At 49.6% G+C, this 57,671-nt stretch carries 49 protein-coding genes (1 of these 49 running past the window's edge); 32 read left to right on the forward strand and 17 right to left on the reverse strand.

The annotated features are described in order from the left end of the window. Positions 1 to 307 precede the first annotated feature (307 nt). Both gppA and rhlB read right to left on the reverse strand, forming a co-directional pair. Entirely contained in the window at positions 308 to 1,810 is a 1,503-nt protein-coding gene (gene gppA, locus MHN31_RS20060; protein ID WP_343224711.1) for a guanosine-5'-triphosphate,3'-diphosphate diphosphatase, read from the reverse strand. A gap of 38 nt (positions 1,811 to 1,848) precedes the next feature. Further along, positions 1,849 to 3,135, reverse strand: coding sequence for an ATP-dependent RNA helicase RhlB (gene rhlB / locus MHN31_RS20065; protein ID WP_010387093.1), 1,287 nt, complete (start codon positions 3,133 to 3,135; stop codon positions 1,849 to 1,851). Between the two features lie 91 nt (positions 3,136 to 3,226). On the opposite strand from rhlB, the gene trxA reads away from it, so the two are divergent. The 3 genes from trxA (at position 3,227) to MHN31_RS20080 (ending at position 6,535) form a co-directional block, all read left to right on the forward strand. Continuing rightward, entirely contained in the window at positions 3,227 to 3,553 is a 327-nt protein-coding gene (trxA, locus tag MHN31_RS20070; RefSeq protein ID WP_010387092.1) for a thioredoxin TrxA, read from the forward strand. 218 nt (positions 3,554 to 3,771) lie between these two features. Further along, positions 3,772 to 5,031: a transcription termination factor Rho gene (gene rho / locus MHN31_RS20075; RefSeq protein WP_010387091.1), complete on the forward strand. Its 1,260-nt coding sequence runs from the start codon at positions 3,772 to 3,774 to the stop codon at positions 5,029 to 5,031. Between the two features lie 217 nt (positions 5,032 to 5,248). Next, positions 5,249 to 6,535: a methyl-accepting chemotaxis protein gene (locus MHN31_RS20080; RefSeq protein WP_239445152.1), complete on the forward strand. Its 1,287-nt coding sequence runs from the start codon at positions 5,249 to 5,251 to the stop codon at positions 6,533 to 6,535. Here the strand turns inward: MHN31_RS20080 and MHN31_RS20085 are convergent. Next, the gene (locus tag MHN31_RS20085; protein WP_125564123.1) at positions 6,512 to 9,370 is read right to left on the reverse strand and encodes an ATP-binding protein; all 2,859 of its coding nucleotides are present in this window, start codon (positions 9,368 to 9,370) and stop codon (positions 6,512 to 6,514) included. The two genes, MHN31_RS20080 and MHN31_RS20085, sit on opposite strands and share 24 nt — an antisense overlap. Before the next feature lie 86 nt (positions 9,371 to 9,456). Here MHN31_RS20085 and MHN31_RS20090 point away from each other — a divergent pair, with 86 nt between their 5' ends. Next, positions 9,457 to 10,068 (forward strand): DNA-J related domain-containing protein, encoded by a 612-nt coding sequence (locus tag MHN31_RS20090; RefSeq protein ID WP_164517628.1) that lies wholly within the window; start codon positions 9,457 to 9,459, stop codon positions 10,066 to 10,068. 94 nt (positions 10,069 to 10,162) lie between these two features. On the opposite strand, the gene dbpA is transcribed toward MHN31_RS20090, so the two are convergent. Then, entirely contained in the window at positions 10,163 to 11,548 is a 1,386-nt protein-coding gene (gene dbpA, locus MHN31_RS20095) for an ATP-dependent RNA helicase DbpA (RefSeq protein WP_125564126.1), read from the reverse strand. 155 nt (positions 11,549 to 11,703) lie between these two features. Between dbpA and MHN31_RS20100 the strand changes: the two genes are divergently transcribed. Together MHN31_RS20100 and MHN31_RS20105 are read left to right on the forward strand one after the other, a co-directional pair. Further along, positions 11,704 to 13,137 carry a M28 family peptidase gene (locus MHN31_RS20100; protein ID WP_228553433.1) on the forward strand — a complete coding sequence of 478 codons (1,434 nt, stop codon included), beginning with the start codon at positions 11,704 to 11,706 and terminating at the stop codon, positions 13,135 to 13,137. Positions 13,138 to 13,218: 81 nt separating this feature from the next. Next, positions 13,219 to 14,004, forward strand: coding sequence for a tetratricopeptide repeat protein (locus MHN31_RS20105; protein WP_194868309.1), 786 nt, complete (start codon positions 13,219 to 13,221; stop codon positions 14,002 to 14,004). Here MHN31_RS20105 and MHN31_RS20110 read toward each other — a convergent pair whose 3' ends face one another. Beyond that, a complete protein-coding gene (locus MHN31_RS20110) occupies positions 14,005 to 16,647 on the reverse strand; it encodes an EAL domain-containing protein (protein ID WP_239445153.1) in 2,643 nt (880 codons plus the stop codon). It abuts the gene before it with no gap. 274 nt (positions 16,648 to 16,921) lie between these two features. Here MHN31_RS20110 and ubiD point away from each other — a divergent pair, with 274 nt between their 5' ends. The 3 genes from ubiD to MHN31_RS20125 all read left to right on the forward strand — a co-directional run bounded on the left by ubiD (position 16,922) and on the right by MHN31_RS20125 (position 19,793). After that, a complete protein-coding gene (gene ubiD / locus MHN31_RS20115; protein WP_125564218.1) occupies positions 16,922 to 18,394 on the forward strand; it encodes a 4-hydroxy-3-polyprenylbenzoate decarboxylase in 1,473 nt (490 codons plus the stop codon). 144 nt (positions 18,395 to 18,538) lie between these two features. Then, the gene (gene fre / locus MHN31_RS20120) at positions 18,539 to 19,252 is read left to right on the forward strand and encodes an NAD(P)H-flavin reductase (protein WP_125564131.1); all 714 of its coding nucleotides are present in this window, start codon (positions 18,539 to 18,541) and stop codon (positions 19,250 to 19,252) included. Between the two features lie 130 nt (positions 19,253 to 19,382). Next, positions 19,383 to 19,793 carry a CBS domain-containing protein gene (locus MHN31_RS20125; RefSeq protein ID WP_239445154.1) on the forward strand — a complete coding sequence of 137 codons (411 nt, stop codon included), beginning with the start codon at positions 19,383 to 19,385 and terminating at the stop codon, positions 19,791 to 19,793. 26 nt (positions 19,794 to 19,819) lie between these two features. On the opposite strand, the gene add is transcribed toward MHN31_RS20125, so the two are convergent. The 7 genes from add to cyaY form a co-directional block, all read right to left on the reverse strand. After that, positions 19,820 to 20,815 (reverse strand): adenosine deaminase, encoded by a 996-nt coding sequence (gene add / locus MHN31_RS20130; RefSeq protein WP_125564134.1) that lies wholly within the window; start codon positions 20,813 to 20,815, stop codon positions 19,820 to 19,822. Between the two features lie 138 nt (positions 20,816 to 20,953). Next, positions 20,954 to 22,057, reverse strand: coding sequence for a heme biosynthesis HemY N-terminal domain-containing protein (locus MHN31_RS20135; protein ID WP_239445155.1), 1,104 nt, complete (start codon positions 22,055 to 22,057; stop codon positions 20,954 to 20,956). Beyond that, entirely contained in the window at positions 22,054 to 23,853 is a 1,800-nt protein-coding gene (locus MHN31_RS20140) for a uroporphyrinogen-III C-methyltransferase (RefSeq protein WP_239445156.1), read from the reverse strand. The genes MHN31_RS20135 and MHN31_RS20140 overlap by 4 nt, the downstream gene beginning before the upstream one ends. Before the next feature lies 1 nt (position 23,854). Continuing rightward, positions 23,855 to 24,793, reverse strand: a complete 939-nt coding sequence (gene hemC, locus MHN31_RS20145) for a hydroxymethylbilane synthase (RefSeq protein WP_239445157.1) — start codon at positions 24,791 to 24,793, stop codon at positions 23,855 to 23,857. Between the two features lie 19 nt (positions 24,794 to 24,812). Then, positions 24,813 to 25,691, reverse strand: coding sequence for a DUF2914 domain-containing protein (locus tag MHN31_RS20150; RefSeq protein WP_239445158.1), 879 nt, complete (start codon positions 25,689 to 25,691; stop codon positions 24,813 to 24,815). A gap of 17 nt (positions 25,692 to 25,708) precedes the next feature. Beyond that, the gene (locus MHN31_RS20155; protein ID WP_125564220.1) at positions 25,709 to 26,362 is read right to left on the reverse strand and encodes an alpha/beta fold hydrolase; all 654 of its coding nucleotides are present in this window, start codon (positions 26,360 to 26,362) and stop codon (positions 25,709 to 25,711) included. Further along, the gene (gene cyaY, locus MHN31_RS20160) at positions 26,362 to 26,682 is read right to left on the reverse strand and encodes an iron donor protein CyaY (RefSeq protein ID WP_010387071.1); all 321 of its coding nucleotides are present in this window, start codon (positions 26,680 to 26,682) and stop codon (positions 26,362 to 26,364) included. Before cyaY ends, MHN31_RS20155 begins: the two co-directional genes overlap by 1 nt. Before the next feature lie 127 nt (positions 26,683 to 26,809). Between cyaY and MHN31_RS20165 the strand changes: the two genes are divergently transcribed. The 12 genes from MHN31_RS20165 to MHN31_RS20220 all read left to right on the forward strand — a co-directional run bounded on the left by MHN31_RS20165 (position 26,810) and on the right by MHN31_RS20220 (position 38,386). Then, positions 26,810 to 27,007, forward strand: coding sequence for a lipoprotein (locus tag MHN31_RS20165; protein WP_125564144.1), 198 nt, complete (start codon positions 26,810 to 26,812; stop codon positions 27,005 to 27,007). Continuing rightward, positions 27,008 to 28,261, forward strand: a complete 1,254-nt coding sequence (gene lysA, locus MHN31_RS20170) for a diaminopimelate decarboxylase (protein ID WP_239445159.1) — start codon at positions 27,008 to 27,010, stop codon at positions 28,259 to 28,261. An 88-nt stretch (positions 28,262 to 28,349) separates the two neighbouring features. Further along, the gene (gene dapF, locus MHN31_RS20175; RefSeq protein WP_125564148.1) at positions 28,350 to 29,180 is read left to right on the forward strand and encodes a diaminopimelate epimerase; all 831 of its coding nucleotides are present in this window, start codon (positions 28,350 to 28,352) and stop codon (positions 29,178 to 29,180) included. After that, on the forward strand, positions 29,177 to 29,821 hold the full coding sequence (locus MHN31_RS20180; RefSeq protein ID WP_239445160.1) for a DUF484 family protein: 645 nt from the start codon (positions 29,177 to 29,179) through the stop codon (positions 29,819 to 29,821). The genes dapF and MHN31_RS20180 overlap by 4 nt, the downstream gene beginning before the upstream one ends. Continuing rightward, complete coding sequence (gene xerC, locus MHN31_RS20185; RefSeq protein WP_194868317.1) at positions 29,818 to 30,762, forward strand: tyrosine recombinase XerC; 945 nt, start codon at positions 29,818 to 29,820, stop codon at positions 30,760 to 30,762. Before MHN31_RS20180 ends, xerC begins: the two co-directional genes overlap by 4 nt. A gap of 59 nt (positions 30,763 to 30,821) precedes the next feature. Beyond that, positions 30,822 to 31,526 carry an HAD-IA family hydrolase gene (locus MHN31_RS20190; protein WP_125564153.1) on the forward strand — a complete coding sequence of 235 codons (705 nt, stop codon included), beginning with the start codon at positions 30,822 to 30,824 and terminating at the stop codon, positions 31,524 to 31,526. Between the two features lie 124 nt (positions 31,527 to 31,650). Next, complete coding sequence (locus tag MHN31_RS20195; protein WP_206074229.1) at positions 31,651 to 33,141, forward strand: peptide MFS transporter; 1,491 nt, start codon at positions 31,651 to 31,653, stop codon at positions 33,139 to 33,141. 279 nt (positions 33,142 to 33,420) lie between these two features. Beyond that, positions 33,421 to 34,296 (forward strand): SDR family oxidoreductase, encoded by an 876-nt coding sequence (locus tag MHN31_RS20200; RefSeq protein ID WP_125564157.1) that lies wholly within the window; start codon positions 33,421 to 33,423, stop codon positions 34,294 to 34,296. Positions 34,297 to 34,308: 12 nt separating this feature from the next. After that, positions 34,309 to 35,442: a retropepsin-like aspartic protease gene (locus tag MHN31_RS20205; protein WP_239445161.1), complete on the forward strand. Its 1,134-nt coding sequence runs from the start codon at positions 34,309 to 34,311 to the stop codon at positions 35,440 to 35,442. Between the two features lie 43 nt (positions 35,443 to 35,485). Continuing rightward, positions 35,486 to 36,178 carry a pseudouridine synthase gene (locus tag MHN31_RS20210; protein WP_239445162.1) on the forward strand — a complete coding sequence of 231 codons (693 nt, stop codon included), beginning with the start codon at positions 35,486 to 35,488 and terminating at the stop codon, positions 36,176 to 36,178. A gap of 194 nt (positions 36,179 to 36,372) precedes the next feature. Next, positions 36,373 to 37,245, forward strand: coding sequence for a multidrug transporter (locus tag MHN31_RS20215; RefSeq protein ID WP_239445163.1), 873 nt, complete (start codon positions 36,373 to 36,375; stop codon positions 37,243 to 37,245). 88 nt (positions 37,246 to 37,333) lie between these two features. After that, entirely contained in the window at positions 37,334 to 38,386 is a 1,053-nt protein-coding gene (locus MHN31_RS20220; protein ID WP_230090606.1) for a GGDEF domain-containing protein, read from the forward strand. Here the strand turns inward: MHN31_RS20220 and MHN31_RS20225 are convergent. After that, positions 38,383 to 40,674 (reverse strand): penicillin acylase family protein, encoded by a 2,292-nt coding sequence (locus MHN31_RS20225; RefSeq protein ID WP_239445164.1) that lies wholly within the window; start codon positions 40,672 to 40,674, stop codon positions 38,383 to 38,385. The genes MHN31_RS20220 and MHN31_RS20225 overlap by 4 nt on opposite strands. A 310-nt stretch (positions 40,675 to 40,984) precedes the next feature. Here MHN31_RS20225 and MHN31_RS20230 point away from each other — a divergent pair, with 310 nt between their 5' ends. The 6 genes from MHN31_RS20230 to folX all read left to right on the forward strand — a co-directional run bounded on the left by MHN31_RS20230 (position 40,985) and on the right by folX (position 47,721). Then, positions 40,985 to 44,239 (forward strand): ATP-binding protein, encoded by a 3,255-nt coding sequence (locus MHN31_RS20230; protein ID WP_239445165.1) that lies wholly within the window; start codon positions 40,985 to 40,987, stop codon positions 44,237 to 44,239. 119 nt (positions 44,240 to 44,358) lie between these two features. Then, positions 44,359 to 44,976: a YceH family protein gene (locus MHN31_RS20235; protein WP_125564169.1), complete on the forward strand. Its 618-nt coding sequence runs from the start codon at positions 44,359 to 44,361 to the stop codon at positions 44,974 to 44,976. A gap of 114 nt (positions 44,977 to 45,090) precedes the next feature. Further along, positions 45,091 to 45,927: an ammonia-dependent NAD(+) synthetase gene (nadE, locus tag MHN31_RS20240; RefSeq protein WP_125564171.1), complete on the forward strand. Its 837-nt coding sequence runs from the start codon at positions 45,091 to 45,093 to the stop codon at positions 45,925 to 45,927. A gap of 121 nt (positions 45,928 to 46,048) precedes the next feature. Next, the gene (folM, locus tag MHN31_RS20245; protein WP_125564173.1) at positions 46,049 to 46,756 is read left to right on the forward strand and encodes a dihydromonapterin reductase; all 708 of its coding nucleotides are present in this window, start codon (positions 46,049 to 46,051) and stop codon (positions 46,754 to 46,756) included. Positions 46,757 to 46,791: 35 nt separating this feature from the next. Next, a complete protein-coding gene (gene folE, locus MHN31_RS20250; protein ID WP_058796844.1) occupies positions 46,792 to 47,346 on the forward strand; it encodes a GTP cyclohydrolase I FolE in 555 nt (184 codons plus the stop codon). Positions 47,347 to 47,355: 9 nt separating this feature from the next. Beyond that, entirely contained in the window at positions 47,356 to 47,721 is a 366-nt protein-coding gene (gene folX, locus MHN31_RS20255; protein ID WP_125564175.1) for a dihydroneopterin triphosphate 2'-epimerase, read from the forward strand. A gap of 18 nt (positions 47,722 to 47,739) precedes the next feature. Here the strand turns inward: folX and MHN31_RS20260 are convergent, their stop codons facing one another. Beyond that, entirely contained in the window at positions 47,740 to 48,165 is a 426-nt protein-coding gene (locus MHN31_RS20260; RefSeq protein ID WP_125564177.1) for a YqaA family protein, read from the reverse strand. Positions 48,166 to 48,301: 136 nt separating this feature from the next. Here MHN31_RS20260 and MHN31_RS20265 point away from each other — a divergent pair, with 136 nt between their 5' ends. After that, positions 48,302 to 48,805, forward strand: a complete 504-nt coding sequence (locus MHN31_RS20265; RefSeq protein ID WP_239445166.1) for a TlpA disulfide reductase family protein — start codon at positions 48,302 to 48,304, stop codon at positions 48,803 to 48,805. Further along, positions 48,805 to 49,269, forward strand: coding sequence for a DUF2721 domain-containing protein (locus tag MHN31_RS20270; protein ID WP_125564180.1), 465 nt, complete (start codon positions 48,805 to 48,807; stop codon positions 49,267 to 49,269). Before MHN31_RS20265 ends, MHN31_RS20270 begins: the two co-directional genes overlap by 1 nt. A gap of 435 nt (positions 49,270 to 49,704) precedes the next feature. Here MHN31_RS20270 and MHN31_RS20275 read toward each other — a convergent pair whose 3' ends face one another. Then, entirely contained in the window at positions 49,705 to 53,775 is a 4,071-nt protein-coding gene (locus MHN31_RS20275; RefSeq protein ID WP_239445167.1) for a S8 family serine peptidase, read from the reverse strand. Positions 53,776 to 54,140: 365 nt separating this feature from the next. Here MHN31_RS20275 and MHN31_RS20280 point away from each other — a divergent pair, with 365 nt between their 5' ends. Further along, on the forward strand, positions 54,141 to 54,590 hold the full coding sequence (locus tag MHN31_RS20280) for a cytochrome c (protein ID WP_049864369.1): 450 nt from the start codon (positions 54,141 to 54,143) through the stop codon (positions 54,588 to 54,590). 104 nt (positions 54,591 to 54,694) lie between these two features. Here MHN31_RS20280 and MHN31_RS20285 read toward each other — a convergent pair whose 3' ends face one another. Beyond that, positions 54,695 to 54,877: a hypothetical protein gene (locus MHN31_RS20285; RefSeq protein ID WP_125564184.1), complete on the reverse strand. Its 183-nt coding sequence runs from the start codon at positions 54,875 to 54,877 to the stop codon at positions 54,695 to 54,697. 313 nt (positions 54,878 to 55,190) lie between these two features. Here MHN31_RS20285 and MHN31_RS20290 point away from each other — a divergent pair, with 313 nt between their 5' ends. Next, positions 55,191 to 55,973 carry a YggN family protein gene (locus tag MHN31_RS20290; RefSeq protein ID WP_239445177.1) on the forward strand — a complete coding sequence of 261 codons (783 nt, stop codon included), beginning with the start codon at positions 55,191 to 55,193 and terminating at the stop codon, positions 55,971 to 55,973. Positions 55,974 to 56,021: 48 nt separating this feature from the next. Here the strand turns inward: MHN31_RS20290 and MHN31_RS20295 are convergent, their stop codons facing one another. After that, entirely contained in the window at positions 56,022 to 57,470 is a 1,449-nt protein-coding gene (locus tag MHN31_RS20295) for a PLP-dependent aminotransferase family protein (RefSeq protein ID WP_239445168.1), read from the reverse strand. 96 nt (positions 57,471 to 57,566) lie between these two features. Here MHN31_RS20295 and MHN31_RS20300 point away from each other — a divergent pair, with 96 nt between their 5' ends. Further along, a protein-coding gene (locus MHN31_RS20300) for a DMT family transporter (RefSeq protein WP_125564188.1) crosses the window boundary here: on the forward strand, positions 57,567 to 57,671 show its beginning. The gene runs 816 nt beyond the window's last position; only the first 105 of its 921 coding nucleotides appear in the window; its start codon is at positions 57,567 to 57,569; the stop codon falls past the right edge of the window.

The raw sequence follows: 57,671 nt of genomic DNA on the forward strand, positions 1-57,671 counted from the left end.
CATATTTTTAAAGAACGGTGCGACTTAATGTCGCCGCGCTGTTAGCGCTGAGGGTTGTGCATTCTAATCACTTCCCATTTTATGTCAACACTTAATTTTAAAAAGTTTCAGAATCAAGTTTTATTTGACTCCCAACTCGTTGGCTCATTGCTTTTCAGCGTTGTGCCCCGTGTCGGTGGATGCGCATTATAGGGAAATCGAAACCCAGCGCAACCCCTTTTTTGAAGAAAAGTGAGAAAAACAGCGCGTTCGAACAAGATTCAAACAAAACGCGCTTTTTTAGGCCTTTATTGTACAAAAAGAGCGCTTAATCGCGCTCAATTTTCAATATCCAACCTGCTTTTTCCTGATACCCAGCTTCTAACTCTAATTCGCTGCGCATCAAAGGGTGCTCGTGCAGCCACTCATCAGGCAAAGTCAGGGTAAGCGTTTCAGGTTCAGTCGCTGTGATGTATAGATCTGGCAGGACATCATCCTGACGGCGCATAGATAAGATAACCGCAACCCGGAAGATCCTGACAAGTAACTCAATGAATCCCTGATGATGACCAAACTGAAGAAAGGTATCTTCTTCTACGTCGAGTCGGTGGTTACCTACTAAAGTTACCACCACCTGCTTTTGTACTCGAGAATATCCCGGCATACCGGTGTGTTTTAAAATGTACGCACTGTGCAGATGATAAGACTTATAGTCAATGACCAGACCAATCTCGTGCATAGATGCAGCGGCACTCAATAAACTACAGGCGCTTTGAAAATCAAACTGCATTGGTGCTTTCAATTGCTGTAGAAAAATTTTGCATATATCAAACACACGAGCCGCTTGTCCGGCATCAACATGATACCGGGACATAAAGCCATCGAGTGTGCGTTTACGAATATCAGCCTGGTTCAACTGATCAATCATACTGTATAGAATGCCTTCACGCAGTGCACCGCCTGCAAGGCCCATTCGTTCAATCTTTAATGCTTCAAATAGCGCAATTAAAATTGCCAGCCCAGAAACAAACACCAAACGGCGTTCTTCACTCAGGCCGGGCAACTCAAGCTGCTCTATATTTTCAAACTGAATGGCTTGCGCACGAATTGCCTGAAGCTTATCCAGCGTCAGCATCTCATCCAGGCCCTGCGCCGCAAAAATTTCCTGAATCGCCTGGACTGTTCCAGATGCGCCAATGGCAAGCTCCCAGCCAGACGACTTATATTGAGCAGCATAAGGAGCAACAACCTCGTGTGCTGCAGCCGTTGCTGCAGAGAAATTGGCCTCGCTCAGTGTACCATCTGAAAAATAGCGCTCTAAATAGGTGACACATCCCATATTCAGGCTATGGTACAGCTGTGCTTCAAAGCCCTGACCAATGACAATTTCGGTGCTCGCGCCACCGATATCAACAACAAGCTGTCGACCCTGGCAGGCTGAGGTATGTGCGACGCCCTTGTATATAGACCGGGCCTCTTCTTCCCCACTAATAATAGAAATAGAGTGACCCAGAATTTGCTCGGCTTTATTCTTAAAGACATCAGCGTTGGTTGCCAGGCGCAAGGTTGCGGTGGCCACAATACGTATATTGTTAGCCGGGATATCCTGAAGTCGTTCAGCGAACAAGGATAAACATTCCCACCCTCTCTGCATCGCTTCTTCACTCAGCAAATTTTGCTCATCCAGGCCTGCTGCCAGCCTTACTTTACGTTTGACCCGACCAATTGTATGCACGCCACCGGCCATATGTTTTGCGATCAACATATGGAAGCTGTTTGATCCTAAATCAATCACCGCATACACATTTTCATGTGGAGATCTCTGAACCACGCTTACTAACCTCTATCTACCTCTACCAAAACGCCCAATTAATTGCGCGGGCGCGATTTTTGGTAACTACCTTGTCGACGGTTATTACCGCTGCGATTACCGCGCTGACCGGACGTATTTCTGCGCCTTTGTTGTCTGGCTGGCGCTTTAATATCGTCGAGCAGAGCTGACTTATCGTAGTGTGAAACCGGAATTGCATGGTCAATGTATTCTTCAATCTCATGTAAGTTATATGCATATTGCTCACAGGCAAAACTTATTGCATGCCCTGACGCGCCTGCTCGGCCAGTACGGCCAATGCGATGCACATAATCTTCACAGTCGTCTGGCAAATCAAAATTGAGTACATGACTCACCTCAGGAATATGCAAACCTCGCGCGGCAACATCCGTTGCAACCAGCAGGTCTAATTCGCCCTTAGTGAATTTAGACAAAATCGACAAACGCTTCTTCTGATTAACGTCACCGGTTAACAATCCAACCCGATGCCCATCATTTTTCAGCCACTCATACACGTTTTCACAACTGTGCTTTGTATTGGCAAATACAATCGCCTTGTCTGGCCACTCTTCCTCAATCAAGGTAAGGAGTAAAGGAATTTTGTCCTCTTGCGAGGGATGGAACAACTCTTCTTTGATCCGTTTGCCTGTTTTAACATCCGGTTCAATTTGTACATGAATCGGATTGTGCATATGTTCAAAAGCTAGCTCCTGAACACGATAAGACAGAGTTGCAGAAAACAGCAGATTCAGACGTTGTTGTGTATCCGGCATGCGATTAAACATATAACGAATATCTTTGATAAAGCCCAAATCAAACATTCGGTCTGCTTCATCTAGTACAACAACTTCAATATTATTAAGGTTATAGGCACCTTGTTTATAGAAATCGATCAGGCGTCCGGTCGTACCAATGAGGATATCCACCCCTTTTTCTAGTTGTGACCGTTGTTTTTCGTATTCTTCGCCACCATATACTAAACCAAGCTTTAACCCACACGCCGGCGCCATGATTTGTGCGTCTTTGTGGATTTGGATCGCAAGCTCTCGTGTCGGTGCCATAATCAATGCCCGTGGCTGACCGGCAACCTGAGCGTCAGATTGGCTTTGCATCAGCCTATGACAAGTCGCAGTTAAAAACGCCAGCGTTTTACCTGTACCTGTCTGAGCCTGACCGGCAATGTCTCTGCCCTCACTAATGTAGGGCATGCACTTTGCTTGGATTGGCGTACAGTATTCGAAGCCACTCGCTGTCAAACCGGCGACCACTTCCGGCGCTAAAGCAAAGTCGATAAATTTTTTATTGGTCAAATGTGTCTTAGTCATAGCGATTAAGCATAACGTTTAAACTTGCAATAAGAAACAAGAGTGTTTAAATACGCATTAAATAATTGACCTAATTCTAACGGAGAGCGCAATGAGCGACAAAATTATTCAATTAACTGATGACAGCTTCGAAGCAGACGTGCTTAAGTCGGATACCCCTGTACTGGTAGATTTCTGGGCTGAATGGTGTGGTCCATGTAAAATGATTGCACCTATCCTGGACGAAATTGCAGACGAGTTCGAAGGTCGCGCAACTGTAGCTAAGCTCAACATCGATCAAAACTCACTAACACCACCTAAATTTGGTATCCGTGGTATCCCAACTCTGCTGCTATTCAAAGACGGTGCCGTTGCAGCCACTAAAGTTGGTGCGTTGTCTAAAACACAACTGATCGAGTTCCTTGAGAACAACATCTAACTGAACACTTATTACCAGCATCAGCGTAAGCTGGTCGCTGATAAGTCACAGTCTGAATGTAACAGGTAGTGCTGTGTTAGCACTACCTGATTAAATTTGTATAAAGACTGGACGACTGCTCCCCTAGCTGCTAACTTATAGAGCCACTAACCTTAAGCAATTTCAATTCAATCCCTCGTACCACGAGAGAACAACTTTTAAATAAAGAACCCACCAATATGCATTTACGCGAACTGAAAGACAAGTCAATCAATGAGCTTGTAAAACTTGCCGAGTCTATGGGACTCGAAAACGTCGCCCGTCTGAGAAAACAAGACATCATCTTCGCCATCTTGAAAGCGCACGCGAAAAGCGGCGAAAACATTTATGGTGGCGGCGTGCTGGAAATTCTTCAGGATGGCTTCGGCTTTTTACGCTCATCGGAAGCCTCCTATCTGGCAGGCCCGGATGACATTTATGTTTCGCCAAGTCAGATCAGACGCTTTAGCCTACGTACCGGTGACAGTATCAGCGGTCTGATCCGCCCACCTAAAGATGGTGAGCGCTACTTCGCACTGCTGAAAGTGAATGAAGTTAACTTTGATAAGCCAGAAAATTCCAGAACTAAAATCCTGTTTGAAAACCTAACACCTATCCATGCCAACGAACGTATGGTGATGGAACGTGGTAACGGTAGTACAGAAGATATCACTGCGCGTGTTCTGGATCTGGCTTCTCCGATCGGTAAAGGTCAACGTGCATTGATTGTTGCGCCACCTAAAGCCGGTAAAACCATGCTGCTACAAAACATTGCGCAGTCTATTTCTTACAACAACCCAGATGCAACACTCATGGTATTGCTGATCGATGAGCGTCCGGAAGAAGTAACAGAAATGCAGCGCCTGGTGCAAGGTGAAGTAGTCGCCTCAACCTTCGATGAACCAGCAAGCCGCCACGTACAGGTTGCAGAAATGGTCATTGAAAAGGCGAAACGTTTAGTCGAGCACAAGAAAGACGTCATCATTCTGTTGGACTCAATCACCCGTCTTGCACGTGCCTACAACACAGTCATCCCATCTTCAGGTAAAGTCCTGACAGGTGGTGTTGATGCCAACGCACTGCACAAGCCGAAGCGCTTTTTCGGTGCTGCACGTAATGTGGAAGAAGGTGGCAGTCTGACTATTATCGCTACTGCCCTGATTGATACAGGCTCTAAGATGGATGAAGTCATTTACGAAGAGTTTAAGGGCACCGGTAACATGGAATTGCACTTAAACCGTAAGATCGCTGAAAAGCGTGTCTTCCCGGCGATCGACTTTAACCGCTCAGGTACCCGTCGTGAAGAGCTACTCACTAAGCCAGATGAGCTGCAAAAGATGTGGATTTTACGCAAAATTGTTCATGAAATGAGCGAAATCGATGCAATGGAGTTCCTGATCGATAAGCTTTCAATGTGCAAAACCAACAACGAGTTCTTTGACTCGATGAAGCGAAAATAACCGTCCACTTCAGAAAAAGCCTGCTTATGCAGGCTTTTTTTATGGCGTCATAGCTTGGAACTCTCTGATTGGTGTTCTATATATTAGGAAGTGTAAAAAGACACATGTTTGTATGTCAGGGAAAGGCTCCTCTCCCGACCGCACGGCTCTCAACCAGGGCCTGCAATTGCATTACGACACGTGTTATTTAGTAAGCCTGATAAGGAAGAACACTTCAATGCGTTTAGTAGCCAGTGCCATGGCCGTGACTGCGGTGAACATAGCTGCCGTGCTGGTCTGTGCAACCATATTCTCCCTACCTCTAATAGCCACCGCCTCACTGATTGTCATGATGCTGATTTCATCTGCTGTGATCACACTCTGGGTAGACAAGAAGCAAGAAAAGGGCGCCTACCTGCAAAGTTTTGTCAGTGCGCTTCATCACCAGGACACGATTGACCTGACTTTTCGCTTTGACGAAAAAGACAAATCACTCCCCAAAGCTTGCCTAGCCATAAACGCCAGTATGGCGATGATGGAACACATTATTGGAGAAGTCTATGCCTCTTCATCGCGACTGACCCCCATGGCCGATAGCCTACGTGATACCTATGCCTCCATGACACAAAAAGCCACCATTCAACATGCACATGGAGAAGACCTAGCCACAGCCATCAACCATATGTTGACAGTTTCAAGAGAGCTGGATGACAGCCTGGAGAAAATCTACAGCTCCGTTGAAAATGCCACGCAGGCAGTCAAAAAAACCCGAGTGGATACTGACAAAAGCCAACAAAGCCTGATGACGCTGGCAAGCAATATTCAGGCGACCAGCGAACAAATAGCGATACTAAAAACAGACAGCGATGCCATTAGCTCCGTCATTGATGTGATTAATGCCATTGCAGATCAAACCAACTTGTTAGCACTGAATGCCGCTATTGAGGCCGCAAGAGCGGGTGAACAAGGTCGAGGGTTTGCCGTAGTAGCCGACGAAGTGCGCAGCCTTGCAGCTCGCACCAGCCAATCGACGCAAGAAGTACGCAACATGGTCAACAAGATCCAGGCAGGTACAGACAGTGCACATGCTCTGATGTTAACCGCACTGGAAGAAACCGATAAAACGGTTAGTTTGTCAGAAGCCTCAACGAAAGAGGTCGATCAGATTGAACGGGCTATGATTGATATTAATGCTATGTCGCACAGCATCCATGACCAGGTGAGCCAACAGAAAACCGTCTCTGATGAAGCGCAATCCAGCATTGAGTCTATGGTTGAACTCAATTCAGATGCGCTGTCCGCGTCAAAAATTCAGGCTGTATCGAGCAGTGATCTGATCAACCTGGCCGCATGTATTCATGAAAAGTTATCTATGTTTACCGCAGAGCGACCACATCCTGACATGTCTCACAGGACCGACACCAGTCGCTATAACAGCAATGTTGATACTAACGCAGTCTCCAATAAGCCCCACAGCCCCCAAGCAGAAGAACACAGTAAATTAGGAGACATCGAGCTGTTCTGAGTAACTGCACACTTTGAGTTCATCACACAGGATCAGAAACAAATCCTGATAAAGCGCAGTTTGCTCTTGCTTCAACGCCGCTTCAAACTGTGAGGCAATATCTGCAATATGCACAAACTCGAACATACTCGCCGCCCCGTTTAATTTATGGCAGTGATGCTGTAATGCCTGCCAATCCTGCTCTTGCCATAAATCGATCAGCTTATACCTTTCCTGTTCCAGGGTCTGTGCAAAACTCTGTTTGAGATCGCTCATGTCTATCGACAAGTCCAGTGCCTGAGCCGCATTGGTGCGCTGCAAGGACTGAGCAAGCGTTTGATATAGCACATCACTGTTGATCGGTTTGCTAAGATGACCACTGAACCCCTGAGCCAGGTAACCTTTAATTTCATGCTCCATCACGTTTGCCGTCAGTGCATAGACCTCCCCCTCAAAGCCAGCCTGACGTAGTAGTTGCAATGCTTCAAGGCCATCCATTTCTGGCATCTGAATGTCCATCAACACTACATCAGGATAGGCACTGAGACAGCGTTCTACAGCTTGCCTTCCGTTACTGACGGCATCCACTTCCAGGCCCATTTTTTCCAGTAAACGAACGATCAAAGCACGGTTATCATCATGATCTTCCGCCAGCAATACCGTGCCGGACAAGCGTGTACCTGGTTCCTGATTGAGGGCGGGCTGCGCCTCATTAAGGCACTCTATTCCATTGGTGTGGCTCAGCCGGGCACAAGGGACAACCAACTTAAACTGGCTCCCTTTCTCGACTTCACTATGTACCGAAATCTCACCACCCATCATCTTAGCCAAATGCTGTGACAGGCTAAGCCCTAATCCGGAGCCGCCAAACCGACGCGTAATACTGTTATCTCCTTGCTGGAAACACTCAAAAATCCTGGCAACCTGCGACGGTGACATGCCAATGCCACTGTCCCGGACAAGAAAGGTGAGACCATCTTCATATTGCCGAATAATCAGCTCTACCTGCCCATGCTGCGTAAACTTAACCGCATTGCTGAGTAAGTTTATTAAGATCTGTTTCAGGCGCACATAGTCAAGCCGAACCAAATAGGGGACAGGCAACTCATTTTCGACTAACAAGGCAAGTGACTTTTCCATACAAGGACGCTGAAACATATCGCAGACATCTGCCAATAAATTCTCTATGGTAAATTCGGTGTACTCCAGCTCCAGTCGCTGTGCCTCTATTTTGCTCAGGTCCAGTACATCGCTAATGAGGTCTTTGAGATGATTGCCCTGTCGCGTCACAACGGCCAATGACGACATAAGATGGGCGTCGTGCGTGTAATCCTGCTGCAAGCTTTCGGCATGGCCCAAAATTGCAGTCAGCGGGGTGCGAATTTCATGGCTGATATTGGCTAAAAACTGACTTTTTACCTGGTTTGCATTACGCAGCTCATCGGCGCTTTGCTGCAACTGTGCCGTTCGCTGTGCCACTTTTTTACTAAGCTCAATTTTTGCCCGTCGCTCGGTCGCGCGATGATAAAAAGCAAACACGGAGATCAGCGCCAGACATAAGATCAGCCCACTCATCCACAATAGTTGATTACGTTGTTCATCTTGCAGTTGCTGTAGCTCCTGCGCTTGCTTCATTTTAGCAAGCTCCTGGCTTAACTGACTTTCTTCAAACTTACTCTGGTACTTATTAAGACGTGTAATAAGCCCCTCATTGAGCAACGAGAATTGCAAGTCCCGATAGTAATCGAGCGTTTCAGCCGCAGACTGCATCTTGCCTGTTGCCGCCTGAACCAGCGCCAGCAAGTGTAAAAACTCACGTTCCCTGAGCCTATCTCCCAGTTTGCGAGTCAGCATTAACCCTTGATCAATGCTGGCTTTTGCACCGGCGATATCATTGCGCATCAGCTGCAACCTGGCCATCGGATGTAAGGCATGCATTACGCCAGCCTGATTGTCGGCTTTTTCAGCGTAATACATGGCAAAATTGACCTCCTGCTCTGCTGTCGTGTAATCACGGACCAGCAGGCTCAGTTTCGCCATATTGACATATTCAAATGCCAGATGACGCGTATCATTGATACTGTGGTAGTAATCAACAGCAGCTTTAACCGCACCACGGGCCAGTTCAGGACGATTTGATTCGGTGTAAATGACCCCCAGATTACCCTGTACTAAAGCCACACCATAATGATCTTCAAGCCGCTCAAATAACGTCCTGGCACGCTTGAGTAACTCTTCTGCTTTATCGTAGCGAAACTGACGAATATAAACGCCGGCAAGATTCAGCAGCATATCAGCCCTATCCTGCTCATTTCCATGCTGTTCATACAGCATATATGCTGCCAGATACTGTTCCAGTGAGGCTTCTAAATCATGGATCTGAATAAATGACATGCCCAGATTATTGTGGATGTCTGCGCGCTCAATGGGGTTATCTCTTTGTTCAGCAACTGCGAGTGCCTGCTGATAATCGACCACAGATGCAGCGTAATCTCCCTGATAAAACGCACTGATCCCCTGCATCTTAAGTGCATGATACAAACTGTCAGACAAACGCTCATCACGACTAAAAGATTCCAGTTGCTCAAAATAACGGATCGCCATCTCATAGCGCATGCTTTCGAGTGCAATTTTACCTATGGTCTTAAGGGTCGCCGCACGTTGCTGCGGACTTAATTCAGTGACCTGTAGCAATCGTTCGGCACTGAGTACCTGCTCCTGCCAGCTGGACAGGTCTGATAAGGCCTCAATTTGTGATGTAATCGCAGGTTTGGCAGTAGACTCAGCACGGCCTTGCGCCGACCAGATCCCCACCAGTAACACAGTGGCCACAGCCCACTTAAACCCCTTAATCATCCCTGTCTGCCCCGTATTACTTGCAATAGACGTGTTAAAAAATAAGAATTGAACAAAGAAGATACACTATGTTTACAGGCGGAACAATGTTGAACCCTCTCCTTGATGCCACTTTTAGAATAATCACCCGTGAACGCGCAACCCAATTGCATCGATTGGCCGCCGCGCTGGATGCTGAAATCGGATTGCCGAAACTAGATAATGATCCGGACAAGGACCTTTTTAAACGTAACTTTTTGTTGATGAACGCACTGTATCAGCTACAGCACGAGGGTGCGGAACAAGGTTACCACCTTCAGGTAGAGGCCATGGATATCCGCCTGACTGAGCAACCTGCCAAATCAGCTTTGCAAACACAGGATCCGCTCAGAGATTATTATTTAGATTGGCGCAATTATGATACCAGCAAGGACGACGTGATTGCGTTACTCGATCAGTTCTGGCAACGCTACCTCAAATTACCGCAACTGGCACCGCAACAACACGCCGAGTTAATTAAAAAATGGCAGCTGCCGACCCCATATTGCCGGCGCCAACTCAGTAAGCGCTGGCGCACACTGGCATTTGCAGCCCACCCGGATCAACAAGGTAACAACTCCGAGTTTCAGCAGCTTCAGCACGAATACGAGCAACTCAAACACTATGCGAAAGTAGAAAACTCAAGCAACTCGCATAAAACGGAAAAATCTTCGCGATAACACAGCAATCATTTAGCGATTTAGCTCGGCTAAATTAGCGATTTTTAACCCTATTATCGACAGATTTCCCTTCGCTTAATGTGCATTGATAACCCTACAGGCTCATTCGCTTGGCTTTAAATTTACGCCCCTTTAGCTTGCTCTCCTGTAACTTCCTCAGCGCAGGCTTGACCCCTTCTCTGGCTACCGCGACAAATGCCTGATGATCCAACACATCGATATTACCGATCAGACTTGCACCTACCCCCTGCTCAGAAGTCAGGCAACCGACAATATCACCCGCACGAAGTTTATCTTTTTTACCGCCATCAACCTGTAAAGTCACCATAGGAGGCTTAAACACAGGTTTGTCGAGCAGGCTCAGTGGCGGAGGAGTCGCCGGCTCAAAGGTATGCTCATAAATTTCGCCCAATTTAGCGACTTTAAACGCCTCGTTTTCACCGTACAAGGAGCACGCAAGGCCTTTTTTGCCACCCCGCCCGGTTCGACCTACCCGGTGTACATGAGTTTGCGGATCCAGCGCCATATGGTAGTTGATCACCATATCAACGTCTTCAATATCCAGGCCCCGGGCAGCGACATCCGTGGCAACCAATACCGATGCGCTTTTATTGGCAAAGCGGATCAGTGCACGGACCCGCTCAGCTTGATCCAGGTCGCCATGTAAAGTCACGACGTTGACACCACTACTCTTCAGCTCACTGTACAGCTTTTTCGTTTCCACTTTGGTGTTACAAAAGGCAATGCAACTGACGGGTTTGTAATGCTGGAGCAACAGCCGCAAAGTATTCAATCTCAGCTTGTTATTTTTGAGTGCAAAAAACTGCTGCTTAATCTGCCTGTTGAGAGTCTCTTCTTCTCCTTTCACCATCACAGGTTCACGCATGAACTGCTGTGTCAGCGCTTCAATGTCCTTCTGATAAGTGGCACTGAACATCAAGGTCTGGCGCTCTGGTGGCAGATATATCGCGATATTTTCCAGCGCTTCGACAAACCCCATGGCCAACATCTGATCGGCTTCATCCAACACCCAGGTCTGCACTTGGGTCAGGTCGAGTGTTCCTTTATACAAATGTTCTTCAATCCGCCCTGGGGTGCCAACCACCACGTGCGCACCATGCTCCAATGAGCTGATCTGGGGCCCGATAGGCTCACCACCACATACGGTCAGTACTTTGATATTTTGCATACTACGCGCCAGCTTGCGGATCTCAGTAGCCACCTGCTGCGCCAGCTCTCGAGTCGGCGCCAGTACTAAACTCTGGATCACCTGCTCTTCGACCACCAATTTATTCAGCAGGCCAAGGCTGAATGCCAGTGTTTTCCCCGACCCGGTTTTAGCCTGCGCAATCACATCCTGGCGGGCAATAATGGCGGGCAATGCCTGCGCCTGAATGGGCGTCATGGTAGTAAAACCGGCTTGCTGTAAACCACTTTGAAGGTGCCGGGTCAACGACACTTGATTAAACGACTGAGTCACACTATTACCTCGGATGAATTCAATCCGCCAAGTTTAGCAAATCCCCCATGGCGCCGTCACTTCAGTAAGCAAAAACGCCCATTCACCCCGAAACAGTTTAATTTAACAACAATTGTTGCGACAATCTCCGTCGATGTAAATTACCAAGGGTTACTATGGATCAGATAATACGCTTTGCGCCTTTTGGCAGGCTAACCAGCGCCGCCAGACATTGGCTATTGCCACTTTGTGCGTTAACCGCCAGCTTTGTGGGTCAGGCTGATGAATTCACACAAAAACAACTCGAAGACGTCGCCAAAGTGCGCACGCTGGCAAGTCAGAGCGACTTAAGCTGGCAGTTACTGGAATCACTCACCACAGAAATTGGCCCACGCCTGCCCGGCACAGAAAACGATAAATTAACCGTGGCCTGGGCGGAGAAACAGTTTAAGCGCCTGGGCTTTGATAAAGTCTGGCTGGAAGCCGCGACCTTCCCTGAGTGGCGACGCTATCATGAATCGGCAAAACTAATCGCGCCCAGTGAGCAGCCCCTGCATATCACGGCGCTGGGCAACAGTATCAGCACCCCACAACAAGGGTTACGTGGTGAAGTCGTGCTGTTTGAAACTTTTGATGAACTCAAAGCCGCACCGGTTGGCAGCCTGAAAGGTAAAATTGCTTTCATCAACTACCGAATGAATCGGGACATCGATGGTAATGGCTACGGCCCGGCGGTTCAGGCACGCAATAAGGGGGCTGTAGAAGCGGCGAAAAAAGGGGCTATCGCTTACATGATGCGTTCCGTCAGTACTGCCCATCATCGGTTTGCCCACACCGGCGGCAGTCACTACGATGAGCAAGTTACCAAAATACCCGCAACCGCCATTGCGAATCCGGACGCCGACCAAATCGCGCGTCTGCTCAAGCATGGCCACACGCCTCAGGTTGAGATCAATATTCAGACCGAAGATCTGGGCGAAGGAACCAGTTTTAACGTGATCGGCGAAATCACCGGTTCAGAGTTTCCTGATCAATATGTGCTGCTTGGCAGCCATCACGACTCTTGGGATCTTGGGACCGGCGCATTGGACGACGGCGCTGGTATGGCGCTGACCATGGCTGCGGCCAAACACATTGCGTCAGTCACTCGCCCCAAGCGCAGTATTCGGGTAGTCCTGTTTGCCGCGGAAGAGCTTGGATTGTGGGGAGCGAAAGCCTACTTTAAACGCCATGAAGACAAACTGGCGCAGATTGTAGCCGCCGCTGAGTCAGACTTTGGTGCTGACGTAGTGTATGCGTTCGAGTCAAAAGTGAATGCAGCATCTCTGCCACTGGTACGTGCTATTGCGGAACAGCTTAAGCCGCTCGGCATTACCTATATTGGCGCTAATCGCGCGCGTGGCGGTCCGGACCTGATACCGTTAAATAACATGACATCAGCGCCCATTTTCGACCTGCACCAGGATGGTACAGACTATTTTGATTATCATCACACAGCCGACGATACGCTGGATAAAGTGGATCCGGAAAAACTCAAGCAAAATACCGCAGCCTATGCCGTCTTTGCTTTAATGGCTGCTAATGGCAAAACATCGATGCAAGGCAAATAATGCCGGCATTGTTCAGTAAGTGATTTCCGCACAGGCACCGGACTGAATTGGGCGGTGCCTCATCCCAATCAAGGAATGCCCATGGATAAACTCACCGCAGGCCTGTTTACATCCCATGACCTGATCACCCGCTTTCTCATCCGCTTCAAAAATGCGTTGCTGGTTGCGACTGTACTAAGCGTTATCGGGTATTTTTGGCTCCAGCATGCTCAGCAAACAGCGCAGTTTCAGCGGCTGTTACTCGAGCCCAAAACGGATGACCTGATTTTGGTTGATTTAGGTCGCTTTGATACGCAACGAGTCTACCAGGCCCAATATCGGATCACTCAGGTTGTGGCGACGACCGACGACATTATCACCGTCAAACAAGGGCGATATACTTATGGTCGCAAACGAGATGTAAAACGAGCAATTCAGTTAGATAACCTGATGCTGGACAATTATTTTGATGCCACGCCACTGCAATGGCCCCGCACTGAACTGGCACACTATTTTGAGCAAGGTGCGATCTACGCCATCCACCGCCCCAATGACATTTATGTCATGGGTGGGATAGTCAAGCCCAGAGTGATACCGCGCCTGCATACACCAACAGCCAAACACCGGCTCTCGCCCGACAACCAACGCGGCATAGCGCACTATCAAATGGGTGAACTGCAGCAGGCACGCGAGGCCTTTGCTCTTTCAGCGCAACAGGATGATCACTGGGGGCAGTATAATCTCGCAACCATGCTACTTGGTGGCGAAGGGGGAGAGGCAGATCCTAAGCGGGCAATCGAATTACTGCGTCAGGCCGCGACAAAAGGCAACCCCAAAGCACAAACACTGCTCAGCGAGCTGTGTCCTGGTAACAAAGCCTGTGATTAGCTAGCGCGCCACTGTTACCTGCTTAGCCTCTCCGTCAGGCTGCTCTGCATAGCGATGAATAAAAGCTTCAAATTGTGCCGCATCAGCGGGTTTCGCATGCAGGAAGCCTTGTGTGTAATCACATCCGAGCGACTGTAAAAACGCCAGCTGGGCCGGGGTTTCAACCCCCTCGGCAATCACCGTCAGATTAAGCTGTCCGGCCATGGATATAATGGCGCTCACCAGGGCTCGGTCTTCCTCGTCCTCAGGCAAGTCTCGAATAAATGCGCGATCAATTTTCAGTTTTGACAGCGGGAAACGTTTGAGATAGCTCAATGATGAATAACCCGTCCCGAAGTCATCAATAGCCAGACCAACCCCCATTGCACGCAAGGTCTCCAGCTGACGCTGAATATGGCCCGAATTGTCCGCCAATACGGTTTCAGTGATCTCCAATGTCAGCGCATCGGCCGCTAACCCGGTTTCTTTGAGTACCTTAGCAACCAGACTGGCGATGTCCTGTCGCTTAAACTGCGTACTCGACACATTCACGGAAACAAACAAGGGCTGACCCGTTTGTGTGATCCAGGACTTCGCCTGCGCACAAGCCTGATAAAGCACCCATTCACCGATAGTGATGATCAATCCCAGCTCCTCGCAGATAGGGATAAAGTCAGCAGGCGACACCAATCCCAGCTGCGGATTGTGCCATCGCAATAAGGCTTCACAACCCAGTCGCTTTTGCCCGACAATCGGCTGGTACGCCAGGTAGAGCTCACGATTTGTCAGCGCGCGGTGTAACGCCCCTTCCAGCGCACTGCGTGCTTTTGCATGCTCATGCATCGCAGAGGTAAAGAACTGAAAACAATTACGACCATGCTCTTTTGCTTTATACATGGCGCTGTCGGCATTCCTGAGCAACACTTTGCGATCTGCGCCATCATCGGGATAGAAGGTGATCCCCATGCTGCCAGACACAAACGCTTCATGGCCTTCCAGAAAAAACGGCTCACTCAACGCATGCAGTACCTTGGTCGCCAGTTTTTCCATGTCACTGATCTTCGCCATATCGGGCAACAGCAGCGCAAATTCATCACCACCTAATCGCGCAACGGTATCCGAGTTACGGGTACACTCTCGGATCCGGTTGGCCGCTTCAATCAATAATTGGTCGCCAATATGGTGTCCCAGCGTATCATTCACGGCTTTAAAGCGGTCCAGATCGATAAAGCACACCGCCAGACGAGTTTGCTTTTGTTTCGCTTGTGCCAGCGCCAAATCAAACTTAGTGTGATAATGGTGACGATTTGCCAGCCCGGTAAGATTGTCAAAGTTGGCCTGCTGCCACATCAGCTGTTCATTGCGCTTACGTGACGTAATATCATTAAACAATGCCACATACATATCGATTTCGCCCGCGGCATCAAACACCGCTGACACCTGCAACCAGCTTGGATAAACCTCACCATTTTTGCGTTTATTCCAGATCTCACCTTCCCAGTGTCCACGCGAGGTTAGCGCATCATACAACTGAGCAAAATAGGCCGCATCGTGCCGACCTGAATTGAATATCGATGGTGTGTTACCCAGTACCTCTGCAGCCGAGAAGCCAGTGATGTCGGTGAAAGCCTGATTCACCATCTGGATCTGATTGTCACGATTCGACACCAATACCCCTTCGCTGGTTGTCGAAAATACCGTGCTGGCCAGGCGTTGTTCTTTTTCGCCCGCAAGGCGCTTGCTGATGTCCTGGATCAAATAAATCGATCCAGTCTCCGTGCCCGCATTATCCAGCACTGGAGTTTTACTAATCTCAACATCGCGCCGTTTACCCGCCAGCGTAACCTGACATTCCACAGGCTCAGCACCCAGGTTATCCAGGCAGCGACAGTCCTCCATAATAAGCGCCATTGGGCGCCCCTGAATGCTGCCTAAATCTCGCCGGGCAGCCTGATTGGCCGAGGCCACCACATTACTCGAATTGGTATAGATGAGATAATCACCAATGGCATTAAAAATAGCACTGAAGCGGTTTTTCTGTAGTTCGGTGCGGCGTTTGGCGCGGCGTAAGCGCAAGGTAAATAACACCAGCACTAAAATAGAACCACCAAGAATCGCAATCACGCTGCCGAGCAAGATCAACTGCACCGTATTCGCCTCTTTCAACTCAGCAGTTTGCAGGGCGACTTGCTGCTCAAGGTTAGACTGGTAATGCCATAAGTCTCGCTCCAGACTGCGTTGTGCACTGATATCCTGGATCACCGACAACAACAGTGGCTGACCCTGTTCATTGCTAAACGGGGCAGAATACACACTGACGGTTCTGATTTCCTGGCTGGCCAGCTGATGCTGAAAGATAAAATAATTGCGCCCTTCGCTGAGCGCAGACATTCTCTCCTGCTCAACCTGCTGGGGTGTAAACTGATTGATCTGCTGGATCTGCATAGTTTCCAGCCGGGCCTGAGAGTAGCCATAAAAACGCGCCGCGGCCTCATTCGCCTGAACGATGTTGCCGGTTTTTGGCTCAATGAGTAACATCACCGCACTATGCTGCTCAAACGCACTCGCAGGCAAAAATGGCTGCACGGTTGAACTACTCGCAGCGGAGCAAAACAAGGCCAGAATGGCAATACATGAGCTGGCTATTATGGTTGTTATCTTCAAGCCGCCTCCAAACAAATACTGCGCAATGCAACTGACTATAACTGAAAGCCAAAAGCAAAGATATATACCCAGTTCAGACTATTGCGCCGAATCAATTATTTCCTCTGTTAGCATAATAGTCGCTAATAGAACTTTGATACACCCACAGTATGCCCTTTTTCACCTAAGTTCCCCCTGCCAGTAAACCAAACCGGCAAACCAGTCGTAAATCTCTGTTCTACATCTGGCGACTTGTTATACTAGCGCCATAAAGTCTGTGCAGCCCAAATTAATGATGAAATATAAAGATTTGAGAGAATTTATTGCTCTGCTGGAAAAGCAGGGCGAACTGGTACGGGTCAGCCAGCCCATCTCCACAAAACTGGAGATGACTGAAATTGCCGACCGTACATTACGGGCCGGTGGACCGGCTATCCTGTTTGAAAACCCCATTGGCTTTGATATGCCAGTACTGGCTAATCTATTTGGTACCCCCAAACGTGTTGCAATGGGCATGGGCCAGGATGACGTCAGTGAATTACGCGAAGTCGGTAAGCTGTTGGCATTTCTAAAAGAGCCTGAACCACCTAAGGGGATCAAAGAAGCACTTGGGCAAATACCGGTCTTTAAGCAAGTACTGAATATGCCGACGAAGGAGCTCAAAAAAGCCCCATGTCAGCAAGTAGTAATGAGCGGCGATGAGGTCGATCTCACCCGCCTCCCTATCCAGCATTGCTGGCCTGGTGATGCAGCACCGCTTATCACCTGGGGGCTAACCGTCACCCGTGGACCGCATAAAAAGCGCCAGAACCTGGGCATTTACCGCCAACAGCTGATCGGAAAAAACAAGATCATTATGCGCTGGCTCTCCCACCGAGGCGGCGCACTGGATTTCCAGGAGTGGTGCCAGCAAAATCCGGGAGAACCATATCCTGTGTCTGTTGCCCTGGGTGCTGATCCTGCCACTATTCTGGGTGCCGTTACCCCGGTCCCCGACACCTTGAGCGAATACGCCTTTGCAGGCCTGTTACGCGGCAGTAAAACCGAAGTAGTCAAGTCTATTTCCAATGACCTACATGTCCCGGCCACCGCTGAAATTATCCTGGAAGGCTACATTCAGCCGGGTGAAACCGCGCCGGAAGGCCCTTATGGCGACCATACTGGCTACTACAATGAAGTAGATGATTTCCCGGTGATGACAGTGACACATATCACACACCGTGAAAATCCCATTTACCACAGCACCTACACCGGCCGCCCACCCGATGAACCGGCCATCCTGGGGGTTGCGCTCAACGAAGTCTTTGTGCCGATTTTACAAAAGCAATTTCCAGAGATTGTCGACTTTTATCTGCCACCAGAAGGCTGCTCGTATCGAATGGCGGTCGTCACTATGAAAAAACAATACCCAGGCCATGCCAAGCGCGTGATGCTGGGGGTGTGGTCGTTTCTGCGCCAGTTTATGTACACCAAATTTGTGATTGTGTGTGACGATGATGTCAATGCCAGAGACTGGAATGATGTGATCTGGGCAATTACCACGCGCATGGATCCAGCCAGGGATACCACTATGATAGAGAACACGCCAATTGATTACCTCGACTTCGCATCACCCGTGTCTGGCCTTGGCTCGAAAATGGGAATGGATGCCACCAACAAGTGGCCGGGTGAAACCGATCGGGAATGGGGAGAGCCCATTGTGATGGACGAGGCAACCAAACAACGCGTTGATGAAATTTGGGATAGCCTGAAAATCATTAAGACATAATGAATCCGACAGACTTTTTTCTGGTATGCGACGATAAGCTAACTGGGAATCTGTCTGTCTTGGTGTGAAAGCGGTTACAGGGTCAACCTGAGTGTGCTAAAGTGCACACACTTTCACCACCGTGCTTATTTTCTAAGGTAAAAAATGCAAGTACTCAAAGCCACAGTGGCCGAGATTTCGCCACTGACCGAATACGTCTCTAAAGTTGTCTTAACACCGGAGCAGGATGCCGAATTTGCAGCTGGCCATTACCTGCAATTAGTACTGGGTGAAAAAGACAAGCGTGCCTTCTCAATCGCCAGCAGCCCATCGAAGAAAAATGCCCTCGAGCTGCATATTGGCGCTTCAGGTGCCGACTCTTATGCGATGCAAGCATTGGATCATTTAAAAGCCGCCCACACGAACCAAACGCAAGTTGATTTGGAAGTGGGCCTGGGTGTTTCTCAGGTTCGCCCTGAACAGGCAAGACCCCTGGTATTGTTGGCAGGCGGTACAGGATTTTCGTACGTTAAATCCATGGCAGACCACCTTGCTGAAATTAACTACGATCAGCCGGTACTATTCTACTGGGGTGTTAAAGAAGAGTCTGCGCTGTATGCTAAGGCAGACATGGAAGCATGGGCAAATAGCAAAGCAAACTTTCAGTTTATTCCTGTGGTTGAACATGCATCAGAGCAATGGAAAGGCCATACCGGTTATGTCCACCAGGCGGTCATGAAAGACATCGTCTCACTTGAGCCATACAGTGTCTACATGGCGGGCCGTTTTGACATGATAGGCATAGTGCGCGACGACTTCATCAATCATGGCGCGCAACGTGAGTTCATGTTCGCAGACGCTTTTGCATTTATCAAATAATGCCCTGTGATGCGCGGTTGCCCAACCGCGCATTCAATCCATAAAATCAATCACTCTGATACAAATAATCCATTTTAAAAATTGATGATAGTTATCCATACTGGGTTTGTCACTTAACAGGAGAACCCCCATGGCTAAACAATTTATCTCAGACATCATGGCCACACAATTTCCGCTGATCACCCCTGATACTGAAATCACGCAGGCCATCGCACAGCTAGAAAAGTTTGCCCTTTTTGGCGCCCCGGTCCAGGACTGTAATGGTAAACTGGTCGGCTTTATTTCCGAACAACAACTGCTTGCGCCATTGCTACAAAGTAGCTATTTCTGTGATGGTGCCACTCAGGTTGGTCAGTTGATGCGTAAGGACACTTTGTCGGTCAGCAAAACAACCACGGTCGTGGATTTAGCGGCGCAGATGCAACAAGACAAACCAAAAATCTATCCGGTTGTCGATAATGATAAGGTGATAGCGGTGGTTACCCGCAGCCAAGTGCTGAGTGCACTAAAAGAAAACTACTTAAGCTGCTCAGCACACTGAGCAGCTCACCGAACGGCTATCGCGGATTACACATACTTTTGTAACAACGCCTGTTTGTCTGAATCACTCAAAAAAGCAATCTCAACCGCATTCTTTTGTGCCTGGAGGATATCTGCTCCACTGAGACCTGCCTGTGGTGCAGCACGTTCAAATTCATTGTCCAGCTCCACGCCTTGTACCGCAGGATCATCTGTATTGATGGTAGCCAAAATACCATGATCTAAAAACTGTTTGAGCGGATGCGTCTCAATGCTCGCCACGGTGCTGGTTTGCAGGTTGCTAGTCAGGCAAGACTCAATACCAATGCGATTATCACGCAGGTAGTCCATCAGTTTAGGATCTTCAATGGCTTTCACACCATGGCCAATCCGTGTCGCGCCCAGCTCGTTGATAGCCTGCCAGATACTGCTGGCTCCTTCGGCTTCGCCGGCATGAATTGTTGCGCCCAAATACGCGTCACGGACTTGTTTAAAATGATCAATGAACAAAGCACCCGGGAAGCCTATTTCATCCCCGGCCAAATCCACAGCCACTAAATCGTTTTTGAACGCCAACAGGGCATCGAGTTCATATTGGCATTTTTCAACACCAAAGGTGCGCGACATAATACCAATCAAATTCACCTTGATATCCCGACCCCGCGTGGCCGATTTTATGCCATCGACCACCGCCTCGACCACGCCTTGTGGATGTAAGTTATGGGTTTTAGCCATATAGTAAGGACTGAAGCGTAGCTCAGTGTAATCCATCTTCTGTGCAATGGCGTCTTCCACATTTTCAACTGCAATACGGCGACACGCATCGTAATCACCCAGCACTTTAACGCCCCAGTCCAGCTTGGCCAGAAAGGCCATCAGGTTTGGTGCATTGTCAATGACCTGAACATGTGGCCTTAACCCTTCCACGTCGTGAGCAGGCAGCGGCATATTAAACTGCTGACCAAGGTCTAAAATGGTCTCAGCACGCACGTTACCGTCTAAGTGGCGGTGTAAATCAAGTAAAGGTAGTTTGGTATTGATCATAAGGCACTCGGATTGCAGATAAAATTTTTCAGATCATACGCAGCTTAAGTGTAGTTTCAAGGACAAATATCCGCAAAGCAGAATATTCATAGCAAAAAAAACCGGTCAGGTGACCGGTGTTTTGACTGTGTCTTGGTATTATTGAGTGGCCAACAGGTAGGCTTTATCAAATTGCCCGGTTTGGGCATAAGCGCGCTGTGCTTGCTGCTGCCACAACGTTTGCCAGGGTGACTTTGCCAGCGTGTCGAAAATCTTGGCTGCCAGTTCATACTCTCCCTCAGCATTGGCCAAACAAGCCAGACTAAATAACAACTCTGGTTGCTCCGGCTGCTTGTGTAATGCGGTCTGTATCAGTTTACGCAACTCTGGGTCTGAGCTGCCAGCATACTGCAACGCCTCAGCGAGCTGCAGGTACTGACCTTTTTTCAGATATTTTAATAAGTCACCGCGCACGGCATCAAATTGTCCCTGTCGCAAGGCTTGCTGAGTCAAAGCGCCAGCCGCCATAGGACGCAGCGCTTTGGGTAGCGCGTTAAAGGTAGCCTGCGCCGAGTTATCATCTATGGCAAACAACGCATTAAGGTGCTTTTTCCAGTGCGCTTCAGACCAGCGCAATTGTTTATGTTTTTGCTGGATTAGCGTCAACGCTTGTTCACGCTGCCCGGCCTGGATCAGCGCTTCCAGGTAACTGGCAATCACATTGTCTGGGACTTTTTTCTCATCCATTTGTGCACCCAGTAAAGACAATGCCTGCTCCCCCTGATTGGCTTGCAGCCATAACTTGGCGACCTGCCCCTGTGACTCTGGAGACATCTCCTGCAACTGTGCCAACGCCTGTGTAGACTGTTGCTGCTGCAACGCAACCCGCGCCGCCATTGCACGCTGCTGATCTTGCCACTGAACAGGTAAGTCAGCGATGGCCAGGGCTTGCTGCAACTGCGCGTCATCATCATTAATGCATGCCCAGACAGCCGCTTCCAGTGCTTGTTGCTGACGCTTATTTTTACGCCCTTTTAGCCAGCCTCGGCTGCGAGCGAATGTCCGCCACAGCGCACCCAACACGCTCAATACCAAAGCACCAAGCAACACAGCAAAAATCACAATCACAGCCAGCGCAAACAAAGAGGTCTCTATGGTGTGGTTGTTCACCGCAATCAACAAGTAGCCTTTTTCATCAATCAACAAATGGCCTGCTGCCAGCACACCCAGCAGCACAATGATCGAGATCAGTGTACGTGTCATTGTAACCACTCCTTCACCGCCTGTGGGGTTTGTAATTCAAGGGCTGTTTGTGCTGTAAACTCTTTTTGTTGCAGCGCTTTCAAACCTGCCTGCATCGCAACGACAGCACTGTTATCAGAGCGATAATAACGCGCTAAGGTCATGCCGGCACCTTCCAGTGCAGTGAAATACACACTCTGCTGTTGCTGCATCAGAGCGGTCTGCGCCTGACGCAGATAACTGTTCAGCTGAGCGCGAATAAGCTGCTGTTCCTGAGCATCCAGTATCGGGTCAATGACTGGTTTATCGTGGGTGCGAAACTTAATAAATTGATCCTGGATTTTTAACCATGAGCGCCAGGCATTGGCTTTCCAGTCACTCACCTGCTCCGTTAATTCACGCTGTTCGATTTGTGGATCTGCTGGCTTGGTCATGATCTGTAACGGTAAATCGTCAGCCTGAGTCACATAACCGTGCAAGTCCAAATACAAGGCTTCCAGCTGCGGTTTAGGCTGAGCCTTCAAGAGCGCCAGATCAGCGGCAATGGCGGTTTGCACAGTCGTTGTATTACTTTGTTCACGCACCAGTGAGTGCAAGCGTGTCAGGGTCGCGGCAGCAGCCAGATAATGGCGCTGAATATTGGCCTGAAACTCGGCGCTGCGTGTCAGGGCTGCAATTTCTGCTTTTTGAGCGCTCCCAAGCTGCTGCTTGGCTGTCTGCAAGGTCGCCTGTAATCGCTGTTCAAGCTCACGCGTTTGCGCCTGGAGTTGCTGTGCGACTGCTTGTTCGCGTTGAGCCAACTGCCCATGTAACTCAGTCAGTGCCTGTTTACTGGACGCCAGCTCGGCGTGTAATTGCTGATTATCCTGAGTCACCTGCGCCAGCGTTTGCTGATACTGAGTCAGCTGCTGTTGTCCCAGATAATAGACACCCGCAGCACCCACTCCGGAAGTCAGCGCCACCAGCAGAGCCAGGATGGCCGTTTTACTGATTTTGCCCGACACAGCGGCGGGATTGGATGACTTGTCCGAAGACTGAGGGCTTGACTGACTTTGTTGTTGTTCTGTCATAGTTCCACCTTGGCGGGGCTGATTATCCATTATGCAGGCCAGTAACGCATCGTTATCTGCGCCTGCACTGATGGCGATTTGTTTGTCCTTTATCGCGTATTGTTCGCGAAGGTATTCTGCGCTGCGCTGACTGACCAGATAAAACCGACGGCAGCTCAGCCAGTTTAGTAATTCGCTCTGCTGGGTATTAAAGATGGCATCAATGGCCGCATTACTGGTGATCACTATACCGTCAATGCTTTGCCTTTGCCAGTGGTCCAACCAGATATCAGACCCGGTGGCAGCCGGGATCCGCTCATACACCACACAATGTGATACCCGGGCGCCACGCTGCTTCAGCATCTGACTGATCAACGTACGCCCTCCACGCCCTTTCACTACCACCACTCTCTTATCTTCAACCTGCTGCAGTGCGGGTAAGGCAAGTACCCCCTCAGAGTCATGCTGCTCAGGTACGATGGCGCGGCGGTCAAAACAGGCTTCTATGGCCGCTGCAGTTTTGTCACCTACAGCAAAAAACTGACAGTCGGGTGAAAAGGTAGGCTGATGCTGTGCCAGGTAATACACCGCATCCTGAGAAATGAAAATAAGCTGTTCTGCTTCCATGATAGGTGCAAGTTCAGTATCACTAACTGGCAGCTTTACTAGCTCCAGCACTGGGGTACAGTCACAGCTGATCCCCTGTGCCTCAAGCTGTTCACCAAGCAACGCTCCTTTGCCTGCCGGGCGGGTGATGGCTAGTTTCACATTAGTTGTCCCGGTAAACCTCAGCCAAAACTTGGTCCGCACCTTGTGCCAGCAAAGATTCCGCCAGGCGGACTCCCAATTGCTCAGCATCGGCAACCGGCCCGCTTTGCTCGCCGCGTAAAATCTGACTACCGTCTATGGCACCTACCAGCCCACGCAGGGTAAGTTGCTCGCCGTCGATTTCTGCATAAGCGCCAATTGGCACCTGACAGCCACCTTCCAGACGGCGGTTCATTGCACGCTCAGCCAGCACACGCATGCGTGTTTCGCTGTGCTCAAGCGGGGCAAGCCAGGCCTGAACCTGCGCATCGTCACTGCGACATTCAATACCCACGGCCCCCTGACCATTGGCAGGCAGCGAGTCTTCAACACTCACAAAACTGGCGATCCGTTCGGCCATCTCCAGTCGGATCAATCCCGCAGCCGCAAGAATAATGGCATCGAACTCACCAGCATCCAACTTTGCCAGGCGCGTGTTCACATTGCCACGTAAATCTTTGATCACCAAGTCCGGGCGCTGGGCGCGGATCTGACATTGACGACGCAGGCTTGAGGTGCCAACTACAGCACCAGCCGGAAGCTCAGACAGCGACTTGTAGCGGTTCGAAACAAATGCATCACGGGGATCTTCACGCTCACAAATGGTGTGCAGTTCCAAACCATCAGGGAAATCAACAGGGACATCTTTCATCGAGTGTACGGCAATATCCGCACGACCTTCCAGCATGGCTTGCTCCAGCTCTTTCACAAACAGCCCCTTACCGCCGATTTTTGCCAGTGGTGTGTCCAGGATCTTGTCACCTTTGGTCGACATAGGGACCAGTTCAACCGTCAGGTCGGTGTGGAACTTCTCCAGTTCAGCTTTCACATACTCGGCCTGCCATAAGGCCAGCGCACTTTTTCTTGTTGCGATGCGCAACACATTTTTTTTCGTCGTCATGCTTTACTCAGTCTGCTCACTATTGAGCGGTTGCGATAATTCTAAAGGTTTTTTGTGCCAGTAGCCGATCATCTGCGGTTATCACTTCAATACGCCATTGACCACTTTGGCTGGGCATTATGTTTTTGCTGGAGTAGGTGCGATGCCGGTAAGCACTGATAGCCAAATCAATCTCCGCCATCAATTGATCCTGATGAAACCATAAATGGCGAATGGTTTGTCCCTGCAAGCCTCGCACTTCGGTAAAGAAATACAGCTTATCCGCAAAGGCCGATTGCTCAACACTGTCTTTGAGCACATTCACCGGCTCCCGGTTCATCACTTCGGTGGTCAACACGGCACGGCTAATATGCTTAGTATCAACCTGGGCTGCCATGGCGACACTGGCAACCTGCGCGTCCTCAGCAAAACGCTTAGTCGGTGCATTGCTATTATCGTAGTCAACGGTCAAATCAGCAGTCTCCTGCTCATCAGCTACCACCGCTTCTTCATCGGTCAACTCAGGCTCATCCTGGCTCTTTACCACTGTTGCCGACACCACTAAATTCGCTGTGGCTTGCGGCAATTCAGCCACCACCGGCTCGGATACCAATGTCGCTGAGACAGGCTCAGAGGCAAGGCGCCTTTCAGGCTCACTGGCAGGCTCTAAAAAGTCAGAGTCAGCAGTATCAATGACACCGTCAGCCTGTTCCGGTTGCTGGTAGGTATTCATCGTTGTCACAGGCTGCTCATCGGCACTGACCGAATTCACGATCCCATAAAACAAAGCGGCCAGGCCAAATGCTGCCGCGCTGCCAACCACACCAATGCGGCGCCAGTGGTACTGGTATGTTACGGACTTAGCCGGGGCTTCACTTGCTTTCGTTACCGCTGTTTTAATCACAATGCGTTGTGTCATGGGGGATCACTCTGTTATCACGTTAATCTGGCCAGTAACCAGGTGCGAATTGCCTCCAGCTCTTCCTGACAAACCTGATGCTGCATCGGGTAATCCTGCCAGCTTACTTCATAGCCTTGTGCTTGTAAGGTCTCAAATGCTTGTCGCCCTGCGACCATTGGCACCACGGGATCAAGGCTGCCATGAGCCATAAACACGTTCAGGTCGGTTTGGACAGCTTGTTGCGCAAGTTTTTCCGGAGCGCACATGTAGCAAGATAACGCCATCACGCCACCCAAGTGCGCCTTAAAACGCGGCGCCACATGCAGGGCCATCACGCCGCCTTGAGAAAAACCTGCCAAAATAATACGCTCTGCAGGGATCCCTGCAGCCAGTTCAGCCTCAATAAGCGCCTCAACCAACTTCGCAGAGTCTCTCACACCCGCTTCGTCGGCTCTTTTATCCAGATCAAAGGATTTGATGTCATACCAGGAGCGCATCACCATGCCATTGTTCACAGTGACAGGCTGCTCAGGCGCGTGCGGAAAAATAAACCGCACGCCCAGTTCAGCAGGTAATCGTAACTCAGGGGCAATCGGCAAGAAGCCTTCTCCTGAATCACCAAGACCATGTAACCAAATCACGCTTGCCCTGTGGGTTCCCTGGGCTGGGTATTCTACGAACGGCAGCATTAGTCGTGCTGCCATTCAATAGTTTGACCGGCCTGACGCGTGGCTGCATCACTCATAAACTGCCAGAACTCAGCGCCGCTGCGGTTGTCTATCCACTGCGTATCGCGCAGCTCAAAATGATGCCCATTAAATTTAGTGGCGACCCACACTTGGTGCAGCGGGGCTTGCTTGTTAATCACAATTTTACTACGGTCCGGAAAAATAATTTCCAGGATCCCGGATGCCGATTCATAATCCAGGTCGACCTCGCAGTCATCAATTTGTTCCTCAATGGTCAACATTAACGCATCGGCTAACTCGTGATATTCATGATCTGTCATAGCTTGATCCTTACTGTGCAAACCCCGAAAGTCCGCCGCTCAGGCGGAATTAAATTTACTTTCTAAGCTGCTTTTTTTACCAATTCTGTTACTCTGCGATTATAAAGGCACTGACATCATTAATCTAATGAAAGCGACATACACTCAATTTAGCCTATTTACCCTGATCTTGACCAGCCTCTTGCTACTAAGTGCATGCGGTCAAAGTGGGCCTTTGTATTTACCCGAACAACGTCCCCAACCGACCAATGCGCCCGAGCAAGCACCTCAGCCTGCCCAGGATACTACACCGTCTGAAAACGATGATACGAAACAGGAGTCGTAAATGGATTTCTTTCACTATCAGGATAACCAATTGCATGCCGAGCAGGTGCCCATAAGCGACATCGCTGCACAATATGGTACACCTTTTTATGTGTATTCACGCAAGACGCTGGAGCGTCATTATCATGCATTCACCGATGCCGCACAGGGACATCCACATCTGGTGTGTTATGCCGTCAAAGCCAACAGTAACCTGGCGGTACTCAATGTACTTGCCAGACTCGGCGCAGGCTTTGATATCGTGTCCCAGGGTGAGTTAGCACGGGTGCTCAAAGCAGGCGGCGATCCCACCAAAATTGTGTTTTCTGGTGTCGCTAAAACCGCACAGGAGATAGCTTATGCACTCAATACAGGCATCAAATGCTTTAATGTAGAGTCCGCAGCTGAATTGCATCGCATCAGCGAAGTCGCCAGTGAGCTCAATCTACGTGCGCCTATTTCAATGCGTGTGAACCCGGATATAGATGCCAAAACACACCCCTACATTTCTACCGGATTAAAAGAAAACAAGTTTGGTATCGATATCAAAGAAGCCTTTGATGTTTATCAGCTGGCTTGTGCTTTGCCAGGTCTGGAAGTAGTGGGGATAGACTTCCACATCGGCTCACAGCTTACTGAGGTTGCCCCCTTTATTGCCGCACTAGACAAAGTGCTGGCCTTGGTTCAGACCCTGGAATCAGCCGGTATCACACTGAAGCACTTGGATATTGGGGGTGGCCTGGGCGTGCCGTACGACAGTGAAAAACCACCTCACCCCAGTGCCTATGCCGCTGAAGTCAAAGCACGGCTGGCTGAGTATCAACATCTGGAGCTAATTTTTGAACCTGGTCGTGCGATTGCCGCCAACGCCGGGCTGTTGGTCACCAAAGTGGAGTACCTCAAGCCAACCAAAGAAAAGCATTTTGCCATTGTTGATGCAGGCATGAATGATATGTTGCGGCCCTCGCTGTATCAGGCCTGGCAACAAATTATTGCCGTTGCCCCCAGACAGGATGATACCCCTTTACACACTTATGATGTGGTAGGTCCGGTGTGCGAAACCGGGGACTTTATAGGTAAAGACAGACCGTTAGCTATTCAACCCGGTGATCTGCTGGCGCAACGCGGTGCAGGTGCCTATGGCTTTACCATGAGCTCAAATTACAACTCACGCCCTCGGATTGCAGAAATCATGGTCGACGGCGATACTTGTCACTTGATCCGCAAAAGAGAGACCTTAGAATCACTGTGGCAGGGTGAGCAAGTGCTTCCGTAATGGCGCACAGCATGGCAAAGTAGGGTTATCACAATCATAAATAGGTGCGGCGCATACTGGCCGCCGACACCAAAATAGATAAGGCTTTATGTTTGTAAATTTTTCTAAGATGCATGGTTTGGGCAATGACTTCGTCGTCGTGGACAACGTGACCCAAAATGTCTTTTTGTCACGAGACCAGATCCGTAAACTGGCACACCGTAATTTTGGCATCGGTTTCGATCAGCTGCTTTTGGTTGAACCGCCCTATTCCCCGGACCTGGACTTCCACTACCGCATATTTAATGCCGACGGCACCGAAGTAGAACAATGCGGCAATGGCGCGCGCTGCTTTGCCCGCTTTGTCCGCATGAAAGGCCTGACCAATAAGCATAAAGTGAGTGTCTCCACCAAAGGTGGCAACATTACCCTGTTCACCGAAAAGGATGGACAAGTCACTGTCAACATGGGCAAACCAGAATTTGCGCCTGCACAGGTCCCGTTTAAGGCAAAGCAACAAGAGCAAACCTATATTTTACGTGCCGAAGAACACACCGTTTTTTGTGGCGTAGTTTCCATGGGTAACCCCCATTGTGTGATAGAAGTCGAAGACATTGAGCAAGCAGACGTCGACACATTGGGACCCTTACTGGAACAACACGAACGGTTTCCAAAACGTGCTAATATTGGCTTTATGCAAATCATTAATCGTGAACACATCAAGTTACGTGTCTGGGAACGAGGTGCTGCGGAAACCCTCGCATGCGGCAGTGGGGCTTGCGCCGCTGCGGTGATCGGCATTGCGCAGGATAAACTAGCCAGTACAGTGCGAGTCGACTTACCCGGTGGGAGTATTCAGGTACGCTGGAATGGGCCAGGGCAAAGCGTCAAAATGACGGGTCCTGCAGAGCACGTCTTCGACGGACAAATTGCATTATGAGCCGCTCCTCAAATTCACTGACACCCGAACAGGTGCGAGCGTTTCTCCACCAGCACCCCGATTTTTTGCTGACGCACCCTTACCTGTTACTGGAGCTGAACCTGTATAACGAGACGCAAGGTGCGCCTAACCTGGCATTGTTACAACAACGCACATTACGTGAGCAAAACCAGCAACAACAAAAGCAAATTGCACAGATGGTCGCGCATGCACAAGAGAATGAACAGATTTATCGCTTGTTCAGCGAATGTCAGCGACGCCTCTGGCAATGCCAGGACGTCGGTGCGCTGAGTGAGCTCTTAAGCGATGAACTAACACAGTTGCCCAACGTCAGTCACTGCCAACTGATCAATCTCACTGACGACAGTGAGCAGGCCCGTGCGGTCAACGCCCTCAGACAAAACCGTCTGAAAGCGTGTAACCGTTACCTGGGTCGCCTGAGTGCTTCAGAACGTAGCAGCCTGATCACGGATACCCGTTGCCAGTCATTCGCCCTCTACACACTCGGGGAAAACGATAACCCACACACAGTATTGCTATTTGCGAGTCATTGCGCCGATCACTTTGCTCCCGGCAATGGCGATCTGTTCGTCAGTGAACTGGTGTCTTCTTTGCAACTCAGGTTGCAACACCTGGCATGAGTAAGCCGCACCTTGATGCTAACCCCAATACACTCGACCCGCGCTGGCTCGAGCCAATCGCTGACTTTGCCGCCTATTTGAAGTTTGAGCGCCAGTACTCAGCACACACACTCGGACAATATCAGCGTCAGTTATTGCAAGCCGCCGCGTTTTTTGCCCCACACTGTGATCACTGGCTGGAAGTCAGCAGCGAGCTGGTCAGGCGTTACTCAGTGCAACTGCGCACCCGACAATATAACCCACGCAGTATTAATCTAAAGCTCAGCTGTGTGCGCAGTTTGTACAAGTTTTTACAGCATAAGCAATCCATCAACCATGACACACATAATCCGGCGCAAGGGCTACGAGGGCCAAAATTTCAAAAGCCGCTCCCTAAGAGTCTGGATGTAGATCAAATGGCGCAGCTGCTGGATATTGAGGATGACGATGTACTCGCCGTGCGCGACAAAGCCATGATGGAACTAATGTATTCCAGCGGGCTGCGGATCAGTGAACTGGTCAACGCCAACCTGCATGATATCCGCGATGGCGAAATCCGGGTACTGGGTAAAGGTAACAAGGAACGGGTTGTACCGGTGGGCTCCAAAGCCCTGGACGCCATTGCACAGTGGTTAAAACACCGTCCGCAATTTGCCCATGCCGATGAACCTGCGTTGTTTGTCAGCAAACGTAAAACACGTATTTCGGTGCGCCATGTGCGCGCCAGAATGCAGCAATGGGGGATCCGCCAGGGGATAACGGGTACCATTCACCCGCACAAACTGCGTCACTCCTTTGCCACGCACTTACTCGAATCCAGTGGTGATCTGCGGGCCATACAGGAAATGTTAGGTCACACCAGTTTATCCGCCACCCAGGTCTACACCCATGTCGATTTTGGACACCTTGCCAAAGTGTACGACAACGCACATCCCAGAGCTCGTAAACAACGCAAAGACTGAGTGGGCTTTCAGGCATTCTTTAGGTACACTCAAGTGGACCAAAAACAAAGAGAGATGTTATGCGATTTAACCGTGCCATTGATAAGATTCAGGTGCTGAGCTTTGACCTGGATGATACGCTGTATAACAACCACCCAGTGATCGCAGCCGCGGTTCAAGCGATGAACGATTATGTCAACGCACTGGCTCCCTGGCATGCTCAAGGTCCACAGTTTTGGCTCGCATGTCGCCAACACGTCGCATTACAACAACCAGAGCTTACCCATGATGTCACTCGTTGGCGTCAAGTTGCACTGCGCTATGGTTTACAACAAGCTGGATTCAGCGCCTCAGAAATAGACACGCATGCCGAGGCAGCCTACCAGGCTTTTGCTACAGCTCGCAGTCAAATCGTGGTCGATGCGTCGGTACTGGCGCTGTTAGCAAGCCTGAGAAAGCGCTTTCGGCTCATCGCCATCACCAATGGTAATGTGGAAATAGAGCGCTTCAATCTGGCCGGCCAGTTCGAATACGTGCTCATGGCAGGCCGAGATGGTCGCGCCAAACCCCATGCCGATCTGTTTGACGCCGCGTGTCAGCATTGCGCAGTAGCGCCGCACCAGTTACTGCACATTGGGGATAGCCTGGATACAGACGTACAGGGTGCAAACCTGGCTGGATGTCGCAGCGTATGGCTGAATAACCAGGATACTTCCTACCATTATCAGGGCCTTGCTGATCTTGAGATCTCAGACATACACGCCCTGTCAGTGCTGGCTGACTAAACTCACAAGCACGTTTGCTGCAACGGGCTGGCGACCTCGTCGTCAGTTGCAAAATTTTAACAAATCACGTACTAATAAGACTTTCGTATAATAAAACAACAATCGGAAGTCTATTATGTCATCACTGGATACCCATCAGGATACCGGGTTTTTTGGCCACCCTCGGGGCCTCTCTACCCTCTTCTTCACCGAAATGTGGGAGCGCATGAGCTATTATGGTATGCGCGCCTTATTAGTACTGTTTATGACAGCGTCTTTACAAGAGGAAGGCCTTGAATTTACCGTCGCCGCAGCGGCTGCCATCTACGGTTTATACACAGGCGCTGTGTACTTTCTGGGTTTACCCGGTGGCTGGATAGCGGACCGTTTGCTAGGCGGACAACGTACCGTCTGGTATGGCGGGATCATCATTATGTGTGGTCATATTGTACTGGCCATTCCCGCCCATGAGACCTTTTTCATTGGGCTGATCCTGGTGGCCGCAGGCACTGGTCTGCTAAAGCCCAATATCAGCGCGATGGTTGGTCAGCTTTATCGTGATGAAGACGAACGACGCGATGGTGGCTATGCACTTTATTACATGGGTATCAATTTAGGCTCAGTGCTGGGGTATACCATCTGTGGCTATTTCATGGAAAACCTGGGCTGGCACTGGGCATTTGGTGCTGCCGCTGTGGGTATGGGCGTTGGTCTTATTCAGTATCGCAAGACCCTGGGTAATATTGCCCATGTCGGCGACCAACCCAGCAACCCGCTATCTGCAGATAAGGCACGCAAGGCCTGGTCGGTCATAGCAGCAGTGGTGGCTGCCGTCGCTGGCGTCGTGGCGCTGACCTATACAGGGTTGATCATCATTAACCCGGTTGTTGTTGCTCAATACGTGGCAGTGGCATTTACCCTTATCTTCTTCGCCTACTATGGATTCATCTACTTCGCCGGCGAACTGGCGCACGATGAGAAACGCAAAATGTGGGCACTCTTTTTGGTCTGTGTGGCCTCAGCCTGCTTCTGGTCAGGGTTTGAGCAGGCCGGATCTTCACTGAATCTGTTTGCGCGCGATTACACTGACCGACTTATTGGTGACTTCAGTATTCCCACAGCCTGGTTCCAGTCGACCAACTCCTTTTTTATCATTATCTTGTCTCCTTTCTTTGCAGCCCTGTGGATCAACCTGGCAAAGCGCATGATCTCCCCATCATACACAGTAAAATGTGCCATTGGTCTGGTGATTATGGCCAGCGGCTTTATTGTCATGTTCTTTGCTGCGCAATATGCTGCTCAAGGTCTTAAGGTCGCCCCCATGTGGCTGGTAACCACTTACTTCCTGCATACGGTTGGTGAGTTATGCCTGAGCCCCGTAGCACTGAGTGCCGTCAGCAAGCTGTCACCAAAACGCTTTGCCGGACAGATGATGGGCGTGTTTGTGTTAACTTATTCTATCGGAAACATCATCTCTGGCCTGCTGGCCGGTAACTTTGACCCCAACAATGTTGAGCAGATGCCTAATCTGTATCTACAGATCAGCCTGTTCTGTATTGGTGTGGGGATCCTGGTTGGCCTGTTTGGCTTGCGAGCCAAAATCTGGGAAGGCCAGACTCAGCAACAAGCCGCTTAGTGGATCCGGGCCGGCCTCAGCCGGCCCGGATTTAAGCTCCTGTCACAGAGACACTGAAAAACCAAACATCGCATCTGGACACTGTCTGGAAATTGGGTAAGCTGACAAGGTTGTTGTCACACGCCACGGCAATTGGTGAAATCACTGCGCATGCATCCGACCTTGCCGATGTGAAGCGCCTATTTAGTAAAATAAAATGCGCGTGACACGATGCCCCGTTTGCGAGTGTAATTATTTTCACTCCCTGTATAAAACAGTCAGACAATCAACGGAGTTGCTATGCAAACCATCGCCATTACCGGTGCAACCGGACTACTGGGACGCGCACTTGTCAAAATACTGGAGACGCAACACACAATCATAGGGTGTGGCTTCCGTCGTGCCGCCCCGCCACTGGTGTCTCTTGATTTATCCGACCAGCAAGCTATCAACGCTTTTCTCGATCAGTATGCACCGGACGTGCTAATCCACGCTGCGGCAGAGCGAAAACCTGATGTCTGTGAAACCGACCATGCTCAGACACTCGCGCTGAATGTAGCAGCCAGTGAACACCTGGCTACACAATGTAGCCAAAGAGGCATCCGCTTATTTTTTATCAGCACCGATTACGTTTTTGATGGCACTCAACCGCCTTACACTGAACAGGCGCACACCAACCCGCTAAACTTTTATGGCCAAAGTAAGCAACAAGCTGAACAAGCCGTGCTATCGAGCGACCCTACACATTGTGTGGTCCGAGTGCCGGTGCTGTATGGGGATGTTGAATACCTGGCAGAGTCAGCTGTCACTGTGATTGCTGAGCAACTCAAGTTGAATGCAACAAGTGCCCATGACGACTGGGCAATCCGCTATCCCACCCATGTTGAAGACATTGCTCTGACACTGGCAGACCTGGTAGCGCTACCAGCAAAAAAACTAGGCGGTATCTACCACATGTCAGATAATCAGGCGATGACCAAGTATCAAATGGCACGGATCATGGCACCGCTGGTGGGCATAGATGGAGAACAACTCATCGCTTTGCCAGAACCAACCCAAAGCGCAGCCCGGCCACACAACTGTGCGCTTCAGGACACTCGCCTGCATCTATTGGGTATCACCCATCAGCGGGACTTTGGCTCCGCGATAGCAGCTATACTGAATCAGCACGGATAGGAGCGACACACAATGCAGGTGAAATCGATACTCTTAGGGCTGTCTTTGCTACTCAATGGGTATTTGGGCTGGCAGCTCTATCGCCCTTCACCTGCTATGTCAGATCATTCTTCCACCATGCCAACCGTCCCAGCTGTCATTACAAGCCAGTCCAATGAGCGCCAGACGCCATTACTAATTACCCAGGCACAGCAAGCATTTCAACAGGCTCACTATGAGCAGGCTCTGGCCAGCCTGCTGCAAGCGCGAGGGACACACCCTGACGCCGCGAGCCAGGCCATCAAGCAGTGGTGGCATTGGATCAACGCACAGCTGGACCAGGCTTCACATGCTCAGCTGTTTGCACAACTCGCCCTGGTTCAGGGTTTCCTCAGAGCTGAGCCACAAGCATTGGCAGCACAGCGCCTTGAAATTCTCTTGTATCAGGCGCTAGCGCAGCCCGATGAAGCACTCAACCGGCTCCTCATTGCGTATCGACGCAACCCCCATTACGCAGACTGGCAATCTCTGGTCGACACCCTGTTAATCTCGCGCCTGATCGAGCTGAGCCAACAACAACAATGGCATGAGCTGTTGACTCTGGCCGCGCCCTGGTACGATGAAAAGCCGCACCTGCTGCCATTGCTGACGCATCAGGTCAAAGCGCACCTGGCCTTATCTCAGCCAGACGAAGCCCTGTTTTTAATTGCACAAGCAGACGACACCTTACGCCATCATCAGGAAACAGAAGCATTGCAACAGCAAGCACAGGCGTTGCAACAAGGGGTTACACACGTACCACTGCGTCGTCTCGGTAGCCATTTTGTGCTTGAAGCCCAGCTGGCAGGCACCACCATCGAATTGATGATCGACACAGGTGCCAGCGTCACCTCGCTGACCCAGCAACAATTTTCAATTCTAAATCAGGCTGTTGATTACCTAGATACCCGAACTGTATCAACCGCCAATGGGCTGGCTAATGTGGAATTTTACCAAAGTGAGCAAATGCAGATTGGCGATCAGGTTCGCGGGCCCATACAGTTTGCCGTCATGAATGAAATGCGCGCCGGACCGGGTTTGCTAGGCATGAATTTTTTGCGTTACTTTGATTTTGACATCGATCAGCGTAATGCCGTACTGATTTTGCGCCCCCGCAGTCAGAATTGATATACTGCGCTTTTGCTTCCCGGTTTTCCTTTGTATGCAGCCAATGCGCCTAGCCAAATATCTGAGCCACTGTGGTGTCTGTTCCCGCCGTCAGGCGTCACGATTAATCGAAGCCGCCGAAGTCACGGTTAATGGTCGCCCGGCCAACCACATAGATCATGTCACAGAGACTGATCATATTCTCGTCAGCGGTCTGTTGGTTAAGGGGCCAGCCCCCAAACAACTCTACATGTATCACAAACCAGTTGGCATCGACTGTAAATTGCGCCCGGACGACCCAAGTAGCCTGAGCCATCATTTGCCACCTGGTGAACGTGTTTACCCCATTGGCCGATTAGACAAAGACAGCCGTGGATTGTTACTACTAACCAATGACGGTGAGCTTTGTAACCGCCTGATCCACCCCAAACATCATCAGGAAAAAGAATACCGAGTGGTGGTGGACCGCCCCTTTGATGAACAGTTTTGTGCCCGAATGAGTGCAGGTGTGCCGGTTGATGGCACGACAACCCAGGTCTGTCGGGTTGAGCCAATCACAGCAGATACCTTTACCATTGTCCTCAAGCAGGGATTAAATCGTCAGATCCGCAAAATGGCGCGCTACTGCGGTTATCGGGTGGTGGATTTATACCGAGTGCGAATAGCAAACCTAAAACTCGATGCACAAGTTTTGCCGGCGGGTCACTATCAACCCATAGCGTTGACACAGCTTAAGCTCGAAGAGCAAGAAAAATAGTACCGCCCAACCGGCTTTCTGGGCGGTAAAAGTAGCATCGATAAACAGTATAGCGCGTGGCCGAGCGTGACACACTGCGGCATATTGTCGCACCATTATTTGTGCTCGTTATGCTGAATATTTTTCAAGGGTCTGGCATTTCTCTGCGGCTCCGGTTAGTTTCAGTGTTCCGATATTCATCAAAGCCCAAAAATATGGAATGGATTGCCTTTACCTGCCTGGCCGCTTTCAGCCAGGCCTGGCGTAATGCGCTGCAAAGCCGCCTGAGTCAGCACGCCAGCGTCGCCAGTGTCACACTGGCCCGTTTTCTGCTGGCCACCCCTCTGGCTGCTTTATACTTGCTGTGCCTGTATCACTGGCAAACAGCACCGGCACTCACCCTAAACCCGACATTGGTAGGCTATATTGCGGGCGCGAGTATTATGCAAATCATTGCAACCGGACTCATGGTGATATTGTTCAAACGCAATAATTATGCGGTCGGTGTGGGACTGGCAAAAAGTGAGGCTCTATTGGCGGCTATCCTGGGGATGGTCTTTTTCGGATCTCATCTGAGCGCGCTGGGCTGGATAGGTGTCTTGCTGGGGGGTATTGCGGTGCTGTTACTCAGCGGTGTTACACTGCGCCACTTTCAATTGACGACAGCCCTGTTAGGACTTGCCTGTGGCGGTGCCTTTGCCCTCACCTCTTTGTGGGTCCGAGAAGCCAGTATCGCCACCCAGTTGCCTTTCCCGCATAGCGCGGCCTGGGTGCTGTTACTGGTGCTATCCTGTCAAACCTTAATACTGGCCTGCTACCTGAGCTATGCGGAGGCAGACTCCTGGCGTCAGCTTTGGCAACACCGCCGACTCACCTGTGCCATCAGTACTACCAGCTGTATCGGCTCTGTTGGCTGGTTTAGTGCCATGAGCCTGCAGCACGTTGCCTATGTTAAAACATTGGGTCAGATCGAAGTATTCTTTTCGCTTGCCATCGCAGTGTGGTGGCTAAAAGCCCCGGTTGCCCGGCGTGATACCTTGGGGTTACTACTCATCGCACTGGCTGCAATCCTGGTAATGATGAGTTAGGTGACTGGTCTGACATAAATTTTCAGGGAAAAAACGCCGGCACTTTCTATACTGAAGATATTGCAACAATGACAACAGAGTGCCTTACGTGCCGATTGCGCAACATTTTTATAGTCAGCCGGATGAAGTAGAGCTGGTCAAAGTGAAGCTGTTTAAGCAAGTCGCATACTATTGTTTATGCTTACATTTGCTGTTTATCTTTGCTTTTTGGTACAGCCATGTCTATATCCTGTCCATCGCTAACATCGCCAGCGTTGCAGCCTGGGCAACGGGGATTTACCTGCTTAACCGGGGTCACAGCCACCTGGCACTGCGAGTTTTTTGTGTCGAAGTCACGGGACACTCGGTGCTGGTGTGTGCCACCTTAGGGATGGATTATGGCTTCCAATATTACCTGTGGACCATCGCCTGCATGTTGCTGCTGGATATGAAGCTAAAGTTACGACTGGCCATTGTTCTGTCTCTCAGCATGATTGTCTTGTTTGCCTTGCTGTTTGAGCTTTACAGCTCCGTAAATACCCCTTTTTTATTTCAGGAGTATGCCCGCTCTATTCACTTTATCAATGTATTCGTGTGCGGCTTACCTATGATCTATGTCATTGGCCATGTTCGCGAAAGTACCTTTATTCAGCGTCGCCAACTAGCTAAGTTGGCAGCCCGAGACCCACTCACAAATTTGTTTAATCGTCGCTATGCCAAAGAACTGATCCTCAGAGCGCACAGCAGCTGTGCACACAACGGACAAAGCCTTTGTGTGGTCATGGCCGATCTCGACCATTTTAAACAGATTAACGACCAACTGGGTCATGATATGGGGGATGAAGTACTGCAAACCGTCTCTGATATCTTGCGTGAGCATGTCACCGATCAGGATATCGCCGTCAGGTGGGGCGGTGAAGAGTTTTTACTCGTGTTGGTTGATTGTACCCAGGAAGAAGCACTCATACGTATTGAAACATTGCGACAAACCCTTGAGAAGCAGCGCTTTAATGGCGAAGAACTCACTGCAACCATGAGTTTTGGCGTGGCTTTGTGGCATACCGCTTTGCCTTTTTCCGTCACTTTGCAGCTGGCCGATGATGCACTCTACACCAGTAAAGCACAGGGCCGCAATCGAGTGACTGCGGCCCACACCAACTAGTTGATCGGTGTAAATGTGATACGGTGATTAATGGCCCCGGGTAATAAAGGGACTGCTTCGCCCTGCGCATAGGCGCTGAAGCCAGCACGGTAAAAGGGTGACAGCGGATGACCACTTTGCCCACCAGCGACACTCATTATCGCTTTATCCAGATGACCAGGTTGAGCGATAAAACGTTGAGATGCGCCAAATGCCGGCTTTTGTACCGCTGGCATATAACTGTCGCCAAACCCTGCCACCACCGGCATATCCAGCAAGCCACTGAGCAGCGGAATTTGCCTGCTAAACGGATGCTTCACTTCAAGCTGGTTGACCCGCCCCCATTGCCACGCGGCCATATCCCGACCTTCAGTCTCACGTAGCTGCGTTTTAGCCAACTCATAAGCGGCCAGCAACAGGGCATCCCAATCACTGTACTGCTGTTGCCAGTGCGCGGGTTGCTCGTGGATCAATTGCCATGCTGCAGGCTCGAGATAGCGCTTCAGGGGCGACAGACTGCCATCCACTTGTTGCAGAGTGTGCTCTACCGGTGCAAACAGCAGATCAAGGGTATGATCTCGAAAGCGCCTGACCAGGGTATAACCAACCGATTCAGGACAGGCACAGCCTTGCCAGTCAGACAAATAACCGCTATCTCGCGCATAACTGTCGCCCTGATTGGCAAGCAGCGTACTCAGCAACTCATGCCAGGGAGCCAAAAAGCGCGCTTCATTATCGAGCTGCATACGCATAAAATCCGCTTCATCAAACTGACTTTGCGTCATCAGGCGATCACGGATCTGCACAGCCCGCGCGCCCAGTGCATAGCCGCCATCACCGAAACGCTGATGCTGCGGTGCCGATACCACCCGTGAGTTGGCGGTCCAAATCTTGCCATGAGCTGGGTTTTTAACAATCGGTCGATGCGTTTCATTACGTTGCCAGTTGTCGCTGTATGCCTGACTAGGAACGGCTGTGTCGCTCGGTATAGCACGCCCTGGCACAGCCCCCGTAGGATACCAGGCCGCATTCCCTTGGGCGTCCACAACCACCATATTCTGGACCGGAATAGCTATCTGCGCAGCGCGTTCCAGTGCCTCATCTACCGTCCCTGCGGACTCCAGTCCCAGCAACCCTAAATTAACCGCATAATCCTGATGTGCCACCCAACTCAATGCATACGCTTCTTCGCGGATCTGCTTAACCGGCCCGTACTCGCTTAATGTCAGGGTAAACGCCTCACTCCTGCCATCCGGTAAGTTAAGCTGCTCTGTGACTTGCCAGGTCTTGTCGGCCTTTGGGTCCAGCTTGATCCAGTCAGCCGTATCCAGATAACCATTGGTAAATCCCCAGGCTACCTGGCTGTTACTGCCCACAACCACGGCTGGCGCGCCTGGCAAAGTGACCCCGGACACCTGGATCACCTCGCCTTCGGCGGTGTCATAATTAAGCTGAGCGCGATACCAGATAGCAGGTGTGTTTAAGCCCAGGTGCATATCATCAGAAAGCATTGCTGACCCTGTTTTAGTATGCTGTCCTGTTACAGCCCAGTTATTACTTCCAAAAATTGAATGCTCTTTGATATGCGTTACACTATTATATTTAGCAATGTCGTCTAAATAAGGCACCTTAACATCACTTTTGATGACTTCACTATTATCGAGTGCCGCCTGATAATTACTTGGCTGGATAATAAAATGCTTCATTTCTTCCCCAAGTAAGGATTCAACTAGAATGAGTGATTCATCTCTTTTTAGTGTGCTTTCTTGTAAATCCAGGTACATACTAAAAATAACTAACAAGCTGTCTTCTGGTTGCCAGGGCCGGACCTCTGCACCGAGCAGGAGGTACTCAAAGCCCTGCACGCCACTTTGCGCTTGCCCTTCATTAACACCCTGAGAGTAGCTCGCCAGCAAATGCTGCTCTGACACTGGCAGCTGTTGTAATATACGCTGGCTCAGGGCACGAAAGCGATGAAACCGCAACCGCTTGTCCAGTCCAAGGGCTGCTTCACCAAATAATTCACTCAATTCACCGGCCGCATTACGGCGCAACAAGTCCATCTGGAAGAAACGATCCTGACCATGCGCAAAGCCGAGCGCGAAGGCAGCGTCCTGCCGGTTCTGCGCGGTGATCACGGCCTGACCAATCGCATCCCGCTCCAGTGTCACTTCTGCACTCAACGCCGTCGACTGACCCTGCCCATCGAGCGCGGGCAAACTCAGTGATAAAATGCCATATACCACTGCACTGGCAGCCAGTGCGAGTAACACCAGCACCGCAATCCCGCGTTTCAGCCAAATCAGCATATTTTTCCCTCACTTGATTGATTAATGACCTTAGCCAGCTTAGCGTTAATTAAGCTCGATTGCATTACATGTCAGTGACATCTAACCCCGCGAAGTCTAATCAATAACAAAGACGGCCAGATAGGTATCAAAGGTTAGCAAGCGGAAGGTTTTTCCATCATAAATTCGTCCGAGTCTTGGCGAGTTTTCACACAGACAACTATAGTTAAATGATTCAAGGATACTTTTTCACGTTCACATGCAGACCATACACGTGCTGTCGTCAAGGAAAGCTTTTTTAACCCGTTTTATGGTGGGGGGATTACTATTGGTGATCCTGGCAGCTGGCTGGTACATAGATGGGGTGAACGAACGTCGCCTGATCGAAGTCGAAAAAAACCGCACATTTGAAGAACTCAATGTCTATCGGACTCAACTAGAAGGAACACTGGCCGCCAATATTCAACTGGTACGGGGTTTGGCCATTGCACTGGCACCTCAAGAACACCTCGATCAAAAGCAGTTTGAACGCTTTGCAGCGCCGCTCTTTGAGACCAGCAAAGTGCTCCGCAATGTTGGCGCCGCGCCAGACATGGTGCTGCAAATGATATATCCGCTCGAAGAAAATAAAAAAGCGATAGGGCTCAACTACCTCACTCACCCACAACAGAAAAAAGACGCCATCAAAGCCAGAGACTCCCGCACCATTGTACTGACTGGCCCGCTTGAGCTGGTACAGGGCGGGGTGGCGCTGATCGCCCGCATCCCGGTCTATGTTGATAATGACACATTTTGGGGGCTATTGTCGGTTGTGATTGATATGCCCAAACTGTACGAACAAGTGTCGCTGAATAACCTCGAGAGTGATTACCTGATTGCCATTCAGGGCAGAAATGGCTTGGGTGACAGTGGTGAATATTTCTATGGGTCACCCACGATACAAGAGCATAACCCCCTTGCTTTCACGATCCATGTCCCATCGGGTAGCTGGGTATTATACGCTGCTCCGCGTTACGGCTGGAAAGCCTCTTCCGCCGCCTTATGGCCATTTCGCCTGGCACTGTTGACCATAGTGCTGTTCTTTTTGTTCGCCTTTTCCTTTTACACACGCTTACTCTCCGAGCTAAAAAGCAAAACCAGTGCACTAACTAACATGGGCTCTCTGGCCCAGGTTGGTGCCTGGTCTGTTGATCTGGCAAGTCATCAAATCACTTTGTCGGAAGTCACACGTCAGATTTTTGCCATCTCACCCTATTATCAGCCAACCTGGATGAGCAGCACTGAGTTCTTTAAAGAGGGTCCCCATCGCAAGAAGTTTCAGGATTACATGAACCAGGCAATCAAACATGGCAGGCCCTTTGAGGATGAATTCATTGTTCAGCCACAAAAAGGCCTGGAATGCTGGGTGCTCATTAAAGCGCAGGCAAAACAAGAAAATGGCTGGACGTTACAAGTATTTGGCTCGGTGCAAAACATCAATGACCGTAAACTGATGGCGATAGAACATGAAAAAGTGGCCAGGAACAATGAATTACTGGCACAACTCAGTACGCATGAAGCCATCCTTAACAATCACACAGAACGCGCACAGGAGCTGTGCACCGATGCGGTTTGCCAGGCTGCCCGCGCATCACGTGCCAGTATCTGGCTGCTTAGCGAAGATCATGCTCAGCTCTACCCCACGTGCTTCAGCAATACTCGACGAGACAGCCTGCAACATTTCCCGCCCTGGCGCAAAGCGACACTACCCGGCTTGTTTTCGGCGGTACTCAGCAAGCAGCTCATAGAAGCAAGCACCGCCACTAAACACCCAATAACCCGGCCTCTGGCTGATCAATACCTTGAGCCGTTTGAAGTCGAAGCGATGCTGATCATCCCTATCCTTCATCGCGGTGCTGTTTGTGGCATTTTGTGCACTGAATACGGCGATCCTTACCCCGACTGGACTGACAGTGATCGGCGCTTTATTCAGGCCATCGCTGCAATGTTAGCCAGCCTGTTTAGTGGCCAGCAACAACAGCAGGCTAAGCGCAAAGCGATCATAGAAAAAGAGCTGGCAGAGCAATCCGCTAAAATCAAAGCGGACTTTCTGGCCAGTATGAGTCATGAAATTCGCACGCCCATGAATGGCATCATTGGCATGCTCGAGATCCTGGGCAATTCGCAGCTGACCGACACACAGCAACGTAACCTGGCGCTGGCGCAAAGCTCAGCAGAATCTCTGCTCACCATTATTAACGACATACTGGATTTCTCAAAAATTGAGGCTGGCAAGCTCAATATTGAACAAATCGAATGTGACCTGATCCAAATAATTAGTGACTGTTTTGCTGCCTTTGCACCTCGTGCAAACGACCAGCAGACCGAGTTGTTCATTGATAGCCGAAACATGCAGTATCAATATGCCAAAACAGATCCCCACCGGCTCAAGCAGATCCTCAATAACCTGATCAGCAATGCCGTTAAGTTTACCGAAGGAGGGAAAGTTACTCTCACCTGTTATACGGAACGAACCAGTGAGCAGTCTCGCCTGTGGTGCAGTGTTGAAGACACAGGGATCGGGATAAGCAAGCAACAATTAAGCAAAATTTTTGACTCATTCACTCAGGCCGACCCCTCCACCACCCGCAAGTTTGGTGGCACCGGGCTAGGCCTCACCATTGCCAGACAATTGTGCGAACTAATGGGTGGGGCACTGAATGCCTATAGTAAGCCAAATATAGGCAGCACGTTCACATTTTATGTTGCGCTCGAAGAGCCACAGCCTATTCGGGCACTCGATACCAACAATGACAGCCTGTATGTGATAGATTCGCACTCTCCGTCCGATCTCGCTGCACGACACATGCTGGATGCCTGGCATATACCCACAGAGCATTTTGAAAGCGTTGCACAGATGCTTGCAGCATGCGATGCAGATACCTCACACAAACCTGCTTTGATCATTGCCACAGAGGTACTAAGTACGACGCCTGAATCGGATCTCAAAAATCTGCTGAAACACATCAAAGCCAAACAACTCAGCTATGCCCTGTTGTGCCATACCATGCAAGAAACCCAGGCCTGGCCGCAGTTCTCAGCGAACAACTTATTACTCTGTCCTCTCACTCCTGCCAACGCACTATCCTTAGTTAAACGCAAAGAACCGCTGGCAGCGAATACCACAGAGGACGTCTGCCTGGATGTGGATATCCTACTGGTAGAAGACAACAAGATAAATCAAACTGTGGCAACCACACTGCTTGAGAAGCTGGGGGCACATGTCACCTGCGCACATAATGGCCTTGCTGCCATTAAACACCTTAAAGTCCGCGAAGAGGCCTATGCGATTATTTTGATGGATTGCCAGATGCCCGAAATGGATGGCTACACAGCGACCAAAGAGATCCGTGCCGGCGTGGCAGGAGAACAACACCAGCAAACGCCTATCATTGCCCTCACAGCCAATGCGATGGAAGGCGATGAAGAAAAATGTCTGGCTGCCGGTATGGATGCCTATCTGAGCAAACCAATCAACTTTGCCGCACTGAGCAAAATGCTGCAGCGTTGGGTAGATGAAACCAAAGCGTGCCGAGTCACACATTGAAAATACCCGCTATTCACCTGAGGCCACTATGCAAGGTCGTGCAAATCGCATAGAGTAAAGTCATGAAAATCAACCTGATCTGCTGCAAAGTATCATAGCACTTCATATAGGGAATAGAGATGAACTTATCCAAGATTGAACAACGGATCATCGGCTGTCTGCTGGAAAAGCAAACCACCACCCCCGATCAGTACCCTTTATCACTTAACGCGCTGACTAATGCCTGTAACCAAAAATCTAATCGCGAGCCGGTCATGGCCTTGTCTGAGTCAGACGTTCTGGACACTCTGACACAACTCGAACAAAAACGTATTGTCGTTTGTGATGAGGGTTTATCCGGTCGAGTAAGTAAGTACAAACATCGCTTTTGTAATAGCGAATTTGGTAGTCTGAAACTCACAGAGCAACAACGCGCCATTGTCTGTCTGCTGCTATTACGCGGACCACAGACGCCTGGCGAACTACGTACCCGCAGCGGCCGATTAGCCGAATTTAGCACGGTTGTTGAAGTTGAGACCGCACTGAATGAGCTCATACAGCAAGAACTCGCCACTCGCCTGGCCAGAGAGCCTGGCAAACGCGAGGCACGCTACCAACACTTATTCGGCGATACAGAAGACCTGGAACAGGCTGAGAGCAGCGCGACTGAACCCGCTGTAAACCTGGATGAGCTGTTACAGGAAATCGATCAGCTTAAGCAGGAACTTCAGACTATCAAGCAACATCTTGGTCTGTAACCACGCAATCAGGGTAAGAAACAGATCTAATTGGTAACAATTTCAAGTAAACTTAGGGCAATCAATCATATTTAGGCCAGCCAGATAACATAACGTTGGCCAGAGGGAAATCCCATGCGTGAAGCTATCATTGCTGAAATGAAAGTTCAGCCAACCATTGATGTCGCGGCGGAAGTCGCCCGACGTGTTCAGTTTATCAAACAAACGCTGATCTCAGCCCATTGTCACAGCCTGGTACTGGGGATCAGTGGTGGTGTTGACTCTTCTACCTGTGGCCGTTTGTGCCAACTGGCCATTGATGAACTGAATGCCGAGCAAGGCCGACAGGGTTATCAGTTTATTGCCATGCGCTTACCATATGGTACCCAGGCTGACGAAGATGAAGCCCAACAGGCCCTGTCTTTCATTCAACCCACAAAGCGCTTAACGGTCAATATTAAAGCTGCAGCTGACGCCATGCATGAGCAAGCGATTCAAGCAATGCAAGCCACTGAAACCGAGCTGCCGAGCGCAGCCCTGGTCGACTTTGTGAAAGGCAATGTGAAAGCCAGACAACGCATGGTTGCCCAGTATGAAATCGCCGGCCTGACACGCGGCCTGGTAGTCGGTACTGACCATAGTGCTGAGAATATCACCGGTTTCTATACTAAGTTTGGAGATGGTGCCTGTGATTTAGCGCCACTGTTTGGCCTGTCTAAACGCCAGGTAAGGGCATTGGCTGATCATCTGGGTGCACCTCAGTCATTGGTCCATAAAACCCCCACTGCAGATTTGGAGTGCGACCGCCCGGGCCTCGCGGACGAAGAAGCCCTGGGTCTGAGCTATGATGACATTGATGACTTCCTGGAAGGCAAGCCCATTAGCCTGGATGTCGAGCAACTGCTGATTGATATTTATCAAAAGACCCAGCACAAGCGTCAGCCCATCCCCACTATTTACGACGATGAGTAATACCCCGACATAGTCTCAGTGATCTGGCCTGCGATACACCACGTACAAGGCCAGACGCACTACGGGTACAGTCGCGGGGTCACCCGCCACCCGTTAACTCTGCAAAAAAGGACACATGCCAATGACAGCGCCCATTTTAATCACCGGAGCCGCACAGCGTATTGGTCTGGCAATGGTTCAGCACTTTATCGCTGAAGACATTCCAGTGATCATGACCTATCGCACACAACGCCCGATCATAGATACCCTGACAGAACAAGGCGTGATCTGTATCCAAGTGGATTTCAATCAGACAGACGCAATCGCGTCGCTGATTGCCCAAGTTAAGCAACATACCGACACATTGCGCGCGGTGATACATAATGCCTCAAGCTGGGATTGTGAAGCACTGAACCTGGATCACAATGCCTTATTCGATGCCATGATGCATATTCATGCCAAAGTGCCGTATCTGCTCAATATGGGTCTGGCACCTTTGTTGCAAAACTACCCAGGTACGGCCGACATTATTCATATCACCGATTATGTGGTTGAAAAAGGCAGCCCGAAACATATCGCCTATGCCGCGAGCAAAGCTGCGCTGGATAACCTCAGCCGCTCTTTTGCCGCCAAGTATGCGCCGCATATCAAAGTGAATTCCGTCGCCCCGTCTCTGATCATTTTTAATGACGATGACAGCGACGAGTACAAAGAGAAAACCCTGAAAAAATCCATTATGGGTATTGAACCTGGCTGTCGCGAAGTGATCGACGCCGTAGAGTTGCTGCGTAAAAGTAATTACATCACCGGCCGCACTTTGGCCGTGGACGGAGGCCGCCACCTGAAATAGCAGGCCTGAGCGAATTAACTACAGTGAGTTTTATTATGCATGACGAATTAAAAAGCAGTTTCCAACAGATCATCACCGCCGTAGGCGAAGACAAAGACCGTGAAGGGCTGCTTGATACCCCCAAACGTGCTGCCAAGGCCATGGAATACCTGACTCAGGGCTACCGTCAGGAGCTCAGTGATGTGACCAACAACGCCGTATTCAGCTCTGATGCCGATGACATGGTCCTGATCCAGGATATCGAGCTTTATTCTATGTGTGAACATCACCTGTTGCCATTCGTTGGCCGCGCCCACATCGCTTACATTCCTAATGGCAAGGTGTTAGGCTTATCTAAGTTTGCACGCATCGTGGACATGTATGCGCGTCGCTTTCAGATCCAGGAGCAACTTACGCATCAAATCGCTAAAGCCGTGGAGGAAGTGACCGGTGCCCGTGGTGTTGGTGTGGTTATTGAGGCGAAACACATGTGTATGATGATGCGTGGCGTTGAAAAACAAAACTCGCAGATGCGTACCTCAGTGATGCTGGGTAACTTCCGTGAAGATGCCAAAACACGTAATGAATTCTTACAACTACTAAAACGCTAAGGACCGCTTATGCACACGGCGATCATCAATATTACCAACCTAAGGTTACGTACCTTCATCGGGTTCAATCAGGAAGAAAGAGAGAAAAAGCAAGATGTTGTGATCAACATCGAGATCCACTATCCGGCCGATGCGGAGTGTTTGTTTCACGATGAAGTTGGCCATGCACTGAACTACAAAACCATTACCAAAGCGGTGATCGCTAAAGTCGAGGAAGGCCACTTTCTGTTGTTGGAAAAACTGGTCGCAGACATTCTGACAGAGTGCCACCAACACCCTGATGTGAGCTATGCGAAAGTGAAGGTCGATAAGCCTCATGCGCTGCGCTTTGCGGATTCCGTGTCACTGACGCTCGAATGGCGTAAACCCGTCTGATCATACTCTGGCAGCCACTTACATAAAACCGGCTGCCAGCCCTATTACCACTGCGTAACGCAACCCCTTACCTGCCGCGACTAACAGTAGAAAGAGACTGAACCGGGTTCTAAAGACGCCCGCAACCAGAGTCAGAGGGTCTCCGACTACGGGCACCCAGGCAAACAACAAACTGTATACCCCATATTTTTCGAATTGATGTTGCGCTTTGCTCATTGCCGGTTTGGAAACAGGAAACCAGCGCTTGTCTTCTACCCGGCTGACAATGGTACCGAGGTAATAATTAATCACACTACCGAGCACATTGCCGGTGGTTGCGCTGAGCCATAGTAAAAACAGCTCTCCCTGCTGCTTTACCACCAATCCGGACAGCAACAACTCAGAAGAAGCTGGCAGCAGGGTGGCGGAGATCAGGGCCGAAAAAAACAAAGAGATATACAACATAGCAATTACACTCGGTGCTGGTCTGCCAGGATGCCATGACAGCCTGTCTCATCGCAGCAGTTCAGACACCACTGAAACTTGCGCTCACCTTAAAAATACGCATTAATGAGGGTATTGTACCGCAAGGACCATAATAATGATAAAACCTCTCACTATCGTCGCTCTCGTAACCGCGCTAGGCAGTCAACTGAGTGCCTGTAATGCCACCCCATTGCCAGACGCTCACCCCAAGGGATATGAAACTTATATCAATCCCGGCGACACTTTCAGGCACACTCAGCTAATCAATATAGACGGTGAGCCCGTCCAGTTAGCTCAGGGAAACAAGCTGATTATCCTGTTTGCCAGCTGGTGCTCGGACTCTCAGCGTACGCTGAACGAATTAAAAGCATCTGAACTATTAGCCGATCCGCAATTACAAATCATTGCCATAGGCCGCGAAGAAGATGTCGAGACCTTAAAGGCCTTCCGCACCTCTTTTGATATCGACTTTAACATAGTGGCCGACCCCGACAGAGCCATTTACAGTCAGTATGCCAATAAGGGGATCCCACGTTTGATTATGCTAAATAAACAAAATCAGGTTGTAAAAACACTGATTGGCGAACAGGCGGGTATTATTGAACAGGTACGTTGGTAATGAATACGGATGTAGTAAGCATACTGACGATGGCGAAGGTGATCCAAACGGCCGTTGCACCTGTTTTTTTAATTACAGGAATTGCAGCCACATTGGGTGTCTTGTCAAATCGGCTGGCACGGATCACCGACAGAGCCAGATTACTGGATCGAAAGTTAAACAACAGTCCGGACGAAGAGCTGAAAGGTCACCTCACCCGCGAGATGCGCGCATTACTCAAACGCTCACGCTATATTCACATTGCTTTTAGCATGAGTGTACTCTCTGCACTGCTGGTGTGCGCCGTCGTCATGGTGTTGTTTATTTCCCACCTTTATTCGTTGTCGCTGGGCGTGACCCTGTCGAGCTGCTTTATAGCCGCTATGCTATTACTGATCTGCGCCTTTTTAGCCTTACTCGCCGAAGTATTTCTGGCCACCCGAAGTATGCGCCGGGGTATGATCTTTAAAGATATCGGGGAATAACCCGGCACAGAGTACCCTCAGCCACTCCAGGCACGTGTCCGTAAACGCATAAGTCAGGCTATAAACAGCCTGACGCCATTCCTTTAAGCCCTGACCGTCTTTTATACCAAGTTCAAACAATATCTGTTCTATTTCAAGGAGCACCTATCACGCTAATGGCGTTAAAAGTTTCTCATTTAAAACCTTTACCTAAGGTATCAATTCGCAAATTTTTGCCTCGCCTATGTGGACTTAAGTGCCTCAACGATAGCAGTATTATCGACCCTATTGTCTCGCCTCAAGATAGAACACTTAATTAAGCAAATGGGTATTACTCACAACCGACAAAGCCAATATCAGGGTGCCCAAAACACCAATAGTATAAAAGTAACCCTATAAAAAAACCGCCTCGGGTTACCCCGAGACGGTTTCTTCAACTAATGATGTATTAGCTGCTTATTTACGCTTACGGCGACGTAGTGCTGCAAACGGAGCTGCAAGTAACGTCAACCAAGCCAGTGAACCTGAGTCGTCGTCATCATTGTCATCTCCACCTGTCAGGTCGTTCACACGAACTTCAACCATCACAGGTTCAGAAGATTTACCCATTTCATCTACAGCTACAACGTTGAACTTGATTACACGCTCGTACTCAAAGTCAATGTCGCCAGCCACAGTGATGATACCGTCTTCGTCAATAGACACCAGGTTAGTACCTGTCACTACGAACTGAGTCACGTCACCATCAATATCAGAGTATGCTAGTCGGCCAATCTCAGTACCGATTGCAGCATTCTCGTTCACTGAGAAACGTTGGTTCATTTCAACAACTGGCGTGCCTTCATACTCGTCTTCAAGGATGTAGAAAACAACCGCTACAGGCTCAGACATGTTACCCGCTTTATCGTGCGCAGTAACTTTAATCGTGATCATGTCGCTTGCATCGTAGTCGATAGGACCAACAACTGTGATGTAACCTTCCTCATCGATTGCAAATGAAGAGCTGCCTTCAACGCTGAAAGATACCAGGTCATCGTCCTGATCCATCACCATCAGCATGCCAACTTCAGTGCCTTCTTCTGCATTTTCCATCACTTCAAAGGTCTGGTCAGGAGCAATAACTGGCGTCTGCTCTTCAACCGTATCTGCTTCGTTGGTAATCATCACTGTGATGTAACCTTGCTCAGACACGTTACCTTGTACGTCAATCGCTACAACAACCAGCTCAACCTGATGTACGCCAGCATCGTAATCTAGCAGGTCACCGTTGGTTACAACAATGTCACCTTCTTTAGTTACTGTGATGCCTTCATTAGACTGGAAGCGGACATAGAATTCAGAAACATCAACTGTGCCTTCTTGCTCTACAAGCTCTACCTGACCTAACACCGTACCTGTTTCTGTGTGCTCAGGCGTCTCATGCATCATGCTTACAATCGCAGGAGGCGTCGCAGCATCTGGACCCGCCAGTACTTCTTCAGTTACCGCAGCCAGAATTTCAGTACCGCTTGCGTCTGCAATTGCAAATGGTGCTGCTGTATTCACATACGCTTTTTCACCCGGCGCTAGCGAGCTTACAGCGTTGCCGTCTGCATCTACTAACGTTGCAGCTGAAGTACCGAAGATTACGTTACCAGTCAGTGAGTCAGTTACTGAGCTGATACCAAGCTGGTAGTTATCCCAACCAACCTGCGCTTCGATGCTCATTTCGTTGCCCAGCTCATTAGAAGTCAGACCAATAAGGTCGGTACAACCAGCGAAGGTAACCGTGCTTGAGCCTGTCTCGTGGAACATTGGCGTCAAGAATTGCCATGATGGAGCACCATCTACAATTGGACCTGATACTGTACGACCACGACCAGGTACTGCAGCGCTACGACCTACATCGTTGTAAATCGATAGTGCATAGTCAAAAGTGCCGTCATTGTTGGTATCAAGATTCATCTGATAACCAGCTTGACGCAGATGTGTCACATCATCACGTAACTTCATTGATGCCGTGAAGAATAGACCTGTATCTGTACAAGCTTCAGAGGCAAACACATTGAACGTTGTACCCAAGATGTTGAAGGCTTTTTCTTCTTCGCTTGCTTCTTCACCAACAGCAACTAGCTGATCTGACAGTGGGTTAACTGTTCTGTAACCGTTGTTCATTGCAACCAGCATCGGCTCGCCATTAACCATTTCATGGTGTAGATCGAGGCCTACATGCGCTTTAGGCAACATGTGGTAAACCATGTGTAGATCGTGGTCACCTTCAGTTTCAACGTCGTTAAATACCAGCGCACCGTCCATTTCTGACAAGGTCAACGCAGCAGTACGAGGGCCAAGGTCATCAGCTGATAGCGGGTTAGTCATGCCCCACTCAGGTAGCTGAGCAGGATCAACTGTCACAGATACGTCAAACGCAATCGTTTGACCCGCAGGAACAGTCACTTCCTCTGGGTATTCCCAGCTTAGCGCACCTGCATCTTCGTCATTGTCATAACGCGCTTCGATGCGAAGGTTATAAGTCTTATGCTTATCAGAGAAGTTCTTCAGCTCAACTGTTTTGGTGTAAGTTGTAACTTCTTCAAGCACGTCAAAGCCAAATGACAATGCGCCTTGATTTGTTTCATATTCAGAAATCCAGCTCCACGCAGCAACCGGCGAAGCCATCGCTTTTTCAACATCTACCAGACCGGCACCGATACGGCTGATTGGTGCTAATGGTGATTCAGGATCAACATGCAGAGAATCAACGTGAATATTCAGGTCTGCTGTGTTCATCAGCATCGCTTTGATTTCAAATGCATCCAGCTCAGGGCGACCTTCTTTCATCAGCGCAACTGCACCAGCTACAATCGGGCTCGCCATAGACGTACCTGAGTTTCTGATCAGTTGATCACCTGTGCCTGGGTAAGCAGCAAGGATATCTGAACCTGGTGCCGCAATTTCCGGCTTCAACAGGCCGTCCATTGAAGGACCACGTGAAGAGAAGCTAGATACACCACCAGTGGTTGCTTTCAACACACCGCTTACGCTGTAGGTTGCCGCGCCATCACGCAGTTGGTTCTTAAGGGCATCACCTGCCGCAAAGTTAATACCTACAGACGGAATAGTTACTTCTGGATCGCCACCACCCATAGGAGCTGGAGTGCCATCATCGTTGTTGTTCGCAATCAGTACAAGTACTGCACCTTTTTCCTGTGCGTTAAGTACTTTTTCTGTGAACGCACAAGCACCACGGTCGATCAGTACCGCTTTACCCGTGAAGTCCATCGCATCAAACGGATTCGCACCGCCTTCCAGGTCACAGCCATTTTGATTTTCGCTTGGATAAACCAGCTCAGCGTCATCTTGTGTGAAGCTGAATGCTTCTTGCGGACCAAAGCTTGCAGGCTGGATAACAGTTTCAGAGCCTGCCATAGAGCCTTCGCCGAACAAACGCTCATGTGTCGGGTGAGTCAAAGAAGCCACAGACATCGCGTTAGGAGTTGTACTTGGACCACCAACACGGAATGGAATGTCGTCATCGTTACCGGCCGCGATGATCATGTTAGTACCCAGCTCTACCGCACGCTGGATCAGGTATTGCGTACCGTCGCCTGTGTAGGTATTACCAAACTCACCACCCAGTGACATGTTCATCAGGTCAACACGGTCACTGATGTCGCCGTCACCATTTGGATCCATTGCCGCTTCAAGTGCACTGATCTGTGCAGCCCAGGTACAGCCGCCACCACATACAGAATACACATACAGTTCAACGTCAGGTGAAATGCCCGTTACATCGTGTGATACGTGCGTACCATGGTCGGTCAGTTCGGTCGCACCTTCACGGAATCTTGGATCATCTTCAATCGGGTCAGCGTCGTTACGAACGAAGTCATAACCACCTTTTACCTGGCCTTGTGGCCAAGCAACTGTTGTCGGATCAGCCGCTTCAGCTTCATACGCTTCAACGGTACCAGCCGCTTCATTGAACACTTTGTGCGTGTAATCGATACCAGTATCTAGTACAGCAACTTTAACGCCTTCACCAGTTACGCCCAGGTTTTGTTTTACTGAGTCAGCACCAATGTAGCCTGAGCTTTCTTCAACAAACAGTCGAGAATCTCTCAGTGGTAAAATGCGCTCAACGGCAGCATTGTTGCGTAGCTTATCTAGTGTGCTGTCTGATGCTTCAACAATCAGAGTAGAAGCAAGTACTTTAGTTGCGCCAAGTACCTTAGCACCTGAGTCAAGCTGTTGAATTTGCTGTCTTAGGTTAGACTGAGCAGCCTGTACGCTAGCAAATGTATGCTTTGCTGCTGCTTCGCTGTATACGCCTTTAGCAACCAGATCTACAGCCGTGTTTTGCTTCATAACGACTAGGTATGCGTTGGTGCGCGCTTCAGCGGTGTTGCCTTGTTCGAATGCAACCTGGCTGACTTTAAGTGATGTGCTTGGTTGAACCTGCACGGTTGCAGCCGTTGCAGATGCTGCCATCAATGCACCTGAGACAGCAGATGCTACCGCGGTGGCTTTAAATGAATACTTGGCCATAGTTTCCCCTAGGACTTGTTGTGTAAAAGATGTTTCTTTTAGTTTTAGAGAGTAGATTCGCCCATCAATATAGTGTGACTCGCCTGTTAATTACAATATTAAACAAACAAAGAAGTTACAAACTTTTCATTCAAATCACAACTTGCCACACAACTCACTGTTTATAAAGGACTTTAAAACTGTAAACGAACGTAAACCAACCCGCAATAATGTTGTCATATTGAGGCTGTTGTAAAGCAAGATGAACAAAATACACACAATTTGATTATCAAAGGTAGTTCATAATTCCGAACTCGTCTAAGAGACTTGCAATATCTTTTGTAAAGGCATAGAAAAGAGGCAGTTTTTTTAATTAAGGGGTCGAAATGAGAACTACACTATTATTAACAAGTTTATTAACCGGACTGTCTTTAAATGTACAGGCAAGCTCACTATTCGAAAAACCAGAAGACGCTATCGAATACCGTAAAGCGGCATTTCAACTGATCCGTTATCAGATTGGTGATATGGGTGACATGCTCAAAGGTAAAGTCCCGTTTGATGCTGAACGTTTTAAGCAACGTGCTAACAACGCTGCGCATTTATCAGCGATGCCATGGGAAGCCTTCCCGGCAGGTTCAGACAAGGGGGCAACAGACGCACTACCGGCCATCTGGTCTGACAGAGCAACGTTTGATAAAAAAGCACAAGCTTTTGCAGACTACGCACAAAAGCTGGCTGTTGCAGCAGAGTCAGGCGACAAAAAAGTCATTGGCGCGGCATTTAAGAATTGGGCGAAAGGCTGTAAAGATTGCCACAACTCATTTAAAGACTAAGCAGTAAAAAGCAATAAGGCAGCCTCTGCTGCCTTATGATTTTACCTTGTATCACGGCGCACATATCATGTGCACCCAGCTTCTAACCAAGTAGCCACTCAGGTTCAGTCATCTAAAAAGTCTAAATCGTCCTCGCCAAGATTACGCTTCAGGCGTTTTTGCTCCAGATAATCATCCAGGCGACGTTTCACCTGTTTCTTTTGCTGTGCCTGTAGTTCTTTATCCAACGACCCAAAGTCGTCTTCATAATCATCATCTAACGGATCATAGGAAAATGTTTTACCCACGATGAGCTCCAAACTTAATTATGCAAAATAGTCCAGCAGTTCACACTATAATGACGCTGCATAAGTTAGTATTTAGCGCTAAAAGCAGGCGCTGAAAAGCAAGTCTTTTTTATCCATACGATAAAAATTTTTTATTGCCAACTTCCCCACGCAACACTCTGGTTAAAACCACCACTTTTTGGTCATATTACCGACAAAGTGATACCGCACCTCAGAGATAAAAATGACAAAATCCATTATCTATCAACAACATAATAAAGTGGCATTGTTCTTGTTATTTCATACTGGTCATCAACACATCAAGGAACACATTATGAAAACCATGCTGCTTGCTTCAACTCTGGTTTTGTCCACTCAGGTCGCTGCCCATTCAGATAGCCACTTTTCTGTCAGCACAGATGAATGTGCCGTCGATTTTAAAAACGACGTACACATTACGCCCGATCAGGTGTACATCAAAAACGGCTCAGGTCAGCCTTTGATGATAGATGCTCAGGGCTCTCTTTATATCGCGGATCAACCCGTGTCACTGAGCCAGGATGAACGCGTGGCCATGCAAGCATATGCGGATACCCTCAGAGGCGAACTGCCCAAAGTCGCTAGTATTGCATTGCAAGGCGTGGAACTGGCCGGCGTTGCCATTGAGGAAGTCGCCAGTGCCTTTAATCTGCATGGCTTCGAGTCGCTGTCAGGCCTGATGGATGAGCTGCACACTGAAATCGAAGGCGCGTTTTATCAGCAAGGTACTTTCGTGATGGGTGAACAAACCTTTAATGAATTTGGTGAACACTTTGAGCATCAGTTTGAAGAAAAAATAGAGCAAGCCGTTGAAGGTGCCATGATGGAATCCATAGGCAGCCTGCTGGTTGCTATCGGATCTGAAATGGTCAGCTCAGGTGGCGATATGGCGCGGTTCGAGCAACGGATGGAAAATCTGGGTACCGAGATTGAACAAAAAATCGCATATCAGGCAGACGTGCTGGAGCAGCAGGCTGATGCCTTGTGTGGCAACTTCAAATCCATCGCAGAGCAGGAGTCACAGCTCAGTGCAATGATCCCCCAGATGAAAGGGTATCAGTTATTCGCTTATCGCTAAGCCCCGGTTATCCCTGTGCAGTCAGCCACACTTGTCTAAGCTAACTACTTATTTCATGTGTGGCTGCTTTTTTGCCTGAGCTACCAACTCACCCAGGGTGCGAACATAATCTTCCATGTTATCGCACCAGGGTAAACCGTAGCTGATCCGCACACAACTTCGGTACCGCTCATACGCACTGAATATCGCACCGGGTGCGACACTGATCCCCGCCTGCAGGGCCAGCTGAAAGAACAGCCCACCGTCATATTCTTCCCCCAGGTCCAGCCATAACACACATCCCCCTTTGGGATCACTGACACGCACATGGTCAGGAAAATACTTCTGAACCGCCAGGCGCATCTTTTGCTTATTATCAAACAGGCGCTTACGAAGTTGTCGCAAATGACGCTGAAACTCACCACTGGCCATAAAGTCTGCCAGTGCCCATTGATTCATCATAGGTGCAGAGCAGCTCAGTGCCCGCTTAAAGCGCTTTGCCCGGGCGCTGTGTGGCCCTGCCAGCATCCAGCCAACACGATAGCCTGGCGCCACCGTTTTAGAAAACGACGAGCAGGTCAGTACCTCACCCGGTTGAGCAAAGCACTGTGCAGGCCTGACTCTTTGATCACCAAAATACAGGTCTCCATATACATCATCTTCGATCAGCACCACATCGTGCGCACGGAGCAGCTGCAACAACTGCTGCATACGAGATTCAGGCATCTGACTGCCCAGTGGATTATTGATACTGGTTGAGAACAGACAGGCCTTGATCGGATGCCGCGCCAGAGCGGCACTGAGATCATCGAGCCAAATGCCATCATCCGGACAAACGGGAATTTCGATCGCTTTCAGACCGAGGTTTTCGACTAGCTCAACAATCCCAAAGTAACAAGGTGACTCAATGGCCACTATGTCTCCGGGTTGAGTGACACACTGTAGCGCAATGGCTATCGCTTCCTGGGCACCATTGGTGATGATCAGCTCATCACTATTCACCGTCAGTCCCAATGCCAGATAATATTGCACCACCTGTGCTTTAAGCATCTTCAGGCCATCAATGGCTCCATAGTCCAGCATACGCGCCTGAGCCTGTCGCATTGCCTGGCGCATACTTCTGGCCAGCGCCTGTTGCGGGCTTGACGCTGCAACCGGGTTTGCCAGCCCCAGCGGGGCAACATCCGACAAATGGATCCCTTCATACACGTGTTCAATCAGCTGCTGCTTGTTTACCATCACAGGCTTAGCCGGTAATTTGCTGCGCTGTGGTGTCGCCGCCTGTTGACCATCTTGCAAAAAATACCCCGACTTCTCACGCGCCACAATCTGACCCGACATTTCAAGGTGCTGGTAAGCCTGCTGAACGGTGGGAATACTGACCCGCAACCGGCTTGCCATGGCCCTTAGCGACGGTAATTTATCGCCCGGGTTGAGCAACCCCTGTTCGGCCATGTCACGTATTACGGTAATCACTTGCTGATATAAGTAACCAGGCTTTAAAGTCGTATGATTCATCTGTACAGGTATAAAAACACATTTTTTGTATCTAGCATGTACAGAATATATCGCTAAACTGGCCACGCTGACTAGTCCTTCTTGTGAGTTAAAAGAATGAATAACGTTTTTCTGTATACGATTACCGTCCTGATCTGGGGCTCCACCTGGCTGGCGATCGAATTCCAGCTGGGTACGGTAGACGAAGTGGTCTCTTTGTTT

Origin of the sequence: Pseudoalteromonas sp. McH1-42 (assembly GCF_022347845.1) — a bacterium.
GTDB classification, from domain to species: Bacteria; Pseudomonadota; Gammaproteobacteria; order Enterobacterales; family Alteromonadaceae; genus Pseudoalteromonas; species Pseudoalteromonas rubra_D.

Coding starts and splice junctions, on each gene's coding strand:
- rhlB (WP_010387093.1), bottom strand. CDS start 3,135: ATGACTAAGACACATTTGACCAATAAAAAATTTATCGACTTTGCTTTA.
- trxA (WP_010387092.1), top strand. CDS start 3,227: ATGAGCGACAAAATTATTCAATTAACTGATGACAGCTTCGAAGCAGAC.
- rho (WP_010387091.1), top strand. CDS start 3,772: ATGCATTTACGCGAACTGAAAGACAAGTCAATCAATGAGCTTGTAAAA.
- MHN31_RS20080 (WP_239445152.1), top strand. CDS start 5,249: ATGCGTTTAGTAGCCAGTGCCATGGCCGTGACTGCGGTGAACATAGCT.
- MHN31_RS20085 (WP_125564123.1), bottom strand. CDS start 9,370: ATGATTAAGGGGTTTAAGTGGGCTGTGGCCACTGTGTTACTGGTGGGG.
- MHN31_RS20090 (WP_164517628.1), top strand. CDS start 9,457: ATGTTGAACCCTCTCCTTGATGCCACTTTTAGAATAATCACCCGTGAA.
- MHN31_RS20100 (WP_228553433.1), top strand. CDS start 11,704: ATGGATCAGATAATACGCTTTGCGCCTTTTGGCAGGCTAACCAGCGCC.
- MHN31_RS20105 (WP_194868309.1), top strand. CDS start 13,219: ATGGATAAACTCACCGCAGGCCTGTTTACATCCCATGACCTGATCACC.
- ubiD (WP_125564218.1), top strand. CDS start 16,922: ATGAAATATAAAGATTTGAGAGAATTTATTGCTCTGCTGGAAAAGCAG.
- fre (WP_125564131.1), top strand. CDS start 18,539: ATGCAAGTACTCAAAGCCACAGTGGCCGAGATTTCGCCACTGACCGAA.
- MHN31_RS20125 (WP_239445154.1), top strand. CDS start 19,383: ATGGCTAAACAATTTATCTCAGACATCATGGCCACACAATTTCCGCTG.
- add (WP_125564134.1), bottom strand. CDS start 20,815: ATGATCAATACCAAACTACCTTTACTTGATTTACACCGCCACTTAGAC.
- MHN31_RS20135 (WP_239445155.1), bottom strand. CDS start 22,057: ATGACACGTACACTGATCTCGATCATTGTGCTGCTGGGTGTGCTGGCA.
- hemC (WP_239445157.1), bottom strand. CDS start 24,793: ATGACGACGAAAAAAAATGTGTTGCGCATCGCAACAAGAAAAAGTGCG.
- MHN31_RS20150 (WP_239445158.1), bottom strand. CDS start 25,691: ATGACACAACGCATTGTGATTAAAACAGCGGTAACGAAAGCAAGTGAA.
- MHN31_RS20155 (WP_125564220.1), bottom strand. CDS start 26,362: ATGCTGCCGTTCGTAGAATACCCAGCCCAGGGAACCCACAGGGCAAGC.
- cyaY (WP_010387071.1), bottom strand. CDS start 26,682: ATGACAGATCATGAATATCACGAGTTAGCCGATGCGTTAATGTTGACC.
- MHN31_RS20165 (WP_125564144.1), top strand. CDS start 26,810: ATGAAAGCGACATACACTCAATTTAGCCTATTTACCCTGATCTTGACC.
- lysA (WP_239445159.1), top strand. CDS start 27,008: ATGGATTTCTTTCACTATCAGGATAACCAATTGCATGCCGAGCAGGTG.
- dapF (WP_125564148.1), top strand. CDS start 28,350: ATGTTTGTAAATTTTTCTAAGATGCATGGTTTGGGCAATGACTTCGTC.
- MHN31_RS20180 (WP_239445160.1), top strand. CDS start 29,177: ATGAGCCGCTCCTCAAATTCACTGACACCCGAACAGGTGCGAGCGTTT.
- xerC (WP_194868317.1), top strand. CDS start 29,818: ATGAGTAAGCCGCACCTTGATGCTAACCCCAATACACTCGACCCGCGC.
- MHN31_RS20190 (WP_125564153.1), top strand. CDS start 30,822: ATGCGATTTAACCGTGCCATTGATAAGATTCAGGTGCTGAGCTTTGAC.
- MHN31_RS20200 (WP_125564157.1), top strand. CDS start 33,421: ATGCAAACCATCGCCATTACCGGTGCAACCGGACTACTGGGACGCGCA.
- MHN31_RS20205 (WP_239445161.1), top strand. CDS start 34,309: ATGCAGGTGAAATCGATACTCTTAGGGCTGTCTTTGCTACTCAATGGG.
- MHN31_RS20210 (WP_239445162.1), top strand. CDS start 35,486: ATGCGCCTAGCCAAATATCTGAGCCACTGTGGTGTCTGTTCCCGCCGT.
- MHN31_RS20215 (WP_239445163.1), top strand. CDS start 36,373: ATGGAATGGATTGCCTTTACCTGCCTGGCCGCTTTCAGCCAGGCCTGG.
- MHN31_RS20225 (WP_239445164.1), bottom strand. CDS start 40,674: ATGCTGATTTGGCTGAAACGCGGGATTGCGGTGCTGGTGTTACTCGCA.
- MHN31_RS20235 (WP_125564169.1), top strand. CDS start 44,359: ATGAACTTATCCAAGATTGAACAACGGATCATCGGCTGTCTGCTGGAA.
- nadE (WP_125564171.1), top strand. CDS start 45,091: ATGCGTGAAGCTATCATTGCTGAAATGAAAGTTCAGCCAACCATTGAT.
- folM (WP_125564173.1), top strand. CDS start 46,049: ATGACAGCGCCCATTTTAATCACCGGAGCCGCACAGCGTATTGGTCTG.
- folE (WP_058796844.1), top strand. CDS start 46,792: ATGCATGACGAATTAAAAAGCAGTTTCCAACAGATCATCACCGCCGTA.
- folX (WP_125564175.1), top strand. CDS start 47,356: ATGCACACGGCGATCATCAATATTACCAACCTAAGGTTACGTACCTTC.
- MHN31_RS20260 (WP_125564177.1), bottom strand. CDS start 48,165: ATGTTGTATATCTCTTTGTTTTTTTCGGCCCTGATCTCCGCCACCCTG.
- MHN31_RS20265 (WP_239445166.1), top strand. CDS start 48,302: ATGATAAAACCTCTCACTATCGTCGCTCTCGTAACCGCGCTAGGCAGT.
- MHN31_RS20270 (WP_125564180.1), top strand. CDS start 48,805: ATGAATACGGATGTAGTAAGCATACTGACGATGGCGAAGGTGATCCAA.
- MHN31_RS20275 (WP_239445167.1), bottom strand. CDS start 53,775: ATGGCCAAGTATTCATTTAAAGCCACCGCGGTAGCATCTGCTGTCTCA.
- MHN31_RS20280 (WP_049864369.1), top strand. CDS start 54,141: ATGAGAACTACACTATTATTAACAAGTTTATTAACCGGACTGTCTTTA.
- MHN31_RS20290 (WP_239445177.1), top strand. CDS start 55,191: ATGAAAACCATGCTGCTTGCTTCAACTCTGGTTTTGTCCACTCAGGTC.
- MHN31_RS20295 (WP_239445168.1), bottom strand. CDS start 57,470: ATGAATCATACGACTTTAAAGCCTGGTTACTTATATCAGCAAGTGATT.